Source organism: Rhodococcus sp. 27YEA6 (assembly GCF_044908235.1).
In the GTDB taxonomy this organism is placed as follows: domain Bacteria; phylum Actinomycetota; class Actinomycetes; order Mycobacteriales; family Mycobacteriaceae; genus Rhodococcus_F; species Rhodococcus_F qingshengii.
In genome coordinates this window covers 1-57,671 of sequence record NZ_JBIYCY010000014.1, presented here as the reverse complement: position 1 = coordinate 57,671, position 57,671 = coordinate 1, and the positions used below count along the sequence as shown (strand labels likewise).

The following is a 57,671-nucleotide window of genomic DNA, read 5'->3' as shown; positions in this document are numbered from 1 at the left end:
GTCGCTGCGCGTGAAGGGGGCGTTCTCGTTGATCATCACCGGGTAACACAGCCACGCCGTGTCGAGACCGTCGAGTTCTACCGGCGTCGTGAAGAATTCAGGATGGGCGCCGTATGCCGCCGTGAAGGCCGCAAATGTGGCCTTACGCGTCTTGTAGTTCTGTTCCAGCTTGTCGAGCTGCACGACGCCGTAAGCTGCGCCGAGTTCGGAGGGCTCGAAGTTCCACGACATGAGCTCGAAGATGAAGTCGTTGTCGTAGTCGACGCCGTCGAGTTCTTCACGGAAGACTCGGCCGGACTTGGTACTGCCGAACAGGTTCGGCTCGCTACGACGGCCCCAGCGGCGAAGCAGCAAAGCCTTGTCACGGCTGGCTTCGTCGTCGACGCACACCATTCCACCGGTTCCCGCGCACGTGATGATGTGTGCCATCGAGAAACTGGTGACGACGATGTCCGCCCGAGACCCGGTGGGAGTACCGCGGAGCGTGGCGCCGATCGCGTCACACGAATCCTCGATCACCTTGAGTCCATGGCGATCAGCGATATCACGGATGACGTCCCAGTCTGGGCAGTTGCCGGCCAGGTTCGGCATCAGGATGGCACCGGTCTTCGCGGTGACCATGGCTTCGATCTTGGTGACGTCGACGTTGAACGTGTTGGGTTCCACGTCCACGAACACCGGCACCAGACCGGCACGCACGATCGGTGCGATGTCGGTGGAGAACGTCAACGGCGACGTGATGATCTCACTGCCGGCAGGCAGTCCGAGCAGCTCGACTGCCAAGTACAAACCCGAGGATCCCGAGTTGCACATGACACCGAACTTCTTGCCGGCCAAGGCCGCGATACGTTCTTCCATCTCGAAGACGTTCTTGCCGATGCGCAATCCTTGATGCCCGCTGCGCAAGACGTCGACAACAGCCTGTATTTCTTCCTCGCCGTGGGTGGCCCTGGCGTAGGTGATCCGCTCGCTCATCTTGTTCCTGCTTTCTCGAATAGGCGGCAGATTCAGCGATCTGCCGAGAGGACGAGCGCACTGTGCGGGACGGGAGAGCCGCCGGTCACGAGCACGTTGTCCAGAGTTTTGGTCGGTTGATTGGTGGAGGTGCCGCGGATCAGGCGAACACCTTCGGCAATACCGTTGACGCCGTGGATGTATCCCTCACCGAGTTGACCGCCGTGGGTGTTGATCGGCAGGCGACCGTCCAGCTCGAGATTGCCGTCGGCGATGAAGTCTTTTGCCTCGCCCCGACCGCAGAATCCGTACTCCTCGAGTTGAAGCAGAACCATCGGGGTGAAAGCGTCGTAGAGAATTGCGGCATCGATGTCGTCCGGCCCGATACCGGCCTGGTCCCACAGTTGGCGCGCCACGAGTTCGACTTCCGGCATGCTGTCGATGTCGTCGCGGTAGTAGCTGCTCATCGAAATCTGTTGCGGACCTACACCTTGCGCAGCGCCACTGATGACCGCAGGTTTGTGCGGCAGGTCGCGGGCGCGCTCCGCACTGACGATGACCAGCGCCTGTCCGCCGTCACTTTCCTGGCAGCAGTCGAGCAGGCGGATGGGATCGGCGATCATGCGTGAGTTCTGATGGTCCTCGATAGTGATCGGGCGTTCGTAGAACCAGGCCTTGGGGTTGTTCGCCGCATGCTTGCGTGAGAGGACCGAGATCTGGCCGAAGTCGGCGCTTGTTGCCCCGTACTTGTGCATGTACAGCTTGGCGAGGAAGGCTTCCTGCTGCGCCGGGGTCAGAAGCCCGTACGGGTTGATCCAGTTCCGATACTCCTGGTCCGTCGACGCGTTGTACGCAAAAGGTGGCGGGCCGGCGCCGAATCGGTGACCTGATCTTTCGTTGAAGGCACGGTAGACGACCACAACGTCGGCAACTCCGCTGGAGACGGCAAGCGCTGCTTGTTGAACCGGTGCGCAGGCACCGCCGCCGCCGTGTGGAATTCGGCTGAAGAACGTCAATTCCGGGATCCCGAGGGCGCGTGCGACCGCAATCTCGGGATTGTTCTCCATGGTGAACAGCGCAAATCCGTTCACCTCTTCTGCCTCGATGTGAGCGTCGTCGAGTGCGGCGATCACGGATTCGCACGCCAACTGCCATTCGCTACGGCCGGAGTTCTTGGAGAACTCGGTTGCGCCGATTCCGGCGATGGCTGCTTGCCTCGAAAATCCTCGTGTCATGCGATTACCCTTTCCACCGGTTCGAGAGTCACGTCGGCCGTCACGTGTGTTCCACGGGCGTTTTTCCCGAGAACCGTCACGGTGAGCGCCCGGCCGTCTGTGGCGGTGACCTCGCCGGTGAATGTCATGGTGTCTCCGGGATAGTTCGGAACACCAAGCCGTAGTGATGTTTTGACGATCCGTGATGCCGGGCCGGACCAGTCGGTGATATAGCGGTCGATGAGCCCGTTGGTGGTGTTGATGCTCATGAAGATGTCGGGAGTTCCGCGATCCTGGGCCTTGCCCGGATCGTGATGCACGTCCTCGAAATCCTGAGAAGAGATCGCAGTGGCGACGATCAGCGTTCGATCCAACGGCAATTCGAGGCTGGGGAGGACCGAACCCATCTCGCAGTCAATCAGTTTCGTCATTGCACCGAACCCCGTCGCCTCAGTTGCGGCAGCATCTCGCCGTGAGCGTGCTCGGAGAAGGTCACTTCGAGTTCCAAGCCGAAGTCGAGTTCCTCGTGATCGATCCCCGCGATGTCGGCAACCAGACGCGTGCCTTCTTCGAGATCGACGAGTCCGACGGCGAGTGGGTACTCGAAAGCAGGATCCTTCGGGTGATGGATGACCGTGAAGCTGTGCAACGTGCATCGCCGCGTGGATTCGACTGTGTCCCAACTGAACGAGCGGCATTCCGGGCAGGCGGGCGCTGGCGGGTGGCGCAGAGTCTTGCAATCCGCACACCGTTGGATCTCGAGGCGACCCTCTTTGGCCGCGGAGAAGAAGAAATCGTTGTCGTCGGTGACGGTGAGTCTCGGCACCGCGGTGTGGCGGGAGCCAGTCTCGCTCATGCGATTACCTCCTGGGCTTCGGGCTTGGTATCTGTCTGGGCATCTGGTTTGAATCTGAGCAGTCGAAAGCGCTCTTCGACCAGCGTCTTTCCGTCCTGGTCCACGTACTTCTTGAACAGAGTGATGAAGCACCCGTGACCGAGAGCCGTCTGTTTGAACGGCGAGATCGCTTCGATGGTGAAATGCGCGGTGACGTGGTCACCGGGGCTCAGCTCCGCGCAATACTCCTGCTCGACGTTGGTCGCGACAACGGAGGTGTATCCGGCCTCGTCCAACAGCGCCAGCAGTCGTGAATAGGCGAAGTCCTCGGAGACTCCGTCGGCACGAAGTTGCTGGACCTGCCTATAACGTCGGTAACCCGCCATCACCCAGGTCGAGATCATGGCGGGCGGACAGACGACGTCTCGACGACCGGTACTGCGAGCGGCTTCGGCGTCGACGTAGATCGGGTTGCGGTCGTCGTGCGCCTCGACCCAGTTGCGGATCATCGCCTCGTTGACGGCGTAGCGGGCGACGCGGGGTGGTTCGGCCTCTGCGCCGATGAAATTCGGAAACTGCGTCTGCAGGCTCTGCACTGAAATCCTCCGTGAACGAAAGTTGAGCAAGCGCTTGATTTTGAAGCTAGCATAGGAATCCGGAAGTGGAAACACGCGATCTCACCGACGAATTGGTTCGAGCCGGAGCTATCGGGCAGGATTGCGCTACGTTCGACGCCGGCAGCCCGGCACCCCCGAAACCCTGCCCTGAGCAGGACCGACAACCAGTGGAGATTTCAGTGGCATCACCAGATCGTCGGGAGAAGATCCTGGAGAGCTCAGCCGAGCTGTTTGCCAGGAAGGGTGTCGCCACCACGACCGTTCGCGAGATCGGCGACGCCGCCGGTGTGTTCTCGGGCAGCCTCTACCACTACTTCAAGTCGAAGAATGCGATAGTTGCCGAGCTCATGCGCGGCTTCATCACCGACATTCAGCTCCGCTTCGATCAGGTGGAGAAGACGGCAAACGACCCCGAGGAAGTCCTGCGCGGCTTGATCCGCGAGACGCTGGTCGTCATCGAACTACACCCGCACCCGACGGCGATCTACCAGAACGATCGGGCTTATCTTCGCGACAACGATCTCCTGCAATCCGTCGACGGGCCTTCCCGCCAAGTCCGCGAGCATTGGATGAAAGCGATTGCCGAAGGCGTCGATCAGGGAATCTTCCGCAAAGACGTGGCACCGGAAATTTTCTATCGATCGGTACGAGACACCTTGTGGTCGACAACGCATTGGCCGGATCGCCAGAAGTACACCACCGACGAGTTCGCGGATCTGATGATCACGCTCTTCCTCTCGGGATTCAGGGTCGCCTGACCAGATCCGGCAAATCCAGATGTTTCGGGGTTCGTCCCTGCGGCAACAGGATCGACACCGCGAACACGACCACCGCGCAGCCCGCGCACACCAGGTAGGCGACGGAGAATCCGGTCCACGACGTGGAATGTTCCGAACCGCTGATCACGAATGCAGCGAGAATGGTTGCCACCGTCGCACTGCAGATCGTGCTTCCGGACGTCCGCAGAAGTGAGTTCACCCCGTTGGCGGCCGCCAGTCGCTGACGAGGTACGGCAACCAGAATCAGCAGCGAGAGCGTGCTGTACACGATGGCAGTCCCGACCGCTGTGATACCCAGTGCTGCAACCACCCCCCACAGTGGCTTACCGGCAACGGCGTGAATCCCGTACCCGCCGGCGAGGAACACGGCGCCGGTCAACATCGCGGTCCGTGAACCGAAGCGGTCGGTGATACGCACCGCAACCGGTGAGAACAGCACCATCGCGATACTCGCCGGAATCTGGCAGAGCGCTGCCGCGATGATCGACAGGCCGTACCCGGCACCCGGCCCCTTCATCCCCTGCAGCAGTTGTGTCGTGATCAGCGTGTTCCCGAAAAACGCGAACCCGACCAGCAGAGCCGCCAGATGCGGGATCAACACCGCACGTTTCACGAGAGCACGGACGTCGACCAGCGGATTGACGTTGCGCCGCTGTTGAATTACCCAGAGCGCGAACAGCACCGCCGACGCGGCCAGCATGGAGATCACCGCTCCACTGGTCCACCCCCAACTCGACCCCTGAGTGATCGGCACAAGCAGAGCAATCATCGCGGCGCTCAGACCAACCGCCCCGACGCCGTCGAATCTTCCCGACGGATTCGGCTCGGACTCTCGAATGAACAGCACCGCAGCAAGAGTCACGGACAGCCCGATGGCGGTGGTTACCCAGAACAGGACGTGCCAATTCGAGTACTGCGCGATCATCGCGGAAAACGGTATGCCCAAAGCGGTTCCGACGCCGAGCGTCGAACTCATCATGGCCACTGCGCCGTTGACCTTGTTCCGTGGCAATTCGTCTCGCAGCATGGAGATTCCGATGGGGATGACTGCCGACCCGGCCCCCTGCAACGCTCTCGCGAAGATGAGTACAGCGATGTCCGACGACAGCGCACACAACATCGAGCCGAGAGTCATCATCGAGAAAGCAACCAGAAGCATCTTCTTCTTGCCGAACATGTCGGCGAGTCGACCGAAGATGGGAGTGACGACAGCGCCGACCAGCAGCGTGACGGTCACCAGCCAGGACACGGCCGTGCGTCCAGCGCCGGTGAAGTGCGGCAACTCCGGCAGCAGTGGAACGATGACCGTCTGCAGAACAGCCTGGAACACTGCGGCGGCGACAACGATGGGGAACAGGAAGCGGGAGCGCGGCTGCGCGAGTCCCGCATCGGAGGTGGTGACTGCAGGCGTGCCCGGCGGACGGTCGAGCGTCGTCACCCCACACCGCCTGTTCTCACTAGGTAAATATCCGTTCACCCACATTAGGTGAACGGATATTTACCTAGCAAGAATTGTGACGTCGCTCACCCGTCGAGCAGCTTTTGCACCAGCGGTGCGTACAGCGCAACCACCTCGTCCTGGGTGCCGGTGGCATGGCCGGCCATCATCCGTCGGCGCATGATCGCCACTCCGACCACCATCGACATCGCCAGTTCCGCGCGCAATCTCGCGTCGGGGCCGGACAGGCGAGCGGCGAGGGTGTCGATCATCTGCGTCGAATAGTTCTCGCGCAGCTTGCGGTTGCTCTCTTCACTGACGCCGCTCATGAACAACAAGCTCATGGACAGCGGCTTGTACGACTCCAACGGCTTGGTGAACAGCGAGACCATGCGCTCGCCGAGCGAGTCGTTCGGGGCGTCGAAGACCGTGACCGCCGCTGCCCGGAAGTCGACCAACTCGTCGTACAACTGCTCTTTGGAACCGAAGTACTTGATGATCAGCGGTGCGCTGACGCCTGCGTCTTCGGCGATGTCCTTGAGCGTGATTTCGCGGTACGGCCGAGTCGCGAATGCTTTCCCGGCCGACGCGATGATCTGCGCACGCGTCTGCTCGGACGTACGACGCACCTGCTGACCTTGCTCCGTGCCGCTCATCAAGCGTTCCGCGACAATTCACGACGGCCGGACAATGCCCGACCCAGCGTCAACTCGTCTGCGAATTCGAGATCGCCACCCATCGGAAGACCCGAAGCCAACCGAGACACCGTCAGCCCCGGAATGTCTCGCATCATGCGAACGAGATAGGTAGCTGTCGCCTCACCCTCCGTGTTGGGGTCGGTGGCGATGATGACCTCGGACACGTCGACGCCGTCCTCCTGATTTGCGATGCGAGCCAACAACTCCCGGATACGCAACTGGTCAGGCCCGATCCCCGAGAGCGGATTGAGCGCACCGCCGAGCACGTGATAGCGACCCTTGAACTCACGGGTGCGCTCGACGGCCTGAACGTCCTTCGGTTCTTCCACGACGCAGATCACCGTGCGATCGCGACGTGCGTCGGCGCAGATGCGGCACTTCTCCTGATCGGAGACAGTTCCGCACACCGTGCAGAACTGAACGCCGTCACGGATGCGCTGCAATGCATTTTTCAAACGGTCGATCTCGGGAGGCTCCACGGAGAGCAGGTGAAAAGCGATGCGTTGAGCGCTCTTCGGCCCGACTCCGGGAAGCTTCCCGAGTTCGTCGATCAGATCCTGAACCGGACCTTCGTACACGCGTTCTCGTTTCTAGAAGCCGGGGAGACCGGGAAGGCCTCCGCCGAGTCCGCCGGCCAACGGGCCGAGCTTCTCAGCAGCGACTTCCTGTGCCTTACGCGAAGCGTCCTCGATCGCGCCGATCACCAGATCCTGCAGCGTCTCGACATCTTCGGGGTCGACGACCTTGGGATCGATCTGCAGACCGACAACCTCGCCGGTGCCCTTGACCGTGGCGACAACCAGTCCGCCACCGGCCTGACCGGTCACTTCGGCCTGAGCCATTTCCTGCTGCGCCGCCATCAATTGCTGCTGCATCTGCTGAGCCTGAGCCAACAGAGCAGACATGTCGGGTGCTCCACCTGGTTGCACGAGCGGTCCTTTCTACAGAGTTATCCCCACCAGCGTAGTCGGTGCGCGCTACCGTGAGCGGGTGCGCCGGAACCAGTCAGACACCGTAAAACCGTCAAGAGGGTCAAACATGGCATCTCGTGTGTTCCGCTCCACTGCCCTGATCGCCGTGGTCGGGGCCGGGCTTCTGAGCGCTGCGTGCACGATTCCGACCGAGACTGCCGAGGCCACGACTTCGGTCGAGGTGTCTCCGCTGAGCACTGTCGCCGCTGACGTCCCCGCTGCGCTCACCGGCAAGGTCGTCTTCCTCGATCCCGGGCACAGCGGGGCGAACGACGACAGCATCAACACCCAGGTCCCCACGGGCCGCGGCGGCACCAAGAACTGCCAGACCACCGGCACCAACACCGATGCCGGGTTCCCCGAGCACACCTTCAACTGGGAAGTCGCGAGCCTGGTCAAGAGCGAACTCGAAGGCCAAGGCGCCACAGTGGTCCTGAGTCGACCGGACGACATCAGCGTCGGATCTTGCGTCGACGCACGCGCCGAAGCTGCCAATTCCTCCGGCGCCGACGTAGTGGTGAGCATTCACGCGGACGGCGCAGCAGCCGGAGCCGAGGGCTTCCACGTCTGCTACTCCGCGCCCCCGCTGAACGCGGTGCAGGCCGGCCCGTCCGTCACCTTTGCCGAAACCATGCGCGACTCACTCGTCACAGCCGGACTCACCCCGTCGACCTACATCGGTGACGACGGGCTGGCACCACGCGCCGATCTGACGGGACTCAATCTGTCGCAGCGGCCGTCGATTCTGGTCGAACTCGGCAACATGCGAAATGCCGACGAGGCAGCGCGCATGACGAGCCCGGACGGTCAGCAGGAATATGCGTCCGCCGTCACCAGCGGAGTCACGGCCTTCCTCACAACCCCCTGACCTGTCTTCTGTGGAGAAATTCCACTTGTCCACAGGTATGTCGGCACCGCCGAGGTAGCCCGCTCACCTGGATACGGTTCTGCCATGGGGCCGATACTTCAGGTAGATTTCGCTGCTCTGCAGCAACTTTCGGCTGATCTGTCTCGAATCGCGGATCAGATCTCGGGGATCGATTCCGCCGGCCCGATTTTCGAAGCCGCGGCGGCCCTGAACTCGTCCGCTGTCGCGGCTGTGTCGACTGGGAATGCCGGCGTCATCGCCGACGCGTACCGGTACCTGGCTACGCAATTGGGACTCATGGCGTCGGGAACCGCTGCCGCAGCACGTCTGTACGACGCTGCCGAGGGCGAAGTGGTGTCCGAACTGCGCGGAGCCTACTGATGCAGCCCACCGTCTCTCAGCTTCGAACATGGTCACCGGAGAAATTGCGCACAAGCGCTTCGGAATTGATCGACATCGACCGGCAGATCGAAGTCCTCGGCAATGACGCCGGACGCAGCATCGACGCCGTCCGCGAATTCTGGCAGGGACAAGCGTCGAGCGCGGCGGCAGTGCAGTGGTCTGGTATCTCGCTTTCCTCGTCGCGGCTGTCGATTGCAGTTCGCGTAGTTGCGGATCTGTATGGCGGAGCGGCCAATACGATCGGTGCGGCGCGAAAATCAGTTCTGGACCTGGTCGAGGAGGCGACTCTCGAACACGGCTTGACGGTGTCAGACAGTGGAGCGGTATCGGCACCTGAGACGAAGCAGCCATGGAATCTGGCCGACGCCATGCAAGATTCCGAAAACGCCACGGCTGCACAGGTTTTTCAGCAGAAGATCTCCACTGCATTGACGGCACTCGACGACGAAGACAACCGGGCCGCGACTGCTCTGCGTGCGGCATTCCGAGAGATCGGATCACTCCTTGGCAATCAGCCTGATCGCCTCGACCGCACTGTCGTCGACATCCTCGACGGGAGGTCGACACTCCCCGGGACACCCACGGAGCTACACCGACTCTGGGAATTGCTCACGCCCAACGAGAAAGACGCGTTGGCGAGGTGGGATCCGTCCATCGGTAGCCGCGACGGCCTTCCCGCTCTCGACCGGGACTACTACAACCGGCGGTACCTCTCTGCGCTCGAGCAGTTGCCGGATCGAACGGTAGCTGCCGGATACACGGCCGTGCGCGGCGAACTTCGACCGGACACGTTCCTTCTCTCGGTCACGGATGGGCATGCCGTCGTGGCAGTCGGTAATCCCGATGCCGCCGGCAACGTCGCAACACTGGTTCCCGGAACCGGCTCCGGGCTGTCGGGCGTCGGCGGAGACCTGCAACGAACCAAGGCCATGTACGACGCGGCGGTCAGGGCGGCGCCAACGGAAGCCACATCAGTGATCCTGTGGTCCGGATACGACGCTCCCCCAGGCATTCCCGACGCAGCCTCGGATCGGTACGCCACCTCCGCAGCGCCGAGGCTCGACAGCTTCCAGGACGGGTTACGAACCTCGCATGACGGTCCGCCTTCGCACAACGTGGTGATCGGTCATTCCTACGGCAGCACCGTCATCGGTGCTGCGACTACCCGTGGCGCTTCCCTCGACGTCGACGAACTGGTTTTTGTCGCAAGCCCCGGCGTCGATGCCGAGCGCGTGAACGAACTGAGCCTGGACGGCGTCGACTCGGCCGAGATGGCTCGCCATGTTCATTCGACGACGGCCTTCTGGGATCCGGTCCAATTGATCCCCAAGATCCTCGGAGTCCACGGGTTCGACCCGTCGGATCCGGAATTCGGCGCGCAGGTATTCACCGGATCTCCCGGGGAGCCTGGGTTCGGAGTTCACAGCGATTACTGGGAAAGCGGAAACCCCGCACTCACCGAATTCGGACGGATCATTACCGGCCCATGAAAGAAGGCGCCGTACCGGTGAAGGTACGACGCCATCTCGGTGATGCAGGATCGGTTAGACGAGTTCGCGCTTGAGGTTGTCCAGGACCTGGGCCTGGATGCGCTGCAGACCCTTCGGAGCGAACGTGCGCTCGAAGAAGCCGCCGATACCGGTGGCACCCTGCCACTGGGTGAGCGTCGTCACCGTCGTTCCGGTGCCGTTGGGGGCAACGGTCCAGGTGGTGACGAGGCTGGAGTTCGCGTCCTTCTCGGTGATGACGTTGCCGTCGACCGTCACTGTCGCCTTGACGTTGCGCGAGCGCTTTTCCGTCGCCTTGAGCGTCCACTGCGCGACGGTTCCGTCACCCTGGCCACCTTCGACGACCTTGTAGTCGAGGTACTGCTCGGACAGGATTCGCGGGCGAACCGTCTCGTAGTCCGAGAGCGCCGCGAGCACCTTGTCGGGTGCTGCTGTGACGACTGTCGAACTCATTGCATTGACCTGACCCATATGCCCTACGTCTCCTTGCTCGACCAACGCGGCTCGATACCGCGAATGACTACCCGAATCCGCACCTCGAACTGCGCAGATATTCCTTTCCATACTGCCTGCTGCGCCCGGGTATCTCGACGATCTACCCATTCCGTGTGAGCTGGTTCACCACTCGGAGCATTTACCGAGTTCGATTGCAACAACTCGATCAAATTCGGGCATTAATACCCCTCCGGATAGCTTGCACACGCAACTACCGATAGCGTCAGGGTGTGACTCTCTCGTTCAATGGGGTAGTTCAGAAGTTAGATCGAATCCGGACAAAGCAAGGCCCGGGTTCCGATGCTGCGCGTGAAATGGGGTTCGAGCAGCACAGAGAAGGCGTCGAACGCCTACTCGCGTCATACCGCGCCATTCCCGCCGATGCTTCTGTACGCCTGGCAAAGAAGACATCCAATCTGTTCCGCGCTCGCGCCAAGACGTCGGCCCCCGGCCTCGACGTCAGCGGTCTGGCAGGTGTCATCGCCGTCGATGCGCAGGCGCGCACAGCCGACGTCGCCGGCATGTGCACGTACGAGGACCTCGTCGACGCGACGCTGCCCTACGGGCTGGCGCCCCTGGTCGTGCCTCAACTCAAGACCATCACCCTGGGCGGTGCGGTGACCGGCCTGGGCATCGAGTCCACCTCGTTCCGCAACGGCCTGCCGCACGAGTCGGTACTCGAAATCGACGTACTGACCGGAAGCGGCGAGATCATCACCGCAACACCGGACGGCGAACACGCCGAACTGTTCTTCGGTTTCCCCAATTCCTACGGCACCCTTGGCTATTCGACGCGATTGAAGATCGCACTCGAACCCGTCAAGAAGTACGTCGCCTTGCGCCACGTGCGCTTCGATTCGTTGAAGAAGCTCGAAGAAACGATGGATCGCATCGTCACCGAACGCGAGTACGACGGGATCGCCGTCGACTATCTCGACGGGGTGGTCTTCACCGATTCCGAGAGCTACCTCACACTCGGCGTGCAAACCGACGAGGAAGGCCCGGTCAGCGATTACACCGACCAGGACATCTTCTACCGGTCGATCCAGCATTCGTCACTCACCCAGCCCAAGACGGATCGCTTGACCATTCGCGACTACCTGTGGCGCTGGGACACCGACTGGTTCTGGTGCTCACGAGCTTTCGGTGCACAGAACCCGAAGATCCGGCGCTTCTGGCCCAAGCAGTACCTGCGCAGCAGCTTCTACTGGAAGCTGATCGCCCTCGACCACAAGTACGACATCGGAGATCGCCTCGAAAAGCGCAAGGGCAAGCCCCCGCGCGAACGCGTCGTCCAGGACGTCGAGGTACCCATCGAACGAACCGCGGACTTCGTCTCGTGGTTCCTCGAGGAAATCCCGATCGAACCACTGTGGTTGTGCCCGTTGCGTCTTCGCGAGCCAAGCCCTGCCGCCGCTTCTGCATCACGGCCGTGGCCCCTCTACCCCCTCGAACCCAAGCGCACCTACGTCAACATCGGCTTCTGGTCTTCGGTGCCGATCGTTCCCGGTGAGCGCGAGGGGGCAGCAAATCGACTGATCGAAGAAAAGGTCAGCGATTTCGACGGACACAAATCGCTCTACTCCGACTCCTACTACTCGAAGGAAGACTTCGAGGAGCTGTACTACGGCGGCGACCGGTACATCGGACTCAAGGAACGCTACGACCCGAAATCCCGTTTATTGGATCTATTCTCTAAGGCGGTGCAACGTAAATGACCACGTTCAAAGACTCCAAAAGCCAGGACAAGCTCTCTATTGCCGAGATTCTCGAGACGCTTTCCGACGGCATGCTGCCGCTTCGATTCACCGCGTACGACGGCAGCACCGCCGGCCCCGAAGATGCCGACTACGGACTGCACCTCAAGTCGACTCGCGGAACCACTTATCTCGCAACAGCTCCCGGTGACCTCGGCATGGCCCGCGCGTACGTCTCCGGCGATCTCGAAGCCGAGGGCGTCCACCCCGGTGATCCGTACGAGATCCTGCGCATCATGGGTGACGAACTCCACCTCAAGCGCCCGTCCGCACTGACGCTCGCCAGCATCACGCGCTCCCTGGGCTGGGATCTGTTGCGGCCCATCGCCCCGCCGCCCCAGGAACATCTCCCTCGCTGGCGTCGCGTCGCAGAAGGACTGCGTCACTCCAAGACTCGTGACGCCGAAGTCATCCATCACCACTACGACGTCTCCAACACCTTCTACGAGTACGTCCTCGGCCCGTCCATGACGTACACCTGTGCCGCTTACGACAATGCGGAACAGACGCTCGAAGAAGCCCAGGAGAACAAGTACCGCCTGGTGTTCGAGAAGCTCGGACTCCAGAAGGGTGATCGACTTCTCGACATCGGCTGCGGCTGGGGCTCGATGGTCCGCTACGCGGCCAGGCGCGGTGTCAAGGTGATCGGCGTGACTCTCTCTCGCGAGCAAGCGGATTGGGCACAGAAGGCCATCGAGGACGAGGGCCTCGCCGATCTCGCCCAGGTCCGTTTCTCCGACTACCGCGACGTGGCCGAGACCGGATTCGATGCAGTGTCCTCCATCGGCCTGACCGAGCACATCGGCGTCGGAAACTACCCGGCGTACTTCGAGTTCCTCAAGGGCAAGCTGCGTGAGGGTGGGCGTCTGCTCAACCACTGCATCACCCGTCCGGACAACCGAAGCAGCGCCAAGGCAGGCGGATTCATCGACCGGTACGTCTTCCCCGACGGGGAGCTCACCGGTTCGGGTCGCATCATCTCCGAGATCCAGAACGTCGGCCTCGAGGTGCGTCACGAAGAGAACCTTCGCGAGCACTACGCACTGACGCTCGCCGGATGGTGCCAGAATCTCGTCGACAACTGGGACGCCTGCGTCGCCGAGGTCGGCGAAGGAACCGCCCGCGTCTGGGGCCTGTACATGGCCGGCTCACGACTCGGGTTCGAGCGCAATGTCGTTCAGCTGCACCAGGTTCTGGCCGTCAAGCTCGGCCCCAAGGGTGAGGCGCATGTGCCGCTTCGCCCGTGGTGGAAGGCCTAGGGGCAAAGCCCCTGTGCGCCTTTTTGGTAGTCGGCACTACCAAAAAGGCGCACAGGTGCCTCAGGCACCCGACTGCGTCCTCACCCAGCCTCCCCGCCGCAAGACCGTCTCCACCTCGTGCGCAACCTGGCACGGGGTCTTCATCACCTCGTCGAATCCGTAGACCAACCGCGGACGACCTGCCAGCTCTGCCGCATTGTCACGGCGGCGATCACGGAATGCCACCTCGGCCATGGAATGCGCCCACCGACCGTCGAGACGCACGATCAGCGGCACACCGAATTCGCTGTAGTCGCAATCCTCGTACAGCGTGCGGCCGTCGACGCGGACCGGAGACTGGCGTCTGGCCGACGGCAACCCGTGCGCCTGCTCCACGTCGACCGCATAGTGGTATTCGAGCGTTGACTGCACCCCGTCTGCCAGGAGGCGTACCGCATCGGAAAGCGCACCCTTGAATCGATGTGGTGTTCGTTCGTCAATCCGACGACGCACATCGTTCAACGGAATTCGCGCATTTGTCACCGTGGTGATGAGTGAAACGTAGGCGCTTCGCGCTGTGGATTCGGCGGTCGCAAGATCAATCGCGGTATCCGCCCGCGACGTTCGAGGCATGACTGACGGCACGCCGATGTATCGGTGGGCTCGGGATCGGTGGACGACTACCCCGGGGTGAACCACGCCACCCACTCTGACAAGTGCACCCGACGTTCGCGCTGGAACTCGGCGGATTGTCGCGGACTGACAGCGAGCCGACTTGCCGTAGGGCACGGTGACATGGACTGGCTTGTCTGCGTCGATGCGACGCATTCCCCATTCCTCAGCTGCAGTGTCGTGGCTCAGAATCGCTTGCGGGCCACCATAAAGCCAAGCGGCGTTCAAGATCATTTCTCTGGTGAGCGGGCCAGCGGTCACTGCATACACGCCTTGTAGAACGCGCTGCCATTCGCCGCGGTCCAGAAAGTTCCGCAGCATCCCTCGGTTGTATCCGAATGACGAGAGTTGCTGTTGCCGTACCAGACCGGATTGCGCATCGAGAATCCGGAGAAACTCGCTTCCACCATGAGACGTAGTCATGGCACCAAGCGTCAGGCCGAACTCCGACAGGACTGACGTGAAATTCGCTGTCGGAGTTCGTCTGTGGATATCTCACAAGCTGGGGATAAACCCCTGTGCGCCTTTTTGGTAGTTACGGCTACCAAAAAGGCGCACGGGGGCTATGCCCCTAGCGAAGCCGGCGGGGTGAACCGCGGGCCGTACTGCGCAGCGAGTTCCTTTGCGCGAGCGACGAAGCCAGCCGTGCCGCCCTCGTAACCGACGATGAACTGGTGAACGCCACCGGTCCAGGCCGGGAATCCGATGCCCATGATGGAGCCGATGTTGGCGTCCGCCGTGGTGATCAGGACGTTCTCGTCGAAGCACTTCTGCGTCTCGATCGCCTCGATGAACAGCATGCGGTCGATGAGGTCCTGGATCGGGGCGTCGGAGGTTCCGGAGTTGAAGTTCTCGCGGAGTCCGGACCACAGGCCGGTGCGCTTGCCCTCGGCGTAATCGTAGAAGCCGGCTCCACCGAGCTTGCCCTTACGATCGAACTTCTCGACGAGGGTGTTGATGACCTCGCCGGCCGGATCTGCCGGCAGTTCCTTGCCTTCGGCCTTGGCGGCGTCGGCAGATTCCTTGCGGATCTTCTGCATGAGGGTGAGGTTGAGCTCATCCGAAAGCTGAAGCGGCGCAGCCGGGTAACCGGCCTGCATACCGGCCTGCTCGATGGTGGCAGGCTCGACGCCCTCGGCGAGCATGCCGATGGCCTCGTTGATGAAGGTTCCGATGACACGCGAGGTGAAGAAGCCACGCGAGTCGTTGACCACGATCGGCGTCTTGCGGATCGCCTGGACGTAGTCGAACACGCGAGCCAGAGTCTCGTCGGAGGTCTTCTCACCGCGGATGATCTCCACCAGCGGCATCTTGTCGACGGGCGAGAAGAAGTGGATGCCGATGAAGTCTTCCTGACGCTTCACGCCGGTGGCGAGACCCGTGATGGGCAGCGTCGAGGTGTTCGAGCCCAGCAGTGCCTTGGGATCGACGATGTCCTCGATCTCCTGGAACACCTTGTGCTTGAGTTCCTGGCTCTCGAAGACTGCTTCGATGACGAAGTCGACGCCGGCGAAATCTGCCGGGTCAGCCGTCGGGGTGATCTTGGCGAGGAGTGCGTCGGACTTCTCCTGTGTGGTCTTGCCGCGCGAGAGTGCCTTGGCCTCAATGCCTTCGGCGTACGCCTTGCCCTTGTTTGCAGCCTCGATGCTGACGTCCTTGAGGACGACGTCGAAGCCGGCCTTCGCGGAGACGTACGCGATGCCCGCGCCCATCATGCCCGCGCCGAGGACGCCGACCTTCTTGATGGTGGACTTCTCGATGCCTGCCGGACGTGAACCGCCGCCGTTGATCGACTGCAGGTCGAAGAAGAACGCCTGGATCATGTTCTTCGCGACGCGGCCGGTCACCAGCGAGGTGAAGTAGCGAGCCTCGATGAGCAGCGCGTTGTCGATGTCGACCTGCGAGCCTTCGACGGCTGCGGCCATGATGGCGCGCGGAGCCGGCATCGGAGCGCCCTTGAGCTGCTTACGCAGGTTCGCGGGGAACGCCGGAAGGTTGGCAGCGAATGCCGGCGTGGACGGAGTTCCGCCAGGGATCTTGTAGCCCTTGACATCCCACGGCTGAACGCCGCCTTCGGGGTTGGCCTTGATCCATGCCTTCGCAGCCGGAACCAGTTCTTCTACCGAGCCGACGACCTCGTCGATGAGGCCGACTTCCTTGGCCTGAACGGGTCCACGCTGCTGCCCCTGGAGCAGGACGCCCATGAGCGCGTTCTGCAGGCCGAGCATCCGCACGGTGCGCACGACGCCGCCGCCGCCGGGCAGCAGGCCGAGGGTGACCTCGGGCAGGCCGATCTTGACGCCCTTGACGTCTGCCGCGATGCGGTGGTGGGTCGCGAGAGCGATCTCGAGGCCGCCGCCGAGCGCCGCACCGTTGATGGCGGCGACGACCGGCTTGCCGAGAGTTTCGAGACGACGCAGGTCTGCCTTGATCTCGACGCTGTGGTTGTAGATCTCCTCGGCCTGCTCGGGGCCGACCTTGATCATGTTCTTGAGGTCGCCACCGGCGAAGAAGGTCTTCTTGCCGGAAGTGATGACGGCACCGGTGATGGAGTCCTTCTCGGCGACCAGACGGTCGACGGTGGCCTTCATCGACGCGATGTACGCGTCGTTCATGGTGTTTGCGCCCTGGTTGGGATCGTTGATGGTGAGCACGACGATGCCGTCGGCGTCCTGGTCCCAGTTGATGATGTTCTGATCAGTCACTTTGCTTGACTCCTGGTAAGCCTCGTTGGAAGGACGGACGCCGCGTCAGACGCGCTCGATGATGGTGGCAACGCCCATACCGCCGCCGATGCACAGGGTGATGAGGGCGCGCTTGCCGCCACGACGCTCGAGCTCGTCGACCATCGTTCCGGTGATCATCGCGCCGGTTGCACCGAGGGGGTGGCCCATGGCGATAGCGCCGCCGTTGACGTTGAGCTTCTCGTCCGGGATGTTCAGGTCCTTCTGGAACTTCAGGACGACGGAAGCGAATGCCTCGTTGATCTCGAAGAGGTCGATGTCGTCGACTGTCAGGCCGGCAGCTGCCAGAACCTTCTTCGACGCCGGCGTCGGGCCGGTGAGCATGATGGTGGAGTCGGCGCCGCTGGTGGCGGTGGCGACGACGCGAGCGCGCGGCGTCAGACCCATGTCCTTGCCGGCCTGCTCACTACCGACGAGCACGAGGGCAGCGCCGTCGACGATTCCCGAGCTGTTGCCGCCGTGGTGAACGTGGTTGATCTTCTCGACCCAGTGGTACTTCTGCAGCGATACGGCGTCGAATCCGCCGATTTCACCGATCACACCGAACGCGGAAGCCAGGCCGGCAAGGTTCTCTGCCGTGGTGCCCGGACGCATGTGCTCGTCGTTGTCGAGGATGGTGATGCCGTTGATGTCCTTGACCGGCACTACCGACTTGGCGAAGTATCCGCCGGTCCACGCCTTGGCGGCGAGGTCCTGCGAGCGCACGGCGTATGCGTCGACGTCGTCACGCGAGAAGCCCTCGATGGTGGCGATGAGGTCTGCGCCGACGCCCTGCGGCACGAAGTAGTTGTCGTAGTTGGTGGCGGGGTCGAGTGCCCACGGTCCACCGTCGGATCCCATCGGAACGCGGGACATCGACTCGACGCCACCGGCGATCACCAGTTCGTCCCAGCCGGACCGAACCTTCTGAGCAGCCATGTTCACGGCCTCGAGGCCGGAAGCGCAGAAACGGTTGAGCTGAACGCCACCGACGGTGTCGGGCAGTCCCGCATCGTTGACTGCAACGCGGGCGATGTCCATTCCCTGATCGCCAACGGGGGTGACGACGCCCAGGATGAGGTCGGAGATCCGATCCTCGTCGAGGTCGGGAAAGCGCACGCGCAGTTCCTGGATCAGACCCGTGACCAGCGAGATCGGCTTGACCGAGTGCAACGACCCGGTCTTCTTGCCGCGGCCTCGCGGGGTACGGATGGCTTCATAAATGAATGCCTCTGTGGTCACTGTGAGGTGTTCCTTCCGTGTAATTCGTCGAACCGGTCTGCAGATCGTCCGCGCCGCCTTCGGTGGTGGCGCATGGCCGAGGTACAGACCTCAGCCCTTTCACTGTAGAACGTGTTCCAAATTCATGGGAAGGACCGAAGCGATCCTGCTAGGTGACCGAGGTGATCAGGTGCGCGAACGCCTGCCCGCTTCGGTTCATTTCGGGTGCGCCCCCGGAAGCACTCACGGCACGATGCGATACGGCAACATCATGTCGTGATCTTCGTGATCGAGTAGATGGCAATGCCACACGTATCCCTGGAGTCGACCAGAATCAGCCATATCGTGGCGCCCGCCGCACGTCATCCCACCGCCCGTCATCCCACCGCCCGTCATCCCACCGCCCGAAAGACGATCGAACATCGCGTCGGGATCGAAACCCAGCTCATCCGCGGTGGGGAATCGCACGATGATCCGGGTGACAGTGCCGCCGTCCACCCTGACGGTGTCCTTCATTCCCGCTTCCCACGGCGCCGGCGCGATCATCGGCCCCGCCTCGAACCCGTCGGGCGACGGAGTCCACTTGTTGCCGATCACCGGCTGCGGATGGCGGATCAAGTACTCCAGCGTCCGCATGGGTGTCCTGCCGAGAATCCGGAAATTCACCAGGTGCAGGTGTATCGGATGCGGGTCCGGCGTGGTGTTGACGATGTTCCACTGCTCGACGGTGCCTTGCCGCGGCCTCTCGACGTCCGTGGTGCTGAACGTCAGGTTGTTCAACGTCATCTGAGCCGGTGGATTCCGCAGTTCCAGTTGCTGGCTCACCGTCACCGTGCGAATTACCGTCGGCTGCTCCCACGGGCGAGAACGTCACGTTGTCGGCGCCCACCGCGCAGTTGCGACGGAACACCACCGGTGAATCCGCGCCTGGAGTCGCCGCGGAACCGGCAGAACAGCGGCATAGTCACTTCACCGATGACAGCGGCGGGCAGCGGGGGCGCCTCGTCGTTGCGAAGCTCCACCGTCGAACCCTCCGACAGTCCGGTGAAATCGACGAGGAGGTCGTACCGCTCCCCCGGTGCGCAGCGGAAGGCATTGACCGCGACGGGCGCGTCGAGCATTCCGGCGTCGTTGCCGATGACCCAGAACGTCATCATGTTCGAGAAGCGAAGATTCCACACACTTGCCGACGACGCATTGACGATGCGGAGGCGGTAAAGGCCCCGAGCCACGGACAGTTCCGGCCACACCTTGCCGTTGACCAAGCCGACGTCGCCCACCGCGCCGCCTTCCCACGATCCTTCCGGGATCAAGATGGTGGATCGGCCGTTCTGGGCGCCTGTCGGGGTGAAGATCTTCTCCTGCAGGATCAACGGGATCTCGAATTCCTCGGCCGGCAACCCCAACGGATTTCCCAGTTCGCCGGTGTCGAATTCATCCCTGATCAGATAGTTGCCGATCAGACCGGCATAGACGTTGAGCCGGGTGATGCCCATCGCATGATCGTGATACCAGAGGTGGGCGGCTTCCTGACCGTGCGAAAAGTGATGCATCGCAGCCTGTCCCGGCATCACCAGCAGCTCCGGATGGCCGTCGCTCTCAGGTGAAGTGACTCCCCCGTGCAAGTGCAACGACGTCGGCGGGTTAGCGCGAAAGTCTGCCTGCATTCCGTGCAGCGTCATATCCATGTCCGCTGCCAACGGATGTCCGGTCAGATCGTTCTCGAACGTCAACATGATCGGCTCGCCGGAATGCGCCTCGACGGTAGGGCCCAGATAACCGCCACCGATCTCTCCGCTGCGGTACGACAGTGCTGGGGACGAGGGAAAATCCCGATGAAAGGCATGTTGCCCCACTTGCGCTGTCAGTGTGATCTCGTTTCCGGAAAGCGTTGACAACGACGGTAGTTCGTCACAGAACGGCTCGAACTCCGGCGAATGAAAAATCAACGGAGACTCGATATCCACACTCCCCGCCGGAGCAGCACCTGCCTTTGCGCCCAAAGCAACAGCCGCTGTGCCGACTACCGACCCTTTCAGAACCGATCTTCTGGAAACCCCGATACCCATACATGCCCCTCCCCATCGAAACGGGTTGCGTTCTCCCGCAAGGAAAACGCAACCCGTCTCTCCACTTCGATCTCGGAAAATCCCCCGTCTACTTTCCGTCGATCGCCTCCAGCACCGAATCGATCAGCGACTGTGGAAGTTTCGATGGCGGAGAGATTTCCAGTTCTCCCGGAGCGCCCGGCATCGTCCAGACAGTTCTGTGCCGAGCGATCGCGAGCTTCTCCCGTGATCCGTCCTCATTGACCTTGAAGTACTCGAACTCGAGGTCGATCCCCCTCTCGTAGAGGGCAGACAGGGACATCGTGACCAGGACGTCGTCGAACGGCATGACCTCGCGCAGATGCTCAACCCTGGTGTGCACACAACGAAGTTCCCCGAGAGCGCCTCTGGCCGCCATGGCCTCACGCTGAGAACGGACCAGGAACTTGTCCCGAACCCTCGACTGCCAGATGTAATAGTTGCCGAAGTAGATGTTGCCCACGACGTTTCCGTCCTGCAACGTCGTCGAGAACACCTCGGATTCGAGCAGGTACGGATTGCGCGGCACCATCGGAGCCGAGCGGATCACGGAACCACGATCGACGTTCTTCGGTTCGGTGGGAACAGCGATGTTCTTCGTCCCCGTCGGAATCGTCATCGGCTCGATGAAATCGTGGAAGTACTGCGGCATCGGCCGTGCCGCCACCACACCGTGGGAGAGGATTTCCACCCACGTCGTCTGCATCGCACTCCACCCGATGTGAGTGCGCGTCTCGCCGTCGACCCGGCACCATTCGACATGCAGATTGGTGGTTGCCCGATCCGGACCGGTGAGCTCGGTGATCCAGATCGTCCCCTCGACAATGTCGTCGGTGTACAGGTTCGCATCGATGAACACCTCGGAGTTGTTGGTCACCATGCCCCAACGACCCGTCGCCATGTCCTCCACGATCTGCTTCGAGATCGGTCCGGTTCCCCTCTCTCGCAAAGCGCCCAACCACAGCGCGAAGCTCGCGAACCCCACTGATCCACCGACGTTGCACGCGTCCCGGAACCCGACGGGGAACCGGATCGACACCGCCGGATAGCCGCTCCGGGCCACCACATGCACGTCGGAGCCGTAGGCCATCGGATCGAACTGCGCGAGAGACTTCGCCGACAACGGTCCGGAGTCGAACTGCGGTGCCGGGTCCTGCGCCGGTTCCTCCGCATCCTCCTCATGAGTCACAAACGCGAGAATCCGCTCCTCGTTGTCCGTCAACAGAGCTGGAAAAGTCAGAACCACCACGCTTCCCTCTGCGCCGCCGCGGAAGGTCACTGCGTCGTCCTCCCTGGCGCCCATCGCCAGAGAAACCGACATCTGCCCCGTGGCCTTTCGGATCGCCTCGGCCGCCGCCCACAGCCTGGTTCCCGCACGATCGAGTGATTCGCCGCCTGCGATCAACTCGTCCAGCAGCGGAATCCGCGCCGAACCCAGAAGCGCCTTCCACTGCACGGCGGTTCGGGAGCGAATCGGTTCGATGTCACACCCCTGAGGCCAGTCGCCGGCCGAACCGAGTGACTTGCTGCCGTCGTGCGAGAGCGAGACATCCACAGAGGGCGGAATATCACCGACGACGACGGGCTTTCCGGTTTCCTGCCATTCGATGGCAAAGGCATTACTCATTTGATCACCACATCCTCATCGAGATGAATGTTCACGGCCGCCTCGGCGATCGGTTTCTCCTGCTCGTGGCGTTCCGACTTGGTCAACTCGTGAATCCCCGGGGTATGCGCGACCACAACCCGCGGGCTCTTCACTCCCAACGCCCGGCTGTGTTGCGCGAGCTTGTCGAGAATGATCTGTGCGTCGCGCGCAGTCGGATCCGCGATTTCCTCAGCCGTAGGACGGCTTTCGTCGTGGGAGAGAATCTGGGAGCGATATCCCTCGAGCTGCATCACCACTCGTCCGTCCTTCACCACCGCCACGTCGGCTTGCATGTGGGTCTCTGTCTGCACCTTGTCGTAGGCGTACGCGGTGAACGAACGAGCCTCGAATCGTCCGTCGTACATGTCGATTCGCGCAATGTTGACCGGAAGGCAGATCTCCCGCGGAACCATGATCTGACCCGATTGGAGCAGGGAATCGAGGAAGTAGGGATCACCGAGGAGGTGCTGCTTACGGTCGGCTCGCGAAATAGCGCTGAAGAGAATGTGCTCGGAATCGAGGCTCGAGATCTCTTCGAGTCGGCGGAAATCGCCCTCCTGGAACAGCAACCACGAGTAGAGATCGTCCAACGGATCGATGTCGAGCACCGGTCGCGGCAACTCCTTCTCGAACTCCGGCAGTGTTTCGTCCAGCCCGAAGATGAAGTCGGCCGAGAAATGGGGCCGTCCGTACCCGGTCCGTTCGGTGCCGATCGTGACATGCACCCGCGTTCCTGCAGCATCACGATCCTGCTCCACGACGCTTGCCTTGATCTCGACTCTGGTGCCCTCGACCGTGTCGACGACGATCGGTCGATCCAGCTTGATGTCGTCGATGCGGACGCGGCCCAGAGTCACGCGTCCGGTGACATAAGCCGCCGCCTGCGACATCGCCTCGAGTCCGAACACCGTCGGAAGCAGCGCCGATCCTTTCCAGACATGGTCTAGGACAAAAGGATCTGCTGAGGTGGACAACGTCGTCCGGGTAACCAGTTCTACCTGCGGCTCGATGGTCACCACTTGGTCGATGTACCGCGACACCGCCGGCAGAGCCGGTGCTGCCGGCGCCCAGGTGTCCAGACCGCCGAGTCGACTGGTCACGACGATACGACTCGCCTCGGGTCCGCTGTCGACCAGACGAAGGAAATGATCCACTCCCGCAGCCGTGGAAATCGGCATGACACCCATCTTCGCGAGGTGGTTGACACTGCCCATGCGGGCGCCCATGCCGGTCTCCCCCCACACGCTGTACGCGAGCGAGAACGTCCGAGTCTTCGGGTGCCCGGCGGCATACCGCATCACCATTTCGTCGAGAAGCTCGTTTCCGTATGCATACCAGCTGTTTCCGGGCATACCTGTGAATCCGATGATGGAGGAGAAGCCCACGAACAGCTTCAAGTCGCGATCAGCGAGCGCTTCGACGAAGTTGGCTGCGCCCAGGACCTTAGGTGCAACCTCCTTGAAAGCCGCAGCGCTGTCGACTCTCTCGAACCGCCGCGGAACATTCGCCCCCGCACCGTGGACAAACCCGGTGATCGGCCCAACCTCGACCTCGATCTGGGCGACGACGCCGGCCACCGCCGCAGCATCCGTGACGTTGCAGCGATAGTAGTGAGCGCTCAATCCGGCAGACGTGAAGTCCGCAAGAGTGGAAGCGATTTCGTCACCCGCTTGTCGCTGAGAGCTTCCGATCAGCACTAGTTCGGCGCCTGTCTTTCGACCGAGAGCCAGAGCGCATTGCGCCATGATGCCTTTCGCGCCACCGGTCACGACCACTACATCCGAACTCCCCAACCCGCTCTCGCGGACGGTGTAGTCGCTCGAGGCGAGAACCCGCGGTTGCAGTGCCGTGCGTCCCATCTCGGTGTCGTAAGTCGCGAACACATAGGATGCAACCGAATCCAACTCGGAGACGACGGTGGTTGCCACCACCGCGTCCGCAGTCGAGCCGTCGAATCCTATGACGCGGACATCCAGTTCGGGGCGCTCGTGATGCACCGAAGCGGCAAAAGCCGCCGCACTCGATACCGGCGCCGGATTGCCCAACTCGACATCGGTGAACTGAATCACTGCCAATGTGGTTCGTGCGCCTCCACTTTGCTGCGCCGGAACCATCTTGTACATGTGTTCGATCCCACGGCGCAAACCGATTTCGGTGACGGAATCATCGGTCACACGCGGCATTACGGCAACCACGTGCTGTGCATTCGCAGGAGCGCCGTCGGAGAATGTGCGAATGTCGACCTGAGCACCACGCCCTCGCAGTTCGGATTCCAACCTTCCGACCAAACCGGCGTCGTCACCGATGACGACAAACGTCGTGTCCGTGAGGTCTCGGACTCCGTGCAACGCTGTCTCGCTCCGAACCTTTTCCAGGGTGTAATCGCGAACCCAGGTGAAGCTGTCGGCTGATAGACCCTTTGCCTTCACCGGCAGCGCCCGCGCAACCGGCTGCTGCTGCCCCGACTTCTCTTTCGCGGATCGATCGAGCACTTCGATGAGTTCACCCAGGCTGACGTTGACGAGTTCGGCCGGATCCAGATCACCCTGAACACCCAATCGCGTTGCCACAGTTGCTATCGCATCGGCAGCCTTGATCGAGTCCATGTTCAGGTCGTCGAGCAGGTGGAGATCCACATCGAGAGACTCCACCGGAAATCCGGTGTCCTCCGCGATTACCTCGAGCAGTATTCGCGACACGTCCGACTGCACCGAACTCGCTGCTGGAACGGCAGAACCGAGATTCGGTGATGCCGCAAGGATCAGCGATGCTGCTTCTCCGATCGTGGCATTGGCCAACTCGGCAGGGTCGAGGTCGACAACCTCGAACTGATGCGCAACCTTCGAAATAGCCTCTGCCGCACTGATCGAGTCGAGATTCAGATCATCGAGCAGACGCAGATCCGTCGTGATCGACTCGGCGGGGAATCCCGTCGTATCGGCGAGGATCCTGATCAGCTCACTTTCCACGGACCCAGCGCCCGCGTCAGCCGGCTCTTCGACTACCGGAGCCGAAACCGGCGAAGGAGCTTTCGCTGCCACGGATTCGTGGCCGTTGGTGACTGCCCGCGAAGTCGGAGCAGATGGAGAAGACGGAGAAGTCGCTCCACTGCCTACATCAGCACGAATCACGTCGACGAGGAAGGTCCCGCGTCGGCTCAGGTAATCGGCCAGCGCCGCAGCCGGATCCCCGCCGGACGTACCAAGTGCGAGCGGTTCGGGAGCAAAAGTAACCGTCAGCTTCGCCTCGGCCAGGTTCTCGATGAACACCTTCTGATCGGCAGGAACGAATTCGCGCACGAACCGGCCGTCGAAAAGTTCGTTCCATCGGACCTGAGCGCCGTGTACGTACATCGCGGCCAGTGCGACATTGAAGTCCTCGTCGCGTCCGGACTTGGACGCAACGGGGAAGCAGCGCACGCCGTCGGTCCCATTGATCGCCTTGGTGAGCCCGGTCAGCACACGGCCGGGACCGACCTCGACGAGCAGGTCCACGTCCTGCGAGATTCCACTTACCGTCTTGACCCAGTCGACCGGTGAGACAACCTGTTTGGTGACCAATTCGCGAAGTGCCAGTGGCGTCTGTACGCGTTTCCCTTCGACGCAGGAATACACGGGGCAAGTCAGCGAATCGACTTGCTCGTCAACGGGCGCAGTGGACTTCAGCTCCCGCTCGGCCTCGTTCATCATCTCGGAGTGGAAAGCATTCGACACGGCAAGCGCCTGAGCCGACACTCCGCGCGTCTTCGCGATGGCAACCACATCGTCGACCGCGTCTTTGGTGCCCGAAACCACGGTCTGTGTAGGCGTATTCAGATTCGCGACGGTCGCGTAACCCTTTGTTTCCGCGATGATCGCCTCAGCCGTCGATCGGTCGCAGGTCAGGCTCGCCATCGCGCCGTTTCCACCACCACTGACAGCCATGGCCGCACCCTTCGCCGCAGCCAAGGTGATCAGCGTCTTCTGGTCGTAAGCTCCTGCCGCGTAGAGCGCGGTCAACTCGCCGAGACTGTGGCCGGCGACAGCACTGGGTGTGACACCCAATCGGCGGAGGTACTCGAACCAGAGCAGCGAAGCCAAAGCGACGGCAGGCTGGGTGAACTGCGTCTGGGCGAGATCCCGCTTCCACTTCGCCAATTCCGCAGCGTCAGCGCTCTTGACCGGGTTCCGCAGAATTCGAGGCGTGATCGCCTCCGCTCCAACTCCCTCCAACCAGCCGTCCGCCTCGGTCGCCAGTTCGCGTGCCCACTCGAAGCGCTCGATCAGCACGCGCGCCATCTCTAGTTGTTGGGATCCCTGTCCCGGGAACAGGAATCCGATGTCGTGGTGGACGGCGTTCGAGATCGAGATCTCGTTGCTCACGACCTTCACCTGACCGGATGCAGGAGCGGAGTTCTCGCAGATCACGGCAAGCTGACGCATGCGTTCGGCCAACTGCGCGGGACGTCCGGCCACCACTGCGGCACGGAAGGGCGCGGTCGGCGAGATCACTCGAGAGAGTTTCGCCGAAAAGTCCAGCAGCTCGGCAACACTCAACGGAACCGCCAGATCTGCAACATCCCGCGCTCGGGTCGCCAAGTCCACCGCGGAATCTGCAGAAAGTACGAAAACCTCGGTGTCCTGATACGACGCCATCATCGTGCGGACGTCTTGCGAGGGTGTCAGCTTGCTGGATGGTGCATCAGCCGATTCGATCGCGACGTGGCAGTTGATACCGCCGAAACCCATGGCTTGCGCACCGGCACGCATCTTCTCGGACGGATCTCTGATCTCACCGTTGACGAGCGGAAAGAGTGCCGGCGCTTCGGTTCCGAACGCCGGGTTCGGGTCGGTGCAACCGGCGAGCGGCGGAAGGATTCGTTGATTGACGGCCATGGTCGCCTTGATCAGCGCAAGGATGCCCGACGCCGCCTTCGTGTGCCCGATCAACGACTTCAGTGACGTCATGCCGATGCTACGAGCCTCGACGGGCCCGTCCGTCTGAGCGGCCTGCTGGACGCCGGCCAGTTCGACGGGGTCTCCGACGGGAGTACCAGTTCCGTGTCCTTCGACGAAGGCAACCTCGCTGGCCGCGAATCCCGCTCGCGAGTATGCGCGACGGATCATCTCGGCCTGAGTTTCGGCGCGGGGCTTGGTGATTCCACCCTTGCCATCGGTGGAGATGCCCCAGCCGCGAATCGTCGCGTACACGTAGTCGCCGTCCGCCCTGGCGTCCTCGAGTCGTTTCAAGGCCACGAATCCGCAACCTTCACCCGGGATGAATCCGCTTCGGCTTGCGTCGTACACGTTCATGTCGCCACGGGTCAGTGCACCCAAACGGGCGAATCCCACCAGTTCCAAAGGATCCAAGCTGACGTCGACTCCCCCTGCCAAGACGAAGTCGGCCGCGCCGGACGCCAGCTTTTCGGCTGCAGTCGCCACCGCGAGCATTCCGGACGCGCACGCACCGTCCACGACGTACCCGCCGCCGTTGAAGTCGAGATAATTGCAGATCCGGCCGGCAATCGTATTCGACAACATGCCGGCGAGAGTGTCTTCACTCGGCTCCACCAATGGGCCCTTGTAGACCTCTTCCATCGTCTCGGCGAGAGCATCGGCGACGGAACTGTCCAACTGGCGCGCTTCGGCTGCCACAGCGAGTGCGCGCTTGACGTAAGGCCAACGCAAACGCATCGACCACATCCGGGATTCTTCACCGGTGAGGGAGTTGCCGACGATTGCGGCGCTGCGTCCAGTGGGTACCGATCCTCGGCTGTAGCCCGCGTCCGTCAAAGCCCCGAGTGCTGTTTCCAGAGCCAACCAGTGTGTGAGATCTGTCGACTTGAAGGTCCGCTCCGGTATCCGGCGACCGACCCAGTCGAATTCGAAACCATCCATGAACGCGCCGCGATCGGCGTATGTCTTGTCGACGTCGTCAGGGCTCGCGCTCCAGTAGTCGTCGAGGGACATCCGTGACTCCGGAAACTTTCGGAATTGCATCCGACGCGCGAGGACGTTCTCCCAAAATCCTTGCAGATCATGTGCACCGGGGGACCACATGCTCATCCCGACTATCGCAATCGCAGGATTAGTTGAATCTTCAGTCATCTTACACTTCCTATTTTCGCGCGCATCCACGGGAGACTCAATCGACCGAAGACTAACCACGCCCTCATCGGTGTGTAAAACGCAGATTCACCTCAAGGCATAAACAAATAACAAAGGTTGTTCGGCGCAATGAACGTGTTTCAGCAATTTGACAGCAATCGAGAGTTAGCTGTAACTCGGAGTTACCTATTTGCTTCGTAACCGGTCATGCTCCTGCTTGAACATCCGTACCGGATCCCGGTTTCTCGGCCGCCATTTTCTCGCGATCGGCAAATATTCAGTTGAATATGCACCGAAATGCCGCAATGCCGAATATGTGGCCAATTCGCCGAATGTCCCAAATTGGTCGATCCCCGCAAATCAAACATCCGACAACTATCAATCTGAACATTCGTGACACACCGAAATTTAACAGCAGCACTCGAATGCCCATCAGACAACGAGAAATTCCAGATATTCTTCGGCGACCATCGTCCGAATCGACGTTTCGTTACACCGGAACTGAGCGAACGAATGTGCCAGCAAACCAGCCACATACAATTCAGCTTTGCGAGGCCGAGCCGGCGCGCTTTCGAGACGCGCGCACACAAAGAGAACGGCACTTATAACAATTCGATCACACAGTGGTGCAGCTGGATTCCGACAGCTGTTTCACGCACACGGACCGACTCGGCAACTCAGCTTTCGAGGCGGCGAGCTCCGAGGACGTCCTTGAGGAGTTCCTTTGCAACATCCTCGGGATCACGTCTGGCAGTCGGATCAGCGGGCTCAGCCGCCTCCGCAAACATCTCGTCCTCGTCCTCCGGCGTTGCAGGCGGAGGAGTTGCCTCGTAGTCGACCTCAGGAGCAGGGGCCGGTCCAGGGTCTTCCGGATAGTCGGGGGCCTCGGGCGGCGGAATGTCGTCCGAATCTCCGCGCTGGGGCTGCGGGGCCTTGGGCTGCTGCGCTGCGCGCTCCTGACTGGGCCGCGAGAAGCGGGGCGCAGCGGCAGGGCGGCTCGGAGCTTCCGTCGCCTTGGTTGCGCTCGATACTGTCGGCGCTGTAGGCGCACCTTCTTGATACTCGACCTGCCAAGTGCCACCGAACATTTCGGCAAGGACCTCGCAAATGACCGCCGCGTTGTGCGGTTGCGTCACACGAGCACCCAGAACCGGTGAGCCGTGAGCGATGACAACGACATGTCCACGCACGTCGTGAACCGTCGCAGCGGACAGCATGGCCGGAAGAACCTTGTTTCGTTCACCGACCTTGTTGCGCAAGGTGTTCCACGATTCACGGAGAGTCTCGACTGTGGGGCCTGCCGAGACCGGCGCCGCTTCGGCAACCGCCGGCTCGTCGAACTCGGGCTCGGGCTCGTAGTCGGGTTCCGGCTCGGCAAGCCCGATCAGCTCTTCCGCCTCGACAGAAGCAGTAACCGGTGGTTCAACCACAGGAGCTTCAACTATTGGAGCTTCGGCAACCGGAGCTTCAACCACCGGAGCTTCGGCAACCGGCGGTTCCACGATCTCGACAGTGGGAGTCTCGACGACGGGAACTGCCGCTACCGGAGGTTCGACGACAGGAGCCTCCACAACCGGCGGCGCCGCAGCTGGAGCAGGCGCGGCTGGTTCCGGCCGCACCTCAGGCTCGGCCTTGCGTTGAGAGGGCCGTTGGAACTTGGAAGCAATCTCCGGTTCGAGCGGCGGCACGGTGGGTGCCGGCGTTGCTGCCGCGCGAGGGGCAGCCGCGACTCCGGCAGCCGGAATACCTTGTTCCAGGCGCTCCAGCCGCTGCAATACAGCTGACTCGGTGTCGGAGGCCGACGGCAGCAGCATTCGCGCGCACATCACTTCGAGCAGCAGCCGCGGCGCCGTCGCACCACGCATTTCGCTGAGTCCGGCATGGACAGTCTCGGCGAAGCGGGTGAGCGTGGCCGGGCCGACTCGTTGAATCTGCTCACGCATCGTGACCAGCTCCGCTTCCGGAGCGTCGACCAATCCTCGTTCGCTGGCGTCGGAAACAGCCTGCATCAAGATGAGATCACGCAGGCGCTCGAGAAGATCGAGCGCGAATCGGCGTGGATCGTGACCGGCGTCCATCACGCGATCGACAGTGCCGAACAACGCGGCCCCGTCACTGGCAGACAGGGCGTCTACTGCTTCGTCGATGAGCGCGACGTCGGTGACTCCGAGAAGAGAGAGCGCGCGCGGATACGTGACACCTTCTTCTCCTGCGCCCGCGAGCAGCTGATCGAGGACACTCAACGAGTCACGAGGGGAACCGCCGCCGGCCTTGATGACCAGTGGATACACCGCAGGCTCGACCGGTACGCCCTCCTGGGCGCAGATCTTTTCCAGGAGTCCGCGCATGGTCGACGGCGCCAACAGGCGGAACGGGTAATGGTGTGTACGCGAACGGATGGTCGGGAGAACCTTTTCCGGTTCCGTCGTCGCAAAGATGAAGATGAGGTGTTCCGGCGGCTCTTCGACGATCTTGAGCAGCGCATTGAAACCCGCCGCCGTCACCATGTGTGCCTCGTCGATGATGAAGACGCGGTAGCGAGATGCGGCGGGTGCGTGGAACGCCTTGTCTCGGAGTTCTCGGGTGTCGTCGACGCCACCGTGACTTGCGGCGTCGAGTTCCGTCACATCCAGGTTGCCTGTGCCGCCCGGGCCCAGCGAAACGCACGAGTCGCACACGTTGCACGGCGTCGACGTCGGTCCCTGCTCACAGTTCAGCGAACGCGCCAGGATTCGCGCCGACGACGTCTTTCCGCAGCCGCGCGGGCCGGAAAACAGGTAGGCATGGTTGATGCGTCCGGTGTCGAGGGCCGTGCTGAGCGGTGCGGTGACATGCTCCTGCCCCACCACCTCGGCGAAGGACGCGGGTCGATACTTCCGGTACAGGGCCACGCGCAAAGACTACCGGCGACCCACGACAGGTGGTCCGGTGCGGGTGCAACGCCGACTTCTCCCGAAACATGTTCGCAACACAATCGCAGTGCGGAGGAAACCGCACGCACTCATCGTGGGTTCCGTGCACGCGGGCTGGTCCGCGTGCGTGAGGAGAAAACTGTGCCCGCCACCATCGATGCCGGAGCGACTGCCTGGTTGCTCGTCAGTACTGCACTCGTACTTCTGATGACGCCAGGACTCGCACTGTTCTACGGCGGCATGGTCCGCTCGACGGGCGTACTCAACATGATCATGATGAGTTTCGTCTCCATCGCACTCGTCACGGTCGCGTGGTTGTTCGTGGGCTACAGCCTCGTGTTCGGCGACGATCACGGTGGCATCATCGGCGGACTCGAACACATCGGCATGGCGGGCATCGACCCGTCGACCGTGCACGGGAATGTCCCGGAAGTGTTGTTCGCAACCTTCCAATTGACGTTCGCAATCCTTACTGCAGCACTCATCAGTGGTGCGATCGCCGACCGCGCGAAGTTCTCCGCCTGGATGATCTTCGTCCCCATCTGGTCCTTGCTCGTCTATGTCCCCGTCGCTCACTGGGTGTGGAATCCGCAGGGATGGCTCGCCCAGATGGGCGCACTCGACTACGCCGGTGGCCTCGTGGTCGAAATCGTGTCCGGAGCGTCGGGTCTGGCATTGGCACTGGTCCTCGGCCAGCGGATGGGTTTCAAGGCCGAGTCGATGCGTCCGCACAATCTGCCGTTCGTCCTGCTCGGCGTAGGCCTGCTCTGGTTCGGTTGGTTCGGATTCAACGCCGGCTCGGCCCTTGCGGCCGACGGTATGGCCTCGCAGATCTTCCTCAACACACTCGTCGCCGGTTGCACCGGACTACTCGGCTGGCTGTTCGTCGAGCAGAATCGTGACGGACACCCCACGACGTTCGGCGCAGCTTCGGGCGTCGTCGCCGGTCTGGTCGCGATCACCCCGTCGTGCGGAACGGTGAACATGTTCGGTGCGCTCGTCATCGGTCTGATCGCCGGCATCGTCTGCTCGTACGCCGTGGGATGGAAGCACAAGCTCGGCTACGACGACTCCCTCGACGTCGTCGGCGTGCACCTCGTCGGTGGAATCGTCGGCTCGTTGCTGATCGGACTCCTCGCGACGGCCGTGATGACGGGCGGTCCGGAAGGTTTGTTCTTCGGCGGTGGATTCGCGCAGTTGGGCAAGCAGTTCGTCGGCGTCGTCGTGGTCGCGCTCTATGCCTTCGGTGTGACCTACGGTCTCGGAAAGCTCATCGACAAGACCTTCGGCTTCCGCATTTCGCGTGAAGACGAGGCCCGCGGAATCGACGTTGCCCTGCACGCGGAGTCGGCCTACGAGCACGGAGTCCTCGGCCACGGTCCGATCGGCGGACAGAACCCGAGCCCGTTCCTCCAGCGTCAGCGGGAGGAACGGGAGAACCGCGAGCGGGACTGACCGCCCTCACCGGTTCGCGATTTCCTCCATCAGGATCGGAACGCCGACATTGCAGGAATGAATCCCGACGACGGTGGTCAGTTTCAGCACCTCGAGAATCTCCTTCGGGGTCACTCCCATGTCGAGCGCGGCGCGAATATGGCGTCGTACGCCGGGTGCGTACATGTGTGTGCTCGCCGCATCGACGGCTATGCACAGCAACTGGATCACCTGAGGTGACAGCACCCCACTGTTCCAGGGCTGCATTGCTGTCTTCATGTACAGCTCGGTCCACTCGGGATCCAGCTCCGAAAGTCCGTCCCACAACGGATTCCAGCCACCCGAATCCTTCATGGCCTGGGTCACGGGAAAAGCTTCACTTGCTCGAACGTCAGTCATCGATCTCCTCAGACCATCGAAAATGCTTGATTCAGTTCACGTTTGAGAATCTTTCCGGTTGCCGTCATCGGCAGCGACGGCACGAACTCGATGCGGCGCGGATATTTGTAGGCGGCCATCTGTTCCCGCGACCATTCCACGAGATCCGATTCGGAGATCTCTTCACTCGGCTCTAGGATCACGTAGGCGACAACTTCTTCGCCGAGGCTCGTGTCCGGCACCCCGACGACAGCGACGAGTGAGACGGCTGGGTGAGTGAGCAGAACCTCTTCGATTTCGCGTGGGTGGACGTTGAATCCGCCCCGCACGATCATGTCCTTCGCGCGATCGACGATGTAGTAATTTCCGTCGGTATCGACCCGTGCCAAATCCCCGGTGCGAAACGATCCGTCGCACATGACTTCCGCCGTCGCCTCTGGTCGGTTGAAATAGCCCTTCATGACGTTGTGCCCGCGAATGGCCAACTCTCCCACTTCATCGGGGCCGGCGATCGTGTGCCAAGAGTCGTCGACAAGCCGCGCTTCGACGCCCCAGATCGGCACGCCGATCGAACCGGGCCGGGGGTCGCTCTCCGGGCCACTGAACAAGGCCAGCGGAGAGGTCTCGGACAACCCGTACCCTTCGAGGATCTGAACACCGAAGCGTTCCCTGAACTGTGTCAATATTTCCACGGGAAGCGCTGCGCCACCGGAGATCGCGCACCGCATGTTCTGTGCAACGGTCTCGATATCCACCCCGGATTTCACTACCTCCTCCAGCACGCCGAGCAGTCCCCAATACATGGTCGGGACGCCCGCGAAGACCGAGATCTTTTCGCGTTCCATGATCTCGAGTGCCGCGGTCGCATCGAAGCGCGGCATCAACACCAAGGTGGCACCGACGCAGATTCCCGCATTCATGGTCACTGTCTGGCCGAACGAGTGGAACAACGGCAAAGTCAGGAGATAACGCTCATGCATGGACGGAACGCTCTCGAACAACCGGTTGGTCGACAGTGCATTCAAGACCATGTTGCAGTGAGTGAGTTCGGCACCCTTGGGCTTTCCGGTCGTGCCGCTGGTGTAGAGAATGACCGCGGTGTCCGTCGGTTCACGAACAACCGCGACTGCAGGCGTTTCCGTGCCGGACACGGATGCCAGTGCTTCGCCTAGAGTCTCGACTCCGAGGATCGACGACGGTGCACCCGACTCGGCGCTGATCACGATCAGGGCCGAACAGGTCTCGCTCTGCTCGAACCCGGCGATGGCGTACTCAGCGATCGGCAATTCGGGACTTCCCTCGAAACAGAAGTACAGCTTTGCTTCCGAATCAGCCAGGTGATAGGCGATTTCGCGCCCTTTGAGCAGAATGTTCAGAGGAACGACGACGCCGCCGGCCTTGAGAATGCCGTAGTAGACGATCGGGAACTCGAGAACGTTCGGGCAGGACAACGCCACCTTGTCACCTGGCTCGACACCCCGCGAGACGAGCAGATGGGCGATGCGATTCGCGTAGGCGTCGAACTGCGCATACGTCAGCCTCGCTTCCCCGAGAACCAGCGCATCCCGTTCCGGGTACCGCCGGGCCGAGTCTTCCAGCAGAGCAGCAAGATCAAGCACGACTGTGTTCCTCCTGCGCATCGGAATCCGTGGCATGAGACGAGGCAGCGCGCGACACCGACTCGAGCAGTTCCCGCACCAACGACTCCGCCCGCGGCCAATACCCGTATCCGGACGCCGGATTGAGGTGTCCGACCTCGCCCAGATCCAGCAACCGACTCCCCCATCCTTCAGCCAAACCCACAACTCGGCGATACCCGGCCAGCGGATCGTTCCGACTCGCCGCGACCGTGCTCGGAAACGGCAGACGCTGACGCGGTATCGGTAGCCACCCGTGTCGGTCGAGATCTTCGAGAGACGGATAAGACTCGGGCAGCGGAAGTTCGAGATCCGCCGGCGTGACCAGAAGTGCGCCCGCAACCTCTCGATGATTCGCCCTCGCCCAGTGAGCAACTGTCATGACTCCGGCGCTGTGCCCGACCAGGACCACCGGCCCGCAGACACTTGTCAGCACCTCGTTCAATGCCGCAACCCGCGCATCGCGGCTGAGCTTGTCGGTCTCGAGGGGAGGAACCGTCAGAACGTTGTCGAGCCTGCGCGCGAGGTGAGTCTGCCAATGATCTTCGACATGATCCCGCAGACCGGGAACCATTACTACCGTAGTTGATTCATTCATCATGAGCTCCGAACGTCTGTTACTTCAGTGGCGCCGAGGATCTCGGGCCGATTCTGCAACGTCGCCAGCCGCCTCATCCCGGCGGGATAGGCACGCTTGCCGGCTACCAACGCGAGGGCCGCGACGACATAGACGAAGGGCGAAAGCTGTAGAGCGCCGACAAGACCCAGGTGATCGGCGAGGATGCCGACAACGAAGGGACCGAGCGCCAGCCCGAGAAGGTTGTTGGCGACGGTGAGCGTTCCCATGGCCGACGCTCGAATCGAGTGATGGGTAAGGTTCGCGACCATCGCTGCCGTCGGCCCCGACGAACCGGCGGAGAAGAATGCACCGATACCGAGCAACACGAGTTGTGCTGTCCCCGTGCCCAACCGGAGCCCGACGCTCAGCGTCACCAACGAGATGGCGCAGTAGACAATGGCGGTGGTCCATTTTCGCGCCGAATCGTCGCGGCTGAATCTATCTGTGATGAAACCGCAGACCACCATCCCGCTTCCGACCAGGAGGACGAACACGGAAGCCGTGACGCCGGCCTTGTCCGGGGCCAAATCGTAGTAACGATTGAAGAAGCTCGGCAACCACGCCAGAAGTACAGCGGCGGTGAACATCTGGAGACCACCACCGATGTAGGCGAACAACACGGCGGGATTGGTGAACAGCGAGGACACCGGCGCACGAAAACCGTCGTGTCTCACCGCTTCCCCGGCGGCATCCGGCGCGGCCTCGACGGCGTAAGCGGTGAGCTTCTTCTCGGTGACGAGGGCGCGGAAGAGCGCGACCAGAATCAGACCGAAGATCGCCATGGCGGCAAAAGACCACCGCCAACTGAACTGGACTGCGATGAACCCACCGATTGCCACACCGATGACCGAACCGAACGATCCACCGGCCATGAAGGCACCGGCAAGAGCTGCGTGCACGCGGGGCGCAAACACACTGAGGACCACGGCGATACCCACGCTGCCGTACGCCGCTTCACCGACACCGACCAGGAACCGGGCGCCCAACATCTGTTCGTAGGTCTGAGCGATTGCGCACAGCAACGTCGCGACACTCCACAACACCGCCATCAAGATCAAGCTCTTGACGCGGCCCCAGCGGTCCGCGAGCAGCGACAACGGGAACGTCAACAGCCCGACCATCAATGCCACCACGCTGCTCAGGGAGGCGAGGTGCGAATCGGAGAGATCCCAGTCCGCTTTCAGGATCGGGAAGACTGCACTGAGCACCTGCCTCGACATGTAGTCCGAGAGCAGAAGACCGAAAGCCAGGGCGAAAACGATCCACGGGTATAACTTTCGTCGTCCGCCGATTCCGAGCGCGGTGTCCACACGTGGCGTGGCGGGAGCTTGCAGTCCCATGACTCTCCTAGGAAGTACTCGAGGTAGACGGGGGGATTCGGGGGTACGAACCGTCGCGGTTCGTACCCCCGGAACTGTTGTACGAGAGGGTGTGAACTCAGGCGTGCTGCGTGAATCCCAGCTGGCCGATACGGCGGTTGGGCGCGTAACCCAGCTTCGCCAACGTCTCGTCGGTGTCGGCATACGTCTCGCCGATCCGGTAGATGTCCCGAGCTTCCTTCGCGGTAGCCACCTCGCGGCCCAATTCGCCTGCAATGCGCACCAACTGCTCGATCTGCTGCACCGACGTCATCTTCTCGCCCTTGCGGCCCCAGATGGTGTCCTCGTTGCCGCAACGAGCGTGCAAGCCCATCGCGATGGCCATCGTGTTCACCGGCAGGACGCTACGCATCAGCGTTTCCAGCGTCAGGCACGCACCGTCGGGAACACGCTGGACGAAGTTCATCATGTTGTACGGGTTGGGGCCGTCGAAGCCACCGCCGATTGCGACCCACGTGAGGTTGACCGGACCCGTGTAGATGCCGCGTCGGATCAACCGCTCCACCGTTTCGAGCTGCGGAATACTGGACAACTGGAAATGCGGCTGGATTCCAGCGGCCTGCAACCGGCGCAGGTGCTCTGCCACCCACTCCGGACCGGCGGGCACAGTCATTTCCCGATACGTATCGGCCAATTCCGGACGCTGCATCGACGTACCCGCGATGTCGTCGTCGGTCATCAGTTCCATGATGTTCATCTGGCTGGTGTTGATCGCGATCGTCACCTGATCGGGAGCCGGCTCCAATTCCGCCAGCATGTGACGCACGTCGTCGGACAACCACTTCGCATCGGCACCTTCCCCCTCCGGGGCAAACGAAATCGACCCGCCGACCTGCAGAATCATCTCGGGAACGGCCTCACGCAAGCGACCGAGAAGCTCGTTGAACTTCGACAGACGCTTCGAGCCCTTGCCGTCGAGTTCACGCACGTGGATGTGGAGAACTGTGGCACCGGCGTTGAAACAGTCGACGGCTTGCTGGACGTGCTCGTCCATCGACAGAGGGAGGTCTTCTGCAAAATCGTCCGGCTCCCACTCCGGTCCGTAGGGAGCAACGGTGATGACAAGCTTGTCCTGGGTTTCGGGGAACAGTGAATCGTCGTGGAAATGCATAGCGTGACTCCGATCGAGTGAATGAATTTATCTTCGGGGCTGGGAAGAGAGATCAGAACGGTGCGTCGCCGATGATTCCGGCGCGCTCCATCTTTCGAACCGCGGGCCAGTAGTCCTGCACCGCGTAATGCTGTGTCGAACGGTTGTCCCAGATCGCGACGCTGTTTTCGGTCCAACGCCACCGAACCTGGTACTCGGGAATCTGAGCCTGGCTCGCCAGGTAAGTGAGCAGATTCCCGGCGCCGGGGGCGTAATCGATTCCATAGCGGACGTTCTCGGGCGTGTGATAGTTCACGAGGTGTGTGGCGAACGAATTGACGAAGAGAATCTTCTCGCCGGTCTCCGGATGTGTTCGTACCACGGGATGTTCGGCGTCGGGAAAGCGTTCCTTCAGCTGGTGCCGCTGTTCGATCGGCATCCGAGCGCCGAAGGTCGACTCGATACTGTGCCTGGCACGCAGATCCTTGATCTGCTCCTTGACCCGCGCCGGCAGATTCTCGTAGGCGAGTGCCATGTTCACCCAAATCGTGTCGCCGCCGACAGGAGGTGTTTCCACACAACGCAATACACATCCCATGGGCGGGTTAACGCGCCAGGTGGCGTCGCAGTGATATGCATTCTCGAAATGCTCCGGCGGGCTGTCCAGATCCTTGTAGATGCGGACCAGGCCCGGGTGGTCGGGGTCGCTGCCCAGAGCCGGATGATCCTCGAGTTCACCGAATCGCTGGGCAAGTTCTACGTGCTCGGCTTTGGAGAAGGTCTGGTCGCGAAAGAACAGAACCTTGTGTTCGAGCAACAATGCCTTGATTTCGGCGAAGAGTGCATCATCTCGCGCGACCTCGCCGAGATCCACCCCGGACAACTCTGCCCCGATCGAACAGGTCAATTTCTCGACGCGGATCGTATTCCTCGACGAGGGAAGGTTTTCTGTGAGCGTTGCGGTGTTGGTCATGACAATTCCTCTGGGAAGTGCTGTTTCGGTTCAGACGGAGAAGACGGAGGAACCGATACTGCGACCGGACTCCATGTCGTGGTGCGCACGCACCGCATCTTCGAGGGGGTACCGCTGGTTGATCTCGATCTTGATTCGCCCGGACTCGACGTGTGAGAACAGTTCGCCCGCCAGTTCGGCACGTTCTTCGGGATCCGCGATGTAATCGGCGAGAGCCGGACGTGTGAGGAAGAGTGATCCCTTGACTGCCAACTGCATTGCCTGAATCGGCGGAGTCGGTCCGGACGCCGTTCCGAAGCACACCAGCAGCCCCCGCCTGGCAAGGCAATCGAGAGAGATGTCGAACGTGGATTGCCCGATACTGTCGTAGACAACCGGCACGCCGACGCCCCCGGTGATCTCCTTGACACGCGCGACGACGTCCTCGCGGGTGTAGATGACGACTTCATCGCAACCGTGAGCTCGGGCAACGCTCGCCTTCTCGTCGCTCGACACCGTTCCGATCACATTGATTCCCAACAGTTTTGCCCACTGGGTGAAGATCAGTCCAACCCCGCCCGCCGCAGCATGTAGCAACACGGTGTCTCCCGCTTTCAATGGGTAGATGCGACGTAGAAGGTAGGCGGCAGTCAGTCCTCGCATGGTCATGGCGGCCGCGGTGTCGAAGGCGATGCCGTCGGGTAGCGCGATCAGGTCGGACGACGCCATGATCCGCTCGGTGGCGTACGCACCCAGCGGACTGCCGGTGTAGGTCACACGGTCCCCCACTGCAAAATCGACTACTCCCTCGCCGATCTCTTCGACCACACCCGCGCCCTCGACGCCCATCCCGGCAGGCAATTGCGCAGGATAGAGGCCACTTCGAAAGTAGGTGTCGGCGAAGTTCAACCCCACCGCTTCATGACGAACCCGAACCTCTCCGGCGCCCGGTCGTCCTACCTCGATCTCTTCCCAACGCATGACGGACGGTGTGCCGATCTCGTGGAACCGAATGGCGTTTGCCATCATTGCTCTCCAATTCTGTGGGCGGGCTCGACTCGATTACGGTCGAGCAGTATTCGCACGCAACAACTTCCAGAAGTCGGTGCTCGGCTTCGTGGTCGTGCCGAACTGATGTGGACAAAACTATGTGAGATCCGGCTCACATGCTTAACTTGACGAGACACACAACACAACATTTCGGGACATCGAGTAAAGGGGGACCTATGAAGCCACTCGCCCGCTACGCGTCACTGAACCGATACGTCGACCTGTGCCGAACAGTGGACGTGGACGCTGTGGCCCTCATGAGAAGTGTCGGCCTGAGCCCGGCAAGCCTGGCGAACCCCGACCAATGGGTACCGGCCGCCTCCATCGCATCGCTCCTGGAGCGATCGGCAGCGGAGTCCGGACACGAAGACTTCGGGCTTCTACTCGCCGGCCTGCGTCGACTGTCCAATCTCGGCCCCCTCAGCTTGGTCATCAGGGAAGAGCCAGACGTCAGGAGCGCACTCGACGTATTGATGCGATACGAGCACACGTACAACGAGTCATTACGCATTCGATTGAACGAGGTCAACGGACTCGCCACCCTGCGAATCTCGCTCGAGGTCGGCGAACCGGTCGACACCAGACAGAGCGTCGAACTCGCAGTCGGCGCGACACTGCAGATCCTGCGGAGTTTCCTGGGTTCTCGATGGCAACCGGTCAGCGTGGGATTCACGCACAATGCCCCGAAAGACACGAGCACGCATCGGCGAATCCTCGGCGAGACGGTGGAATTCGATCACGAGTTCACCGGTATCGTTTTCTTCGCCGCCGACCTGGATGCGGCTAACCAACTTTCCGACGAGTTACTCCGGCCGTACGCTCGCCAGTTCCTCGACTCGCTTCCCGCCTCGGAAACCTCCGATACCCTCAGCCGCACCAAGGAATTGATCGAAGTTCTGCTTCCGACCGGCCGCTGCTCTGTCGAGCAGGTGGCACGCAGTCTCGGATTCGACCGGCGGACACTGCACCGTCATCTCGCCGAATCCGGAGATACGTTCACGGCCGTTCTCAATTCGGTTCGAAGCTCCCTCGCGGAACGATTTGTCTCCAACCCTCGCTATTCGTTGACCGAAGTGGCTGTGCACCTCGGGTTTTCGACGCAGGGTAGTTTCTCGCGCTGGTTTCGCACTCAGTTCTCGATGAGCCCGAGCGCGTGGCGGACTCAGCGCTCGATCAGCTGACCAGCACGACTCCGACGTAGGCGATCGTTGCCACCCACACAGTGGAAATCGCGGCCAGCACGAATGGCCGGGCGCCAACTCCACGAATGACGCTCAACCGCACCCCCAGCCCGAGTGCGAACATCGCGGCCGCCAACAGCGCCGTCTGCACCGTCTTCGCCAGCCCCAGAAGCTCATCCGGCAAGATGCCCGTGGAGCGCAAGCCCATGCAGCCGATGAATGCCACGACGAACAACGGAATCAGCGGGGGACGCTTGGCGGCAGTGCTGTCGACCATCCTGCGTTGCCGGATACTCAGAAATGCCATGACCGGCGCCAACATCAACACGCGCGCAAGTTTCACCACGGTCGCGACACCCAACGCGGTGGCGCCGAGAGCGCTGCCGGCAGCCACCACTTGCGCCACTTCGTGGATCGACCCACCGGCCCACATGCCTGCACCGACCTCGTTCATACCGAAAGCGTTGGCCAACAGTGGGATTGTCGGAATCATCAGAGTTCCGAAGATCACCACCAACGCAACAGCGGTGAGCAACTCTTCCTCTCGCGCATTCACCACACCGTCCGCAGCAGCCACGGCGGCAGCGCCACAGATCGAGAAGCCGCAGGCAATCAGAATTCTCTGCGACCAACTCAATCCGAGAAGTTTTCCGGCATACATGGTCCCGGCGATACCGAGGAACACAATCGCCACCACTACGGCGATCACTCCCCAGCCCAAACCGACGATGTCGGAGAATATCAATTGCAGCCCGAGCAGAGCGATACCCACCCGAAGTAGCCGTTTCGCCGAGAATGCCAGGCCAGGTTGGAATTTCGCCGGCAAAGAGACGGTATTCGCCAACACCGCACCCGCCACGATCGCAATCAGCAACGGACTCACGGCGGAGGTGAACTGACCGGCTATCAGCGCGACCGTGGCCCCCAAGGCGCACAACGCAACTCCGGGCACCAATGCAGCCACACTGGACCACCGTCGTACTTCTGACGAAGGTGCGACTGCGGGTTTCTCGGCCACGGACTTCACATCACGGTTCACTCATCCAGCGTCCTTGAGCCACCATCGCTCCGGTAGGGCGATTTCTACCATCACGGCATATCAAATCGATATGAACGTGAAGTTCGGTATAGCCTGTTAGCATGACCAGACGGTGGCCCGACCTCACCACTCTCGAGCTACTCATCGGCATCGATGATCACGGAAGTCTCAGTGCGGCAAGCCGTTCAGCAAACATTGCGCAGCCGAATGCCAGCCGCGCCGTCAAAGCCCTCGAGCGGCAGCTCGGGATGCCACTCATACACCGAAGGTCGACGGGGGCGACTTTGACTCCGCAGGGGACCGTCATCGTCCACTGGGCGCGCCGCGTCCTCGCCAACTCGAGGCAGCTTCTCGACGTCGCCGAAGGGATGCGGACCGAACGATCCGCGGAATTGACCGTGTGTGCCAGCATGACCGTCGCCGAACATCTGATTCCGGCCTGGCTCGGTATCTTTCGGTCACTACATCCTGGTGTCACCGTCCACCTTCAGGTCTACAACTCGACCCGCGTCCTCGAGGCTGTCGAGGTGGGAATGTGCGACCTCGGATTCGTCGAGTCACCGACCGTTCCGAAGAGCCTGTCCAGCGTCACCGTCGCGCGTGACTCGCTGGTCGTGGTCGTTCATCCGGATCATCCATGGGCGCGTCGACGAAAGCCGCTGACCGTCGCCGAACTGGCAGCGACGCCGCTGCTGGTGCGCGAGCCCGGATCGGGAACCAGAACGACTCTCGACCTGGCGTTACACGAATACGAGCGCGGTGCACCGTTGTTGGAACTGGGTAGTTCGGCCGCGATTCGAACCAGCGTGCTCGGTGGCGTCGGCCCGGCGGTACTGAGCACGCTGGCCGTCGAGGACCAGGTGAAGCAGGGAGAACTTCGGGTGGTAGCCGTCGAAGGCTTGGAACTCGACCGATCCCTGCGCGCAGTGTGGCGTCCCCCGCGTCAGCTCGAGGGTCCCGCAGGAGACCTGATGAAAGTAGTGCGTGCGAGCGGGTCCCGGAAATCCTGAAAGCGGCTTACTTCTTGTCGGCCTTCGCTGCTGCCTTTGCGGCCTTCTTGAACTCGCGGACCTCGAGCAAAGACTGTTCGTCGACCACGTCTGCAATCGAGCGCCTCGAACCTTCGAGCCCGTAGTCGCCGGCCGCTTGGCGCCAACCTTTCGGCTCGACGCCGATCTGTTTTCCGAGCAACGCCAGGAAGATCCGGGCTTTCTGATCCCCGTAACCGGGTAGGGCTTTGAGCCGCTTCAGCACTTCCTTGCCGTCGGGATTTCCCGAAGTCCAGATCGCCGCGGTGTCGCCGTCGTAGTTCTCGACGATGAACTGGCACATGAGCTGGATACGCTCGCCCATCGACTTGGGGAATCGGTGCACAGCCGGAGGCTCGGCACAGACGGCGATGAACTCGTCGGTGTCCATGTCGGCGATACGCCTGACGTCGATACCGCTGAGCCGATCCGCCAGCTTCTTCGGACCGAGGAAGGCCGTTTCCATCGGAACCTGTTGATCGAGAAGCATTCCGATCAACAACGCCAACGGGTCCTCGGCGAGGAGAGCATCAGCTTCGGGGTCACCGACAAGGTTCAGTTGAAGTGCCATGAGTCCGATACTGCCACGTCAGGCGGCAGTTGTGACCGGCGCCGACGCATCCGGGGCCGGAATCTTCCACTTCTTCCAGCCGAACAGAACCACCGTCGAGACCGCGGCAAGCGTGAAGACCCAGAGGTAGACGCCGACGGTCGGAATCCGCAGATACTCGGGCGGCACGAACATGAACAGGCCCATTCCGATGAAGCGATCCGTACCCGGAATGACCGACGGGTCCCACCAGGTGTGAGACCAGTTCAAGACCGGGAGCAGGAAAACGAACGGCGCCACCCACGCCCAGCGCTTCTTCGACACCATCGCGTAGTGCGCGGCGAGGACGACCAGCGGGACGAACCACACCCAGTGATGGCCCCACGAGAACGGCGAGACAGTGGTCGCAGTCAACCCCGTCATGGTGAGGCCGAGCAATTTCTGGCCGTGCCGGTGAGCAATCCACGCGGCACCGAGTCCGAGGCATACCGCCAGCGCACTGAAGACTAGGACCAGGACCCGCGACGGCGTCGGAGTGTGAGTGAGCTGAGCGATCAGACCGGACACGGACTGGTTGCTCGGAGCATCCGTCGGTCCGACGCGTTCGCTGTCGACAAGAGTGCCGGTCCAGTACTTGTACGCATCGTTGTAGATCACGACGAAGCCGATCGCAACGGTCGCAGCGAACGTCACGACGGCCGTCACCAACGCACGCCATTGACGAGTGATGAAGAGGTACGCCCAGAAGAAGGCCGGAGTGAGCTTCACGCCGGCGGCGATGCCTGCCCCGATTCCTCGGAGCCGACTCTTCTCGTCCCGACCGAGGTCCCACACGATCAAGAGCAGCAGGAAGATGTTGATCTGCCCGAGCCAGAGCGTCGTACGTATCGGTTCCATGAACAGAAAGATCGTCGTCGCCAACGCACTCACGGCGTACGCCTTCACGTCGAGCCGATAACCGAGGTACTTCCAGCACAACAAGATCACTGCGAACAACGCAGCGATGTTCAAACCCGTCCACACAACAATCGCCTGTTTGAACGAGAGCACCGCCCACACCGTGAACAGCAAAGCCGCAAACGGGGTGTACGTGAACATCATTCCGTCCAGGACTGGCCCGTCGTACAACGGAAGGCCCTGAACCACAACGCTGCCGCCGTGGCGGTAGACGTCGAGATCGAGGAAATTTTCGAAGATCCCCCAGTACCGCGTATTCATCGGCACGGCGAAAAGAACCATCAGCACGGACGCGACTGCCAGAACACCGAGTACAGAGAATCCGAGAACACCGACACGGAGGGTGCGTCGCGGTATGTCAGCTTCGATGACCGACTCTGATTTCGCGGTGTGCGCCTCGAAAGAAGGCCCATCCGAAGCGTTGATCGCGCCCGTCACTACAACCTCCGGGATTTACACCCTATGTCGGGAATTGATGCTCCGAACGGTACAAGACAAGACCGAAAAGTACCGACCGGGCACGCCGCTTCGAGAACTCAGATCTCGGAGAGACGCGATTCGGTAGCTGCGAGCAGAACACACGTAGCCACGCCGTCCATGGCAACTTCGAGTTCAGCCTTGGACGGGAAGCTCGGGGCCAACCGGATGTTCCGGTCATCCGGATCCGTGCTGTACGGGAAAGCCGACCCGGCAGCGGTGAGCGCGATACCCGCGTTCTTCGCCAGTTCGATGACCCGCTTGGCCGTGCCGTCGACCACGTCGAGGCTGATGAAGTATCCGCCCTTCGGCTCGGTCCAAGACGCGACCTTCGATGCACCGAGACGATCCTCGAGGATCCGCAGTACGAGCTCGAACTTGGGCGCGAGGAACGCGCGATGCTTCTCCATGTGCGCACGAACGCCGTCGGCATTGCCGAAGAAACGCAGGTGGCGAAGCTGATTGACCTTGTCCGGTCCGATGCTCTTCTTGCCCAGGAACTTCTGGTACCAGGCAAGGTTTTCCGCCGAGCTACCGAAGAAGCTCACACCAGCGCCGGCGAAAGTGATCTTGGACGTCGACGCGAACACGAGCGGACGGTTGGGGTGTCCGGCCTCGGCTGCCATCGAGAGAATGTCGTAGGAAGGCGCAGTCTCGCCGACAAGCGGATGTACGGCGTACGCGTTGTCCCAGTACAGGCGGAAGTCGGGCGCGGCCGTCGGCATCGACGCGAGCGTACGGACAATTTCTTCGGAGTACACGGCACCGGTGGGGTTCGCGTAAACCGGAACCGCCCACATGCCCTTGATCTGCGGATCTGACGCAACAAGTTCGGCGATCTTGACGACATCCGGGCCGTCGTGGTTCATCGGCACCGCGATCATCTCGATGCCGAGGGACTCGGTGATCGCGAAGTGGCGGTCGTAGCCCGGTGCCGGGCAGAGAAACTTGATCTTCTCTTCCTGTGCCCACGGCCGGGCCGAATCCGGTGTGCCATGAAGCAGTGAGAACACGACGTTGTCGTGCATGATCTCGAGGCTCGCGTTGTTTCCGGCGAGAAGGTTCGCAACGGGGATACCCAGCAGCTCGCCGAAGATGGCGCGCAGTTCCGGCAGACCGGTGAGTCCGCCGTAGTTACGGCAGTCGGTGCCGCTTCCGTCACGGAAATCACCGTCGCCGGGCAGCGTCAGCAGCTCTGCGGAAAGGTCGAGTTGTTCCGGGGAAGGCTTACCGCGGGTCAGATCGAGTGCGAGCTTCTGCGCCTGGAGCTGCGTGTACTTCGCGCTCTGGCTCTCATGCTCGGAGGTGAGTTCTTCATGGCTCATCAACCCGATCTGGGTTTGGATAGGCATCCGGAGCGGCCTTTCACCGACGAGGCGGGGTCGGGTATGTGAAAAAATAGAGGACCCCGCGCACCCGGCAGAGCCCGTTGACCCTTGCTGCCTTCCGGCCCTGGGGGAGTTCACAGGATGCGCGCCGCGCGGGATCCAATGAACAGTGTAGACGGCTTTCTCCGGCCGCTGCACACCACCTACCGGGGCCGAGATGCAAACCTCGAGTTCCACCGGTTCTTCGCAGGTCAGGTACCCGTTTAACGCTTCGCGCCCGCAATTGGGTATGCTGCTCCACGGAGGATTCGCCTAGTGGCCTATGGCGCTCGCCTGGAACGCGGGTTGGGTTAACGCCCTCAGGGGTTCAAATCCCCTATCCTCCGCCAAAGGAACCCCTGTGAACTGCCGAGAAGCGGTTCACAGGGGTTCTTTTCTGTCCTCATGCAACGAGTAATGCAACAGGGTCTCGGTTCAGCTCGATGTTCTGCGAGCTCAGACGGTCTGCCGACTCGTGGTGGTTTCGATCCCGCAGCGCGCCGAATCGGAATGCTGCTGCGTGATTTCGAGTGGCCCGCCGATGGCCCGAACCCGATTCGGGAAGCTATGGCCACATCTGCTCCTGCAGCCCGCGTTGGTCATGAAATGACACCCGTGCCGCAAGTCTTATTTATCCAGATCCCATTCTGGATAAGATAGGCATGGAAAGCAAGGCGGCAATATAGCGTGGATACAGGGAGAGACCAGATGGCGTACAGGACGTTGAAATCGATCTTTCACCAACGAGATCGTGCTGGTGCCGATGCTGAGGAGCGAGCGCGACGCGATTCTCCCGCCGCCGTCCACTGGGACCTACTGATCGGCGAACACTCGACGTTCGCACTGATGACACCCGAAGTCGCAGCGCTGATCGAACGGATCATGAGCTTCGAGCCGAAGATCCGGGCTGAGTGGAACGGGCTGCCGGCCCTCGCGCGCACCCACTACCTGTATCGCATGGTGATCGACGAGATCCAGGCAACGAACGAGATCGAACAGGTCCGCTCAACCCGGAAGGAGATCAGCGAGGCAATCGAGATGGTGTGGGCGGAGCAACCCCTCGCGAACAAGCGGTTCGCCGAGATGGCGCGGCTCTATCTCAATATCGGCAACGACCAGGCCGAGAGTCCGCAGACGCTCGACGACATCCGAGACGTCTACGACGCGGTAACTCGGGGCGAGATTCGCGACGAGGACGCCCCCGATGGGAAGCGGTTCCGGCAAGGGCCAGTATCGATCACGTCAGGAATCAAGGTCGTGCACACCGGTGTGGTACCCGAGTCAGCGATCGACGACGCGCTGACCCTCATGCTGAGCCAGGGGGGCGACGACTCGATTCCACGACTGATCAGGGCAGTGGTCGCGCACTTCATCTTCGAGTACACGCACCCGTTCTACGACGGCAACGGCCGAACCGGACGCTACCTTCTCGCGCTGGACCTTCGACAGGTGTTGGCTCCGTATGCGAGCCTGGCATTGTCGGCGACCGTCGCCGACAACAAGGATCGTTACTACAAAGCATTCTCTGACGCGGAGAATCCATTGAACCGCGGAGATCTGACGCCCTACCTGATCGATATGCTGGAGATCATCGCCGAGGCGCAACATCGACTGCTGCTCGACCTCTCCGAGAGGCGGCATAAGATCGACACACTCGAGGCGCGTATCCGCGTTCTGGTGGAGGATGAGGAATTTCCGCTGAACTTGGGACTCGATCGCGAGTCGACGCCGCCGGTTGATAGCAACCACATCGGCGCAGTCCTGTTCACCCTGGGTCAGACCCACTGCTTCGAGGCGAACCGCGCCATCAAGTTGAACACCCTGGTCGAGGTGGTGGGTCGATCCAGCCAGTTCGCCCGCCCGCGACTTCAGCGCCTGGACGATGCCGGGATCATTGAGACGGTTACGAAGAGACCGCTGCGCTTCCGGCTCACGGCACGGGGGGTATCGCTCCTCGATCTGGATGGGGAGTGATTTTCGCCAGGTCGCAGATGGGCTAGGCGAGCTGGGCCGTCCACCCGATTTTCGACCTACTTCACGAGCGTGGTCCAGAATCACGTCTGCCGGATTGGTACCCCGCAATTGCGCGGGATACGACCTCGGAGCCGCTGGACTTCTTGCTGCCGAACCACGCAATTTCGTTTGACAGACTCACAAACCCGAGGACAGACTTTCCGTCCAACCCAACCATCGGGAGTACGCGTGATTGCCGGCCAGACCAATCTGCTCGCAGATTGCAGCAGTTGCTTCGGTCTGTGCTGCGTCGCACTCCCCTTTTCCAAGTCCTCCGACTTCGCGACCAACAAGAATGCCGGCGACCCCTGCAAGAACCTGCAGCAGGATTTCCGTTGCGGCATTCACACCGGATTGCGAAAGAAGGGCTTCACCGGTTGCACCGTCTACGACTGTTTCGGTGCGGGACAGAAGGTTTCACAGCAGACCTACGACGGCGTCAGCTGGCGTGATGCCCCGGAGACCGCGTCGGACATGTTCGAAACCTTCCCTGTCATACGCCAGTTGCACGAACTGCTCTGGTATCTCGCCGAAGCCCGCTCGCTGAAGCAAACCCACTCGATACGAAAGGAACTCGACGCTGCACTCGCGGAGACGGAAAGCCTGACCAACGGCACACCTTCGCAGATTCAAACCGTCGACGTCTCAGCACACCGAGCGGCAGTCAACACACTGCTCTTGCAGACGAGTAACCTTGTGCGCTCACCGATCTCAACCAAGAAGGGTCGAAAACTCGACCACCGCGGCGCAGACCTCATCGGCGCCAAATTTCGTGGTTCCGATCTACGTGGGGCCAACTTTCGCGGGAGTTACCTGATCGGTGCAGACCTACGCGACTGCGAACTCGATCGAGCCGATCTGATCGGTGCAGACTTACGCGGCACCGACATTCGCGGCACAAAACTCCGCGGCAGTATCTTTCTCACGCAGTTCCAGATCAACGCGGCGATCGGCGATTCGGCTACCACACTTCCCGATTCACTGACCCGCCCCAGCCACTGGGCCTGAACCCGACTGTCAACTCCGTCGACTGTTGACGACTGTCAACTCCGTCGACGGAGAACGACCTTGTTAGCTTCCGGATCGACAGACACCCACGGCGGGTCACCGTCCGTTCCGTCCTCACGATGCATCAATGCGCTCTGACGCTGTTCGAATTCATGATGCTTGGACCCCTGAAACAGGGCAGCAACCTCTTCGAAGCCCGCGGCCGAGACCGGACGAGTCGTACGTCCCCGAGTCCACGGCAGTGCCCGGCCGCCGGTGAGCCGGTTCCAGAGAGTCTCGGCGAAAGCGAACAGGACCAGCAGCACGAGCAAGCCTGGCAGCGTCAACGCGAACAGAGTGCCCATGAAAGAAGTCTAGCGACGAACGCCCCCGGTTCCCTCGACTTCCGATCGGCCGCCCTATGTCTGGTCCCGCGGTTGATGATCTGCCAGAATGCAAGCTGTTACGACTAGTAACACCTTCGGGGGGAGGATTTCACGTGAGCTTGATACTTGCAGCTACCGATCGTTCGGAGCTTGCCCAGACGCTTGGTACCGAATTAATACATTTCGGGCACCAGATACAGCTCGTCCGCACCGGGCGCCGCCTACTCGACGACCTGGACACCGACAGTTTCGATATCGCCGTGATCGATCTCCTTCTGCCGGACATCGACGGCTACGAGATCGCACGGCAGATCCGCTTGCGCAGTTCGATGCCGATCATGATGCTGGTGGATACCTACGAGGACATCGACGAAGCACCACATCGCGCTGTCTCGGACTTTGTGCTGAACCCGATCGATTCTCACGCGCTCGATCTTCGGGTCACCGCAATCCTTCGTGAAACCGCACATCCCGCCCCCGGCAAACACCAACGTCACGGTGACCTGCTCCTCGATCGACGTGCGATGACGGCGACGATGGGCGGAAAGCTGCTGGTCCTCAGCCGGACCGAATGGCGGGTGCTCCTGGAGCTGTCGACCGAGCCTGGGCGCGTGTACTCACGTGATCACCTGATCCGAAACGTGTGGGGTTCCGACCACGAAAGGACGCGTGTGGTCGACGCAACCATTCTCAGCCTGAGGTCCAAACTCGAATCCGATCCCGCGAAACCGAAGTACATCAAAACCATCAGGGGATTCGGATACCGCTTCGGCCCGGTCGACTGAAGTCGCCTTCGTGTCGGTGCCGCTCGATAAGCTCTTGTCATGGGTTGGTACACACCACAATCGGTCGCCCCGGATCTCTCCGACATCCTGGTGTGTGGCTGGACGGCGTGCGCAGAAGGAGAACACCTCCTCGTGCCCGATGCTTGCATAGACGTGCTGTGGATACGCGGCGTCGGCATACGCGTCTGTGGCCCCGAAACCGCTGCATGGTCATTCACTCTTCCGCCCGGAACACGCTCCGTGGGTGTTCGATTCCGCCCTGGATCGGCATCGCCGATGTTGCGAACCTCGGCGTCCGAGCTTCGGGATTCTCGCGCTGACCTCAGCGATGTAACCGACGCACGCACGGAACGAATACTGTTGAACCGCTTGGAAAATTCCGAAGACCACGAACAGGTCTCCATCCTCGAAAGCGCTGTTCGGAGTTGGGTAAGTTCGAGTTTCCGTCACGATCCGGTGATCAACCACGTTCGCACCGCACTGTCCGAACATTCGTGGAATGTCAGCTCTCTCGCCGACGCGGCGGCGCTGACTTCGCGCCAACTCCAACGTCGATGCAACGACGCCTTCGGATACGGCCCTGCAACGCTGCGCTCGATCCTGCGCCTCCAGCGCTTCATGGCGCTCGCTCGCAGTCGACCCGCACTGGGACTCGCTGAATCCGCCGCCCACTGCGGATTCAGCGATCAGGCCCACTTGACCCGTGAATGCCGCCGAATCTCGTCGCTGACCCCGGCGGCTCTACTCCGCACCCAAGCCCCCGACTGGCACGGGTCGGATACCGTTGTCGCGCTGGCGGAGGGAGACGCGGTCGCATGATCGCTACCGCGCTCCCCCGCCGTCACTTCTGACTGAAAAGCGTCCTGGCAGACCACAGCCCGCCGAGGGAGAGCACTGCGACCGTCATGTAGTAGTAACTCGGGGCGTCGAGCGAGCCTGTTGTACTGATCAACCAGGTCAAGACCAACGGCGCGATTCCGCCGAGCAAAGTCACTCCGAGGTTGTACGACAATGACATGCCGGTAGCCCGGATCTCTGCCGGGAACAGCGAACTCATCAAGGCAGGCAAGGGACCGAAGGCAAACGCCATGATGACACCCAGGACCGAAACAACCAGGACGAGGGTCAGAGTCGACGGGTGATCGACCATCAATTTGAAAAGCGGCCAGGCCAAGACGATTGCCGCAACGGCGGCCCAGGTCATAACTCTCGCCGGTCCGACCTGGTCTGCTAGATGACCGATCAACGGCACGGTGATCAAGGTGACCAGTCCGGCGACGATGCCGCCGAGATAGCCGGCCGAGGCGGATACTCCGAGGTTCTTCACGGCAAACGTCGGCATGTACAAGATGAGGTAGATCGAGATAGTCGCGACGCCCACTACCGCGGCCCCGGTCAGCACCCGGCCGAGATGCCTGGTCAGCGTCGTCTTCAGCGGAGCCTTTTCCGGAACGCTCGTCTTGAAATCGTCCGTTTCGTCAAGCTTGGCACGGATGTAGAGTCCGACCGGCCCGACGATGATGCCGAAGAAGAACGGAACGCGCCAGCCCCACGAGTAGAGCGCTTCATGCGAAAGGTGGGTGTTGAGCACGTATCCGAACAGCGATGCCAGGAAAACCGAGGCACCCTGGCTGGCAACTTGCCAGGAAGAGTAGAACGCCTTCTTGTGTGGCGCAGTCTCCACGAGGAAGGTTGTAGCAGTACCGAATTCACCGCCGGCGGAGAATCCTTGAATGAGACGCGAAACAAGGATGACGACGCCGGCCCACGGTCCGATCATCGAGGTCGTCGGCGCCACGGCCATGATGAGCGTGCCGATCATCATCAGCATCATCGTCAACGTCAAGGCGTTCTTGCGCCCGCGACGATCGGCGTAGCTACCGAGAACCATCCCGCCAAGCGGCCGGATGACGTACGAGATCGCGAACGTCGCGAACGTCAGTATCAAACCGAGCGTGTTGTCGCCTCCGGGAAAGAAATTATGGGCGATCACCACTGCGAATGATGCGTAGACGATGACGTCGAACCATTCGAGCGCAGCGCCGAGCGAACTGCTGATCACCGCCTTGCGAGCAGCGGCCAGGCGTTCCGGGGTGACTGTTCCGGAGGTTGGCGTAGTTGCCGTGGACATGGTTTTCCTTAGGGGGTCAGGGTGGGTCAGGCGCGGGCGTGAGCGATGACGTTCCGAACGAACTGCTCGCACTGTGCCAATTGGTCAAGTGTCACGTACTCGTCAGGTGCATGCGCCTGAGTGATGCTTCCCGGCCCACACACGACAGTGGGGATACCGATACTCGCGAACATCCCGGCCTCGGTGGCGTACGCGACCTTTTCGTCCGAGGCCCGACCACCCCATTGTTCGACCAGTGCGGCCGCCGAAGCATTCGCATCCGTCTCCAGGGGAGGAACCGAGGCCGACACGTGCATCGTCACGGAGGCTGACGGGTTTTCTTCCTGCATCAGGTTTTCGATCCGATTCGCCTCGGCGGCAAAGCGTTCGAGCAAATCTGCGGCGCCAGCTGAGCTGATGCTCCTGAATTCGAAAGTGATGGAGCAATCCTCGGGGACAGTGTTCACTGCGATCCCGCCGGATACGAGATTGACCGAACACGTCGTCCAGGCCACGTCGAATGCGTCGTCGTACGGGCCGGACGCACGGAGCTCGTCGGCCGCGCTTCTGACGAATCGAATCAACTCCGCGCCGTATTCGATCGCGTTGACTCCTTGCGGAGTGAGCGACGAGTGCGCCGAAACACCATGCAGATCAACACGTATGACGTTCATCGACTTGTGTGCGCGAATGACCCGCATCTCCGACGGCTCTCCGACGACGCACACATCAGGGCGCAGGTTCCGGGAAACAACCTCCTCGACCAAACCGGCCGCACCGATGCAGCCGACTTCCTCGTCGTAGGAGAATGCAAAGTGAATCGGCTTCGCCAGCGGCCGAGCAACGATGTCGGGGATCGCAGCGACGACGATCCCGATGAACGACTTCATGTCGCACGTGCCACGTCCGTACAGGCTTCCGTCGCGAACGTCGGGCGTGAAAGGGTCGCTACTCCAGTCTTGATCGTCGACCGGCACTACGTCTGTATGGCCGGAGAACATCACACCGCCGGCAGTACTTCCGTCAGGAGGAGTGAACGTTGCCAACAAGTTGAGCTTCGTTCCCTCGTCATCGGCAACAAGTACCGGCTCGACCCCATGGCGACGTAGTTCCGCCGCAATGAGATCGATCAACGGTCGATTGCTCACGGCACTCGTCGTATCGATTCCGATGAGGCGTTGCACCCACTCGAGGCTTCTCTCTGTCGGAACAGCGGGCAACGTGGTCGATGACATCTGGTTTCTCCTTTCACAGCATGAACGCGGTGGGCACTCGCCACCGCGTTCTGCCCTTCGAGCATGAATGAAGTGATCCCAGACACAGTGAAGATGCACGATACTTGCACCATGATCGAAGAAACGCAGGATTCCGCCGTACTGGACGACGTCGACCTCGCCCTGATCAATTGCCTGCAACTCGACCCGCGAGCGTCGTGGCGCACGGTTGGCGACGCGCTCAAAGTGGATCCGGTTACCGTGGCTCGCCGCTGGCAGCGGTTACAGGATTCCGGCACCGCCTGGGTCTCTGCCAGGGCAACCGGCCATGGCCGTCCGGAGTCGTGTCTGGCTTTTGTCGAAGTCGACTGCACGACTTCGAACGCGTTGACGATTGCAGAACGACTTGCCCGCTGGCCGCACGTACTGAGCGTCGAACACACAAGCGGCCCAGGCGACTTGACACTTCTCGTCGAGGTCAGAGACATGGCTTTCCTGTCGCGCTTCCTGCTTCGGTCGCTCGCGTCGGTACCCGGGATCGTCAGTTCGCGTGCACACCTCGTCACCGAGGTCTTCGCGATCGGAGACGACTGGAAATTGCAGGTACTCGATGCCGCGCAGCGAGCGACGATGACAGACCGGCCTGTGCGATACAAATACGCGCCGACGGATCAGCGCCATCACGGGAAGACGTTCGACGCGGTCGATCGCCAATTGATATTGAAGCTGGGCGAGGACGGTCGATCCTCGATTGCCGAGCTCACGGTCGGTACCGGCCTCAGCGAAAGTACGGTCAGGCGGCGACTTGCCGAATTGACGTCGCGCAACCAGATCGTGTTCCGCTGCGACGTGTCTCTACCGCTGTCCGGCTGGCCCCTCGTGACCTGGGTGTGGGGATATGTCGATCCCACGGACCGGTCGACGATTCGTGCCCTGGTGGAGCGAGTGCCGGGAACGCGGGTGTGCATGCGGATATCCGGTGGACGCGCCAACACACTGCTCGCGATCGCCGCACACTCCCTTCGCGAAACTCCCATTACCGAAGTACAACTCGCACAAGAGGCAGCGGGCCTGGTGGTGCTGAACAGGTCAGTGGTGCTGCGATCGATGAAGAGGGTGGGCCGACTTCTCGACGACGAGGGCAAGAGTGCCGGGGTCGTACCGATGGACATCTGGGCGGAGGCCCCGGAGATCGAGTGAATGTCCGAAATAATCAATCATGTCGCGCCGCGGTGGAGAAGGATTGCTGTCATGACTTCAACAGAGATCTCCCCCGCCCAGCGTTATCGGGATCTGGCCGCCGGATTCACGGCGCGGATCGATGCCGTACCCGCCGACCGCTGGGACGACGATTCCCCCTGCGAGGGCTGGACCGCCCGCGACGTGGTGAGACACGTACTCGACAGCGAACGAGACATGGTCAAGGTAGTCGGCCTGGAATTGGCACCCGGTCCGTCGGTCGACGACGACCCGTCGGCAGCCTGGGCGGCCGTCCGCGATTCGATGCAGGAAATTCTGGACGATCCGGCAAAGTCCACCCTGGAATACGACGGGCACTTCGGCAGGACCAACCTCGGGGCCACGGTCGAAGGGTTCTTGTGTTTCGATCTGGTCATCCACGGTTGGGACCTCGCGGCCGCAACCGGCACCGATACGACGATGCGAGACGCGGACGTGGAGTGGGTGTCGGAGATCGCCGCGGGCCTGGGCGAGTCGATCCGCATGAGCGGTGTGTGCGGCCCGGAAATACAGGTTCCGGACAACGCTGACAAAGCAACTAAACTCCTTGCCTTCCTCGGCCGGAAGGCGTGAAAAAGCACCCCTGACGTGGGCATTACTTCCATACGCATGTAATGTCGCGGTATGCCGGAACGCCGAAAATCCTCCACGAGTCCAGACCTGCTTGCGGCGGCATTGTTCGATGTCGCCGCGGAATCCGGACTGGAAAATGCCAGCGTTCGCGAGGTCGCAAAACGGGCGGGTGTCTCGATCGGCGCAGTGCAACATCATTTCTCGACCAAGGACGAGATGTTCGCATTCGCACTGCGAACACTCGTCGATCGATTGTTGACGCGACTGGCCGAATCGTCCGCCGACGCAGACCCGCATACCGCCCTGTTCCAGGCGCTCTCGCAACTCCTGCCCCTCGACGAGCAACGCACGCGTGAGGCGCATGTGCTCGCCGCGTTTGCCGTGCGCGCCGCAACCAGTGAGTCACTCTCCGAAATTCGCCGGACAACCCTGTTCACAATCCGCACCGGCATCTCGACAGTTCTGATCGGCATCGGAACTCCGGAAGCGGAAACCAGAGCGGCACTTCTGCTTTCAACCGTCAATGGATTGGCACTCGACGCACTCGGAAGCCCCGCCATGTATCCGCCGCAGTACCTCGATCACGCTTTGGAAACCCAGATCCGCCTCACCCTGCACGACGCCGAGAACCCGCTCGCCTCCGTCGGGCTCGCCAGCTGACGTGGAAGGAGCAGGACGCTTCGCGCCGAGCCCGTCTGGCGATCTCCATCTGGGAAACCTCCGAACCGCCCTCTTGGCTTGGCTTTTCGCCCGCACCAGCGGGCGCGACTTCCTCATTCGGGTAGAGGATCTCGACCGTGTCCGCCCCGGCGCGATGGAACGACAACTCGACGATCTGCGCAGGCTCGGCCTCACGTGGGACGGCCCAGTCGTATTGCAGTCACACCGTCTTCCCTTGTACCACAAGGCTATCGACCAATTGCGCGAGCGTGACCTGACCTATCCCTGCTTCTGCACACGCAAGGAGATCCTGCAGGCACCGTCAGCGCCCCATGCTCCAGACGGCGCCTACCCCGGCACGTGTCGGAACCTTTCGGAGGCCGAACGCGCCGAGAAATCGGCAAGTGGCCGATCTCCCGCGCTGAGGCTACGGGCCGGCATCGACTCGTTCACCGTCCATGACGAACTGTTCGGCGAGGTGACGGGACCAGTCGACGACGTCGTCCTGCTCCGCGGAGACGGGGTGCCCGCTTACAACCTTGCCGTTGTCGTCGACGACGGTGCACAGAACATCGACCAGGTGGTTCGCGGCGACGACCTCCTGACCTCGGCTCCACGTCAGGCATACCTTGCCCGGCTGCTCGACATCGAACCACCGTCGTACGCCCACGTTCCTCTTGCCTTGAACAGTGAAGGCAAGCGACTCGCGAAGCGCGACGGCGCAGTGACTCTGGCAGATCAACTCGAGGCCGGACGCAGTGCCGAGCAGGTTCTGACGATGATCGCGTCGAGCATCGGTCTCGCCGAACCCGGCGAGGTTGTCACACCACCCCAATTGGCGGATCGATTCGACTCTCGCAAGATCCCCCGGACCCCGTGGATTTTCCCGGCGAAGTAAGTGACGTATCAATCGGTGCCTCGTCGGAACAAAACTACGATTGTCCGATATGACAAAGCCGTCCGCAATAGCTATTCGTTGGCAATTCTCGAATAGTGAAGTACGGTCGAGACTGGCGAAGGAAATTCAGGGCGAGTTGTTCCTGCAAAACCACGCCCGGGATCTGAACCTGGAATCCGACCACAGTACCCACTTGCAGCATCCACGCTGACACGCACGTGCGGCACGGGCGACTCAGGACGAAAAGGAATACGCATGGTCCGCGAGCTTCGCGAGGCACTCGACGACCATCAATTCGAGGTGTTGTATCAACCCCAGGTCAATCTGAACTCGTCAGCAATTATCAGCTATGAAGCTCTTTTGCGTTGGCGCCATCCGCTGCGAGGGTTGATCGAACCTCAAGATTTCATGCGCTCCGCCGAATCCTCTGGGCTCATCATTCCCATCGGGTGTCAATGGCCACGAAGTTCTCCCCGTAGGCGGCCAGTAGTTCTCCCCGCTGGTGGCCACGGGTTCTCCCCGGTGGCGGCCAGTTGTTTTTCCCC

General features: G+C 61.6%; 48 protein-coding genes, 1 tRNA gene, 1 other RNA gene and 1 pseudogene (1 of these 51 running past the window's edge). 19 read left to right on the top strand and 32 right to left on the bottom strand.

The genetic code is table 11. The features are described 5' to 3' along the window. The 5 genes in view from ABH939_RS26255 to ABH939_RS26235 are tightly spaced (at most 32 nt apart) and all read right to left on the bottom strand, a layout consistent with a single transcriptional unit that may run on beyond the window. Window positions 1–975, bottom strand: partial view of a DegT/DnrJ/EryC1/StrS aminotransferase family protein gene (locus tag ABH939_RS26255; RefSeq protein WP_218695391.1) — the 5' portion only. It extends 234 nt beyond the left edge of the window; only the first 975 of its 1,209 coding nucleotides appear in the window; it begins with the start codon at window positions 973–975; the stop codon falls past the left edge of the window. A 32-nt stretch (window positions 976–1,007) separates the two neighbouring features. Next, window positions 1,008–2,189: a lipid-transfer protein gene (locus ABH939_RS26250; protein ID WP_030535711.1), complete on the bottom strand. Its 1,182-nt coding sequence runs from the start codon at window positions 2,187–2,189 to the stop codon at window positions 1,008–1,010. After that, window positions 2,186–2,599: an acyl dehydratase gene (locus ABH939_RS26245; protein WP_311094255.1), complete on the bottom strand. Its 414-nt coding sequence runs from the start codon at window positions 2,597–2,599 to the stop codon at window positions 2,186–2,188. Before ABH939_RS26245 ends, ABH939_RS26250 begins: the two co-directional genes overlap by 4 nt. Beyond that, window positions 2,596–3,024: an OB-fold domain-containing protein gene (locus ABH939_RS26240; protein WP_311094254.1), complete on the bottom strand. Its 429-nt coding sequence runs from the start codon at window positions 3,022–3,024 to the stop codon at window positions 2,596–2,598. Before ABH939_RS26240 ends, ABH939_RS26245 begins: the two co-directional genes overlap by 4 nt. Next, a complete protein-coding gene (locus ABH939_RS26235) occupies window positions 3,021–3,599 on the bottom strand; it encodes a MaoC family dehydratase N-terminal domain-containing protein (protein ID WP_214924896.1) in 579 nt (192 codons plus the stop codon). Before ABH939_RS26235 ends, ABH939_RS26240 begins: the two co-directional genes overlap by 4 nt. Window positions 3,600–3,664: 65 nt before the next feature. Between ABH939_RS26235 and ABH939_RS26230 the strand changes: the two genes are divergently transcribed. Then, complete coding sequence (locus ABH939_RS26230) at window positions 3,665–4,378, top strand: TetR/AcrR family transcriptional regulator (protein WP_175280092.1); 714 nt, start codon at window positions 3,665–3,667, stop codon at window positions 4,376–4,378. Here ABH939_RS26230 and ABH939_RS26225 read toward each other — a convergent pair. The 4 genes from ABH939_RS26225 to ABH939_RS26210 are packed head-to-tail and all read right to left on the bottom strand — an operon-like array spanning window position 4,365 to window position 7,464. Continuing rightward, on the bottom strand, window positions 4,365–5,882 hold the full coding sequence (locus tag ABH939_RS26225; RefSeq protein ID WP_404650374.1) for an MFS transporter: 1,518 nt from the start codon (window positions 5,880–5,882) through the stop codon (window positions 4,365–4,367). The two genes, ABH939_RS26230 and ABH939_RS26225, sit on opposite strands and share 14 nt — an antisense overlap. Before the next feature lie 41 nt (window positions 5,883–5,923). Further along, the gene (locus ABH939_RS26220; RefSeq protein ID WP_007731538.1) at window positions 5,924–6,493 is read right to left on the bottom strand and encodes a TetR/AcrR family transcriptional regulator; all 570 of its coding nucleotides are present in this window, start codon (window positions 6,491–6,493) and stop codon (window positions 5,924–5,926) included. Beyond that, window positions 6,493–7,113: a recombination mediator RecR gene (recR, locus tag ABH939_RS26215; protein WP_003943917.1), complete on the bottom strand. Its 621-nt coding sequence runs from the start codon at window positions 7,111–7,113 to the stop codon at window positions 6,493–6,495. Before recR ends, ABH939_RS26220 begins: the two co-directional genes overlap by 1 nt. Window positions 7,114–7,125: 12 nt before the next feature. After that, window positions 7,126–7,464: a YbaB/EbfC family nucleoid-associated protein gene (locus ABH939_RS26210; protein WP_003943929.1), complete on the bottom strand. Its 339-nt coding sequence runs from the start codon at window positions 7,462–7,464 to the stop codon at window positions 7,126–7,128. 109 nt (window positions 7,465–7,573) lie between these two features. Here ABH939_RS26210 and ABH939_RS26205 point away from each other — a divergent pair, with 109 nt between their 5' ends. The 3 genes from ABH939_RS26205 (at window position 7,574) to ABH939_RS26195 (ending at window position 10,266) form a co-directional block, all read left to right on the top strand. Continuing rightward, window positions 7,574–8,374 (top strand): Rv3717 family N-acetylmuramoyl-L-alanine amidase, encoded by an 801-nt coding sequence (locus tag ABH939_RS26205; protein WP_003943843.1) that lies wholly within the window; start codon window positions 7,574–7,576, stop codon window positions 8,372–8,374. Window positions 8,375–8,458: 84 nt separating this feature from the next. Beyond that, window positions 8,459–8,755 (top strand): hypothetical protein, encoded by a 297-nt coding sequence (locus ABH939_RS26200; RefSeq protein WP_020905903.1) that lies wholly within the window; start codon window positions 8,459–8,461, stop codon window positions 8,753–8,755. Continuing rightward, window positions 8,755–10,266 carry an alpha/beta hydrolase gene (locus ABH939_RS26195; protein ID WP_404650373.1) on the top strand — a complete coding sequence of 504 codons (1,512 nt, stop codon included), beginning with the start codon at window positions 8,755–8,757 and terminating at the stop codon, window positions 10,264–10,266. The genes ABH939_RS26200 and ABH939_RS26195 overlap by 1 nt, the downstream gene beginning before the upstream one ends. A gap of 54 nt (window positions 10,267–10,320) precedes the next feature. On the opposite strand, the gene ABH939_RS26190 is transcribed toward ABH939_RS26195, so the two are convergent. Further along, window positions 10,321–10,755, bottom strand: a complete 435-nt coding sequence (locus tag ABH939_RS26190) for an SRPBCC family protein (RefSeq protein WP_003943959.1) — start codon at window positions 10,753–10,755, stop codon at window positions 10,321–10,323. Window positions 10,756–11,093: 338 nt separating this feature from the next. Between ABH939_RS26190 and ABH939_RS26185 the strand changes: the two genes are divergently transcribed. Together ABH939_RS26185 and ABH939_RS26180 are read left to right on the top strand one after the other, a co-directional pair. Further along, window positions 11,094–12,497: an FAD-binding oxidoreductase gene (locus ABH939_RS26185; protein WP_007731548.1), complete on the top strand. Its 1,404-nt coding sequence runs from the start codon at window positions 11,094–11,096 to the stop codon at window positions 12,495–12,497. Continuing rightward, complete coding sequence (locus ABH939_RS26180; RefSeq protein ID WP_003943932.1) at window positions 12,494–13,795, top strand: class I SAM-dependent methyltransferase; 1,302 nt, start codon at window positions 12,494–12,496, stop codon at window positions 13,793–13,795. The genes ABH939_RS26185 and ABH939_RS26180 overlap by 4 nt, the downstream gene beginning before the upstream one ends. 60 nt (window positions 13,796–13,855) lie before the next feature. On the opposite strand, the gene ABH939_RS26175 is transcribed toward ABH939_RS26180, so the two are convergent. From ABH939_RS26175 to ABH939_RS26145, 7 genes and pseudogenes are all read right to left on the bottom strand, one after another. Further along, the gene (locus ABH939_RS26175; protein WP_404650372.1) at window positions 13,856–14,869 is read right to left on the bottom strand and encodes a type IV toxin-antitoxin system AbiEi family antitoxin domain-containing protein; all 1,014 of its coding nucleotides are present in this window, start codon (window positions 14,867–14,869) and stop codon (window positions 13,856–13,858) included. A gap of 140 nt (window positions 14,870–15,009) precedes the next feature. Beyond that, entirely contained in the window at window positions 15,010–17,151 is a 2,142-nt protein-coding gene (locus ABH939_RS26170) for a 3-hydroxyacyl-CoA dehydrogenase NAD-binding domain-containing protein (protein ID WP_003943799.1), read from the bottom strand. Window positions 17,152–17,196: 45 nt separating this feature from the next. Beyond that, window positions 17,197–18,411, bottom strand: a complete 1,215-nt coding sequence (locus ABH939_RS26165; RefSeq protein ID WP_003943886.1) for an acetyl-CoA C-acetyltransferase — start codon at window positions 18,409–18,411, stop codon at window positions 17,197–17,199. A gap of 222 nt (window positions 18,412–18,633) precedes the next feature. Beyond that, window positions 18,634–20,459: pseudogene (locus ABH939_RS26160) on the bottom strand (multicopper oxidase family protein). Window positions 20,460–20,547: 88 nt separating this feature from the next. Further along, window positions 20,548–22,104 carry a hypothetical protein gene (locus tag ABH939_RS26155; protein ID WP_064687942.1) on the bottom strand — a complete coding sequence of 519 codons (1,557 nt, stop codon included), beginning with the start codon at window positions 22,102–22,104 and terminating at the stop codon, window positions 20,548–20,550. Then, a complete protein-coding gene (locus ABH939_RS26150) occupies window positions 22,101–28,211 on the bottom strand; it encodes an SDR family NAD(P)-dependent oxidoreductase (protein WP_404650371.1) in 6,111 nt (2,036 codons plus the stop codon). Before ABH939_RS26150 ends, ABH939_RS26155 begins: the two co-directional genes overlap by 4 nt. A gap of 677 nt (window positions 28,212–28,888) precedes the next feature. Then, window positions 28,889–31,102, bottom strand: coding sequence for a DNA polymerase III subunit gamma and tau (locus ABH939_RS26145; RefSeq protein ID WP_404650370.1), 2,214 nt, complete (start codon window positions 31,100–31,102; stop codon window positions 28,889–28,891). A gap of 162 nt (window positions 31,103–31,264) precedes the next feature. On the opposite strand from ABH939_RS26145, the gene ABH939_RS26140 reads away from it, so the two are divergent. Then, complete coding sequence (locus ABH939_RS26140) at window positions 31,265–32,578, top strand: ammonium transporter (protein WP_003943791.1); 1,314 nt, start codon at window positions 31,265–31,267, stop codon at window positions 32,576–32,578. Window positions 32,579–32,584: 6 nt separating this feature from the next. On the opposite strand, the gene ABH939_RS26135 is transcribed toward ABH939_RS26140, so the two are convergent. The 7 genes from ABH939_RS26135 to ABH939_RS26105 all read right to left on the bottom strand — a co-directional run bounded on the left by ABH939_RS26135 (window position 32,585) and on the right by ABH939_RS26105 (window position 39,638). After that, entirely contained in the window at window positions 32,585–32,956 is a 372-nt protein-coding gene (locus ABH939_RS26135; RefSeq protein WP_020905896.1) for a carboxymuconolactone decarboxylase family protein, read from the bottom strand. A gap of 8 nt (window positions 32,957–32,964) precedes the next feature. After that, window positions 32,965–34,554, bottom strand: coding sequence for a long-chain fatty acid--CoA ligase (locus ABH939_RS26130; protein ID WP_404650369.1), 1,590 nt, complete (start codon window positions 34,552–34,554; stop codon window positions 32,965–32,967). After that, window positions 34,547–35,170 carry an alpha/beta hydrolase gene (locus tag ABH939_RS26125; RefSeq protein ID WP_065352836.1) on the bottom strand — a complete coding sequence of 208 codons (624 nt, stop codon included), beginning with the start codon at window positions 35,168–35,170 and terminating at the stop codon, window positions 34,547–34,549. The genes ABH939_RS26130 and ABH939_RS26125 overlap by 8 nt, the downstream gene beginning before the upstream one ends. Further along, on the bottom strand, window positions 35,170–36,531 hold the full coding sequence (locus tag ABH939_RS26120) for an MFS transporter (RefSeq protein WP_404650368.1): 1,362 nt from the start codon (window positions 36,529–36,531) through the stop codon (window positions 35,170–35,172). The genes ABH939_RS26125 and ABH939_RS26120 overlap by 1 nt, the downstream gene beginning before the upstream one ends. 97 nt (window positions 36,532–36,628) lie before the next feature. Continuing rightward, on the bottom strand, window positions 36,629–37,681 hold the full coding sequence (locus tag ABH939_RS26115; RefSeq protein WP_003943988.1) for a 3-keto-5-aminohexanoate cleavage protein: 1,053 nt from the start codon (window positions 37,679–37,681) through the stop codon (window positions 36,629–36,631). A 52-nt stretch (window positions 37,682–37,733) separates the two neighbouring features. Further along, window positions 37,734–38,633: a TauD/TfdA family dioxygenase gene (locus tag ABH939_RS26110; protein WP_007731564.1), complete on the bottom strand. Its 900-nt coding sequence runs from the start codon at window positions 38,631–38,633 to the stop codon at window positions 37,734–37,736. A 30-nt stretch (window positions 38,634–38,663) separates the two neighbouring features. Next, on the bottom strand, window positions 38,664–39,638 hold the full coding sequence (locus ABH939_RS26105; protein ID WP_058227143.1) for a quinone oxidoreductase: 975 nt from the start codon (window positions 39,636–39,638) through the stop codon (window positions 38,664–38,666). Between the two features lie 200 nt (window positions 39,639–39,838). Between ABH939_RS26105 and ABH939_RS26100 the strand changes: the two genes are divergently transcribed. Next, window positions 39,839–40,843, top strand: coding sequence for an AraC family transcriptional regulator (locus ABH939_RS26100; RefSeq protein ID WP_007731570.1), 1,005 nt, complete (start codon window positions 39,839–39,841; stop codon window positions 40,841–40,843). Here the strand turns inward: ABH939_RS26100 and ABH939_RS26095 are convergent. After that, a complete protein-coding gene (locus ABH939_RS26095) occupies window positions 40,836–41,882 on the bottom strand; it encodes a YeiH family protein (RefSeq protein WP_081305321.1) in 1,047 nt (348 codons plus the stop codon). The genes ABH939_RS26100 and ABH939_RS26095 overlap by 8 nt on opposite strands. A gap of 101 nt (window positions 41,883–41,983) precedes the next feature. Between ABH939_RS26095 and ABH939_RS26090 the strand changes: the two genes are divergently transcribed. Continuing rightward, a complete protein-coding gene (locus ABH939_RS26090; protein WP_003943906.1) occupies window positions 41,984–42,892 on the top strand; it encodes a LysR family transcriptional regulator in 909 nt (302 codons plus the stop codon). Between the two features lie 7 nt (window positions 42,893–42,899). Here the strand turns inward: ABH939_RS26090 and ABH939_RS26085 are convergent, their stop codons facing one another. From ABH939_RS26085 to ffs, 4 genes are all read right to left on the bottom strand, one after another. After that, window positions 42,900–43,481, bottom strand: coding sequence for an HhH-GPD-type base excision DNA repair protein (locus ABH939_RS26085; RefSeq protein WP_003943868.1), 582 nt, complete (start codon window positions 43,479–43,481; stop codon window positions 42,900–42,902). A gap of 18 nt (window positions 43,482–43,499) precedes the next feature. Continuing rightward, window positions 43,500–44,855, bottom strand: coding sequence for a glycosyltransferase 87 family protein (locus tag ABH939_RS26080; RefSeq protein WP_064073546.1), 1,356 nt, complete (start codon window positions 44,853–44,855; stop codon window positions 43,500–43,502). A gap of 98 nt (window positions 44,856–44,953) precedes the next feature. Next, window positions 44,954–46,246, bottom strand: a complete 1,293-nt coding sequence (locus tag ABH939_RS26075) for an aminotransferase class I/II-fold pyridoxal phosphate-dependent enzyme (RefSeq protein ID WP_003943985.1) — start codon at window positions 46,244–46,246, stop codon at window positions 44,954–44,956. 41 nt (window positions 46,247–46,287) lie between these two features. Continuing rightward, window positions 46,288–46,387, bottom strand: an RNA gene (gene ffs, locus ABH939_RS26070) — signal recognition particle sRNA small type. A 136-nt stretch (window positions 46,388–46,523) separates the two neighbouring features. On the opposite strand from ffs, the gene ABH939_RS26065 reads away from it, so the two are divergent. The 3 genes from ABH939_RS26065 (at window position 46,524) to ABH939_RS26055 (ending at window position 49,282) form a co-directional block, all read left to right on the top strand. Then, window positions 46,524–46,611, top strand: a tRNA-Ser gene (locus tag ABH939_RS26065). Between the two features lie 532 nt (window positions 46,612–47,143). After that, a complete protein-coding gene (locus ABH939_RS26060; RefSeq protein ID WP_404650367.1) occupies window positions 47,144–48,235 on the top strand; it encodes a Fic family protein in 1,092 nt (363 codons plus the stop codon). Between the two features lie 228 nt (window positions 48,236–48,463). After that, the gene (locus tag ABH939_RS26055; protein WP_328599760.1) at window positions 48,464–49,282 is read left to right on the top strand and encodes a pentapeptide repeat-containing protein; all 819 of its coding nucleotides are present in this window, start codon (window positions 48,464–48,466) and stop codon (window positions 49,280–49,282) included. Window positions 49,283–49,317: 35 nt separating this feature from the next. Here ABH939_RS26055 and ABH939_RS26050 read toward each other — a convergent pair whose 3' ends face one another. Continuing rightward, window positions 49,318–49,626, bottom strand: coding sequence for a DUF6191 domain-containing protein (locus tag ABH939_RS26050; protein WP_007731580.1), 309 nt, complete (start codon window positions 49,624–49,626; stop codon window positions 49,318–49,320). Between the two features lie 134 nt (window positions 49,627–49,760). Here ABH939_RS26050 and ABH939_RS26045 point away from each other — a divergent pair, with 134 nt between their 5' ends. Together ABH939_RS26045 and ABH939_RS26040 are read left to right on the top strand one after the other, a co-directional pair. Further along, entirely contained in the window at window positions 49,761–50,432 is a 672-nt protein-coding gene (locus ABH939_RS26045) for a response regulator transcription factor (protein ID WP_007731581.1), read from the top strand. Between the two features lie 39 nt (window positions 50,433–50,471). Beyond that, complete coding sequence (locus tag ABH939_RS26040) at window positions 50,472–51,251, top strand: helix-turn-helix domain-containing protein (protein ID WP_404650366.1); 780 nt, start codon at window positions 50,472–50,474, stop codon at window positions 51,249–51,251. Window positions 51,252–51,273: 22 nt separating this feature from the next. Here the strand turns inward: ABH939_RS26040 and ABH939_RS26035 are convergent, their stop codons facing one another. Next, complete coding sequence (locus ABH939_RS26035; RefSeq protein WP_404650365.1) at window positions 51,274–52,563, bottom strand: MFS transporter; 1,290 nt, start codon at window positions 52,561–52,563, stop codon at window positions 51,274–51,276. Window positions 52,564–52,589: 26 nt separating this feature from the next. Beyond that, on the bottom strand, window positions 52,590–53,777 hold the full coding sequence (gene argE / locus ABH939_RS26030) for an acetylornithine deacetylase (RefSeq protein WP_404650363.1): 1,188 nt from the start codon (window positions 53,775–53,777) through the stop codon (window positions 52,590–52,592). 111 nt (window positions 53,778–53,888) lie between these two features. Here argE and ABH939_RS26025 point away from each other — a divergent pair, with 111 nt between their 5' ends. The 5 genes from ABH939_RS26025 to ABH939_RS26005 all read left to right on the top strand — a co-directional run. After that, window positions 53,889–54,956, top strand: coding sequence for an Lrp/AsnC family transcriptional regulator (locus ABH939_RS26025; RefSeq protein WP_042447822.1), 1,068 nt, complete (start codon window positions 53,889–53,891; stop codon window positions 54,954–54,956). 51 nt (window positions 54,957–55,007) lie between these two features. Continuing rightward, window positions 55,008–55,568 (top strand): TIGR03086 family metal-binding protein, encoded by a 561-nt coding sequence (locus ABH939_RS26020; protein WP_007731584.1) that lies wholly within the window; start codon window positions 55,008–55,010, stop codon window positions 55,566–55,568. A gap of 51 nt (window positions 55,569–55,619) precedes the next feature. Next, a complete protein-coding gene (locus ABH939_RS26015; RefSeq protein ID WP_019746515.1) occupies window positions 55,620–56,228 on the top strand; it encodes a TetR/AcrR family transcriptional regulator in 609 nt (202 codons plus the stop codon). A 1-nt stretch (window position 56,229) separates the two neighbouring features. Next, window positions 56,230–57,126, top strand: coding sequence for a tRNA glutamyl-Q(34) synthetase GluQRS (gene gluQRS, locus ABH939_RS26010; RefSeq protein WP_054780786.1), 897 nt, complete (start codon window positions 56,230–56,232; stop codon window positions 57,124–57,126). Window positions 57,127–57,381: 255 nt separating this feature from the next. Beyond that, on the top strand, window positions 57,382–57,671 hold a 290-nt coding region (locus ABH939_RS26005; RefSeq protein WP_404650362.1), incomplete at its 3' end, for an EAL domain-containing protein.

Bases quoted from the DNA above. Each gene is read 5' to 3' on its own strand.
- ABH939_RS26250 (WP_030535711.1), bottom strand. From the start codon at position 2,189: ATGACACGAGGATTTTCGAGGCAAGCAGCCATCGCCGGAATCGGCGCA.
- ABH939_RS26245 (WP_311094255.1), bottom strand. From the start codon at position 2,599: ATGACGAAACTGATTGACTGCGAGATGGGTTCGGTCCTCCCCAGCCTC.
- ABH939_RS26240 (WP_311094254.1), bottom strand. From the start codon at position 3,024: ATGAGCGAGACTGGCTCCCGCCACACCGCGGTGCCGAGACTCACCGTC.
- ABH939_RS26225 (WP_404650374.1), bottom strand. From the start codon at position 5,882: ATGTGGGTGAACGGATATTTACCTAGTGAGAACAGGCGGTGTGGGGTG.
- ABH939_RS26220 (WP_007731538.1), bottom strand. From the start codon at position 6,493: ATGAGCGGCACGGAGCAAGGTCAGCAGGTGCGTCGTACGTCCGAGCAG.
- ABH939_RS26205 (WP_003943843.1), top strand. From the start codon at position 7,574: ATGGCATCTCGTGTGTTCCGCTCCACTGCCCTGATCGCCGTGGTCGGG.
- ABH939_RS26200 (WP_020905903.1), top strand. From the start codon at position 8,459: ATGGGGCCGATACTTCAGGTAGATTTCGCTGCTCTGCAGCAACTTTCG.
- ABH939_RS26195 (WP_404650373.1), top strand. From the start codon at position 8,755: ATGCAGCCCACCGTCTCTCAGCTTCGAACATGGTCACCGGAGAAATTG.
- ABH939_RS26190 (WP_003943959.1), bottom strand. From the start codon at position 10,755: ATGGGTCAGGTCAATGCAATGAGTTCGACAGTCGTCACAGCAGCACCC.
- ABH939_RS26185 (WP_007731548.1), top strand. From the start codon at position 11,094: ATGGGGTTCGAGCAGCACAGAGAAGGCGTCGAACGCCTACTCGCGTCA.
- ABH939_RS26180 (WP_003943932.1), top strand. From the start codon at position 12,494: ATGACCACGTTCAAAGACTCCAAAAGCCAGGACAAGCTCTCTATTGCC.
- ABH939_RS26175 (WP_404650372.1), bottom strand. From the start codon at position 14,869: ATGACTACGTCTCATGGTGGAAGCGAGTTTCTCCGGATTCTCGATGCG.
- ABH939_RS26155 (WP_064687942.1), bottom strand. From the start codon at position 22,104: ATGAGTAATGCCTTTGCCATCGAATGGCAGGAAACCGGAAAGCCCGTC.
- ABH939_RS26150 (WP_404650371.1), bottom strand. From the start codon at position 28,211: ATGACTGAAGATTCAACTAATCCTGCGATTGCGATAGTCGGGATGAGC.
- ABH939_RS26135 (WP_020905896.1), bottom strand. From the start codon at position 32,956: ATGACTGACGTTCGAGCAAGTGAAGCTTTTCCCGTGACCCAGGCCATG.
- ABH939_RS26125 (WP_065352836.1), bottom strand. From the start codon at position 35,170: ATGAATGAATCAACTACGGTAGTAATGGTTCCCGGTCTGCGGGATCAT.
- ABH939_RS26120 (WP_404650368.1), bottom strand. From the start codon at position 36,531: ATGGGACTGCAAGCTCCCGCCACGCCACGTGTGGACACCGCGCTCGGA.
- ABH939_RS26115 (WP_003943988.1), bottom strand. From the start codon at position 37,681: ATGCATTTCCACGACGATTCACTGTTCCCCGAAACCCAGGACAAGCTT.
- ABH939_RS26110 (WP_007731564.1), bottom strand. From the start codon at position 38,633: ATGACCAACACCGCAACGCTCACAGAAAACCTTCCCTCGTCGAGGAAT.
- ABH939_RS26105 (WP_058227143.1), bottom strand. From the start codon at position 39,638: ATGGCAAACGCCATTCGGTTCCACGAGATCGGCACACCGTCCGTCATG.
- ABH939_RS26100 (WP_007731570.1), top strand. From the start codon at position 39,839: ATGAAGCCACTCGCCCGCTACGCGTCACTGAACCGATACGTCGACCTG.
- ABH939_RS26090 (WP_003943906.1), top strand. From the start codon at position 41,984: ATGACCAGACGGTGGCCCGACCTCACCACTCTCGAGCTACTCATCGGC.
- ABH939_RS26085 (WP_003943868.1), bottom strand. From the start codon at position 43,481: ATGGCACTTCAACTGAACCTTGTCGGTGACCCCGAAGCTGATGCTCTC.
- ABH939_RS26075 (WP_003943985.1), bottom strand. From the start codon at position 46,246: ATGCCTATCCAAACCCAGATCGGGTTGATGAGCCATGAAGAACTCACC.
- ABH939_RS26060 (WP_404650367.1), top strand. From the start codon at position 47,144: ATGAGCTTCGAGCCGAAGATCCGGGCTGAGTGGAACGGGCTGCCGGCC.
- ABH939_RS26050 (WP_007731580.1), bottom strand. From the start codon at position 49,626: ATGGGCACTCTGTTCGCGTTGACGCTGCCAGGCTTGCTCGTGCTGCTG.
- ABH939_RS26040 (WP_404650366.1), top strand. From the start codon at position 50,472: ATGGGTTGGTACACACCACAATCGGTCGCCCCGGATCTCTCCGACATC.
- ABH939_RS26035 (WP_404650365.1), bottom strand. From the start codon at position 52,563: ATGTCCACGGCAACTACGCCAACCTCCGGAACAGTCACCCCGGAACGC.
- argE (WP_404650363.1), bottom strand. From the start codon at position 53,777: ATGTCATCGACCACGTTGCCCGCTGTTCCGACAGAGAGAAGCCTCGAG.
- ABH939_RS26025 (WP_042447822.1), top strand. From the start codon at position 53,889: ATGATCGAAGAAACGCAGGATTCCGCCGTACTGGACGACGTCGACCTC.
- ABH939_RS26020 (WP_007731584.1), top strand. From the start codon at position 55,008: ATGACTTCAACAGAGATCTCCCCCGCCCAGCGTTATCGGGATCTGGCC.
- ABH939_RS26015 (WP_019746515.1), top strand. From the start codon at position 55,620: ATGCCGGAACGCCGAAAATCCTCCACGAGTCCAGACCTGCTTGCGGCG.